Source organism: Gemmiger formicilis (assembly GCF_018784445.1).
Lineage (GTDB): Bacteria > Bacillota > Clostridia > Oscillospirales > Ruminococcaceae > Gemmiger.
Genome location: NZ_WQOH01000052.1, coordinates 42,136 through 97,438, shown reverse-complemented (window position 1 = coordinate 97,438; position 55,303 = coordinate 42,136). Strand labels below are relative to the sequence as shown.

Annotated in this window: 63 protein-coding genes and 1 pseudogene (1 of these 64 cut by a window edge); 34 read left to right on the top strand and 30 right to left on the bottom strand. The window is 54.5% G+C overall.

Going from position 1 to position 55,303, the window contains the following annotated elements; genetic code table 11:
• The 12 genes from GPK89_RS13020 to GPK89_RS12965 all read right to left on the bottom strand — a co-directional run.
• Positions 1 to 77 carry the beginning of a FeoA family protein gene (locus GPK89_RS13020; protein WP_215693697.1) on the bottom strand. Its footprint begins 145 nt before the window's first position, so only the first 77 of its 222 coding nucleotides appear in the window; its start codon is at positions 75 to 77; its stop codon lies off the left edge, out of view.
• Between the two features lie 62 nt (positions 78 to 139).
• Complete coding sequence (locus GPK89_RS13015) at positions 140 to 352, bottom strand: FeoA family protein (protein ID WP_215693695.1); 213 nt, start codon at positions 350 to 352, stop codon at positions 140 to 142.
• 430 nt (positions 353 to 782) lie between these two features.
• Entirely contained in the window at positions 783 to 1,148 is a 366-nt protein-coding gene (locus GPK89_RS13010; protein ID WP_215693693.1) for a nitrous oxide-stimulated promoter family protein, read from the bottom strand.
• A complete protein-coding gene (locus GPK89_RS13005; RefSeq protein WP_252261666.1) occupies positions 1,148 to 2,815 on the bottom strand; it encodes an amino acid ABC transporter ATP-binding/permease protein in 1,668 nt (555 codons plus the stop codon). Before GPK89_RS13005 ends, GPK89_RS13010 begins: the two co-directional genes overlap by 1 nt.
• Positions 2,815 to 4,536 carry an ABC transporter ATP-binding protein/permease gene (locus GPK89_RS13000; protein ID WP_346344861.1) on the bottom strand — a complete coding sequence of 574 codons (1,722 nt, stop codon included), beginning with the start codon at positions 4,534 to 4,536 and terminating at the stop codon, positions 2,815 to 2,817. Before GPK89_RS13000 ends, GPK89_RS13005 begins: the two co-directional genes overlap by 1 nt.
• 146 nt (positions 4,537 to 4,682) lie before the next feature.
• Positions 4,683 to 5,057 (bottom strand): heavy-metal-associated domain-containing protein, encoded by a 375-nt coding sequence (locus tag GPK89_RS12995; protein ID WP_215693689.1) that lies wholly within the window; start codon positions 5,055 to 5,057, stop codon positions 4,683 to 4,685.
• Positions 5,058 to 5,420: 363 nt separating this feature from the next.
• Positions 5,421 to 5,849, bottom strand: coding sequence for a flavodoxin (locus GPK89_RS12990; RefSeq protein ID WP_215693688.1), 429 nt, complete (start codon positions 5,847 to 5,849; stop codon positions 5,421 to 5,423).
• 38 nt (positions 5,850 to 5,887) lie between these two features.
• Entirely contained in the window at positions 5,888 to 6,481 is a 594-nt protein-coding gene (locus GPK89_RS12985) for a DUF3793 family protein (protein WP_215693686.1), read from the bottom strand.
• A 203-nt stretch (positions 6,482 to 6,684) separates the two neighbouring features.
• On the bottom strand, positions 6,685 to 7,686 hold the full coding sequence (locus GPK89_RS12980; RefSeq protein ID WP_215693684.1) for a hypothetical protein: 1,002 nt from the start codon (positions 7,684 to 7,686) through the stop codon (positions 6,685 to 6,687).
• Positions 7,676 to 8,161, bottom strand: coding sequence for an RNA polymerase sigma factor (locus GPK89_RS12975; RefSeq protein WP_215693682.1), 486 nt, complete (start codon positions 8,159 to 8,161; stop codon positions 7,676 to 7,678). The genes GPK89_RS12980 and GPK89_RS12975 overlap by 11 nt, the downstream gene beginning before the upstream one ends.
• Positions 8,162 to 8,336: 175 nt before the next feature.
• Positions 8,337 to 9,431, bottom strand: coding sequence for an acyltransferase family protein (locus GPK89_RS12970; RefSeq protein WP_215693680.1), 1,095 nt, complete (start codon positions 9,429 to 9,431; stop codon positions 8,337 to 8,339).
• A 52-nt stretch (positions 9,432 to 9,483) separates the two neighbouring features.
• Entirely contained in the window at positions 9,484 to 9,858 is a 375-nt protein-coding gene (locus tag GPK89_RS12965; RefSeq protein WP_215693678.1) for a Fur family transcriptional regulator, read from the bottom strand.
• A gap of 188 nt (positions 9,859 to 10,046) precedes the next feature.
• Between GPK89_RS12965 and rbr the strand changes: the two genes are divergently transcribed.
• On the top strand, positions 10,047 to 10,589 hold the full coding sequence (gene rbr, locus GPK89_RS12960; protein WP_215693676.1) for a rubrerythrin: 543 nt from the start codon (positions 10,047 to 10,049) through the stop codon (positions 10,587 to 10,589).
• Between the two features lie 195 nt (positions 10,590 to 10,784).
• Here rbr and GPK89_RS12955 read toward each other — a convergent pair whose 3' ends face one another.
• The 4 genes from GPK89_RS12955 to GPK89_RS12940 all read right to left on the bottom strand — a co-directional run bounded on the left by GPK89_RS12955 (position 10,785) and on the right by GPK89_RS12940 (position 16,393).
• Positions 10,785 to 12,140 carry a citrate/2-methylcitrate synthase gene (locus tag GPK89_RS12955; RefSeq protein WP_215693674.1) on the bottom strand — a complete coding sequence of 452 codons (1,356 nt, stop codon included), beginning with the start codon at positions 12,138 to 12,140 and terminating at the stop codon, positions 10,785 to 10,787.
• A gap of 256 nt (positions 12,141 to 12,396) precedes the next feature.
• Positions 12,397 to 14,328: a type I pullulanase gene (gene pulA / locus GPK89_RS12950; RefSeq protein WP_215693672.1), complete on the bottom strand. Its 1,932-nt coding sequence runs from the start codon at positions 14,326 to 14,328 to the stop codon at positions 12,397 to 12,399.
• A 140-nt stretch (positions 14,329 to 14,468) separates the two neighbouring features.
• Positions 14,469 to 15,854, bottom strand: coding sequence for a phosphoglucosamine mutase (gene glmM / locus GPK89_RS12945; RefSeq protein ID WP_215693671.1), 1,386 nt, complete (start codon positions 15,852 to 15,854; stop codon positions 14,469 to 14,471).
• An 80-nt stretch (positions 15,855 to 15,934) separates the two neighbouring features.
• Positions 15,935 to 16,393, bottom strand: coding sequence for a low molecular weight protein-tyrosine-phosphatase (locus tag GPK89_RS12940; protein WP_215693669.1), 459 nt, complete (start codon positions 16,391 to 16,393; stop codon positions 15,935 to 15,937).
• 119 nt (positions 16,394 to 16,512) lie between these two features.
• Here GPK89_RS12940 and GPK89_RS12935 point away from each other — a divergent pair, with 119 nt between their 5' ends.
• From GPK89_RS12935 to lysS, 4 genes are all read left to right on the top strand, one after another.
• Positions 16,513 to 16,650: a hypothetical protein gene (locus tag GPK89_RS12935; protein ID WP_215693667.1), complete on the top strand. Its 138-nt coding sequence runs from the start codon at positions 16,513 to 16,515 to the stop codon at positions 16,648 to 16,650.
• A gap of 57 nt (positions 16,651 to 16,707) precedes the next feature.
• The gene (gene trpS / locus GPK89_RS12930) at positions 16,708 to 17,718 is read left to right on the top strand and encodes a tryptophan--tRNA ligase (RefSeq protein WP_215693665.1); all 1,011 of its coding nucleotides are present in this window, start codon (positions 16,708 to 16,710) and stop codon (positions 17,716 to 17,718) included.
• A gap of 111 nt (positions 17,719 to 17,829) precedes the next feature.
• Positions 17,830 to 18,318: a transcription elongation factor GreA gene (gene greA / locus GPK89_RS12925; RefSeq protein ID WP_215693663.1), complete on the top strand. Its 489-nt coding sequence runs from the start codon at positions 17,830 to 17,832 to the stop codon at positions 18,316 to 18,318.
• Positions 18,319 to 18,356: 38 nt separating this feature from the next.
• Positions 18,357 to 19,862 carry a lysine--tRNA ligase gene (lysS, locus tag GPK89_RS12920; protein WP_215693661.1) on the top strand — a complete coding sequence of 502 codons (1,506 nt, stop codon included), beginning with the start codon at positions 18,357 to 18,359 and terminating at the stop codon, positions 19,860 to 19,862.
• Between the two features lie 274 nt (positions 19,863 to 20,136).
• Here lysS and GPK89_RS12915 read toward each other — a convergent pair whose 3' ends face one another.
• Together GPK89_RS12915 and GPK89_RS12910 are read right to left on the bottom strand one after the other, a co-directional pair.
• Complete coding sequence (locus tag GPK89_RS12915) at positions 20,137 to 20,571, bottom strand: YaiI/YqxD family protein (protein ID WP_078783346.1); 435 nt, start codon at positions 20,569 to 20,571, stop codon at positions 20,137 to 20,139.
• The gene (locus tag GPK89_RS12910; protein WP_242943378.1) at positions 20,568 to 21,260 is read right to left on the bottom strand and encodes an alpha/beta hydrolase; all 693 of its coding nucleotides are present in this window, start codon (positions 21,258 to 21,260) and stop codon (positions 20,568 to 20,570) included. The genes GPK89_RS12915 and GPK89_RS12910 overlap by 4 nt, the downstream gene beginning before the upstream one ends.
• Before the next feature lie 445 nt (positions 21,261 to 21,705).
• Between GPK89_RS12910 and GPK89_RS12905 the strand changes: the two genes are divergently transcribed.
• From GPK89_RS12905 to GPK89_RS12865, 9 genes are all read left to right on the top strand, one after another.
• On the top strand, positions 21,706 to 22,245 hold the full coding sequence (locus GPK89_RS12905) for a DUF5697 family protein (protein WP_078783347.1): 540 nt from the start codon (positions 21,706 to 21,708) through the stop codon (positions 22,243 to 22,245).
• Positions 22,235 to 22,900, top strand: coding sequence for a DUF6100 family protein (locus GPK89_RS12900; protein WP_215693659.1), 666 nt, complete (start codon positions 22,235 to 22,237; stop codon positions 22,898 to 22,900). The genes GPK89_RS12905 and GPK89_RS12900 overlap by 11 nt, the downstream gene beginning before the upstream one ends.
• A gap of 112 nt (positions 22,901 to 23,012) precedes the next feature.
• Positions 23,013 to 24,140, top strand: coding sequence for a hypothetical protein (locus GPK89_RS12895; protein ID WP_215693657.1), 1,128 nt, complete (start codon positions 23,013 to 23,015; stop codon positions 24,138 to 24,140).
• Positions 24,137 to 26,044, top strand: a complete 1,908-nt coding sequence (locus GPK89_RS12890) for a VirD4-like conjugal transfer protein, CD1115 family (protein WP_078785657.1) — start codon at positions 24,137 to 24,139, stop codon at positions 26,042 to 26,044. Before GPK89_RS12895 ends, GPK89_RS12890 begins: the two co-directional genes overlap by 4 nt.
• On the top strand, positions 26,028 to 27,065 hold the full coding sequence (locus GPK89_RS12885) for a S1 RNA-binding domain-containing protein (RefSeq protein WP_215693655.1): 1,038 nt from the start codon (positions 26,028 to 26,030) through the stop codon (positions 27,063 to 27,065). Before GPK89_RS12890 ends, GPK89_RS12885 begins: the two co-directional genes overlap by 17 nt.
• Before the next feature lie 59 nt (positions 27,066 to 27,124).
• Positions 27,125 to 27,943 (top strand): DUF6017 domain-containing protein, encoded by an 819-nt coding sequence (locus GPK89_RS12880; protein WP_200805200.1) that lies wholly within the window; start codon positions 27,125 to 27,127, stop codon positions 27,941 to 27,943.
• A gap of 134 nt (positions 27,944 to 28,077) precedes the next feature.
• Positions 28,078 to 28,467, top strand: coding sequence for a zinc-finger-containing protein (locus tag GPK89_RS12875; RefSeq protein ID WP_215693653.1), 390 nt, complete (start codon positions 28,078 to 28,080; stop codon positions 28,465 to 28,467).
• A 5-nt stretch (positions 28,468 to 28,472) separates the two neighbouring features.
• Positions 28,473 to 29,042 (top strand): sigma factor, encoded by a 570-nt coding sequence (locus GPK89_RS12870; protein WP_215693651.1) that lies wholly within the window; start codon positions 28,473 to 28,475, stop codon positions 29,040 to 29,042.
• A gap of 17 nt (positions 29,043 to 29,059) precedes the next feature.
• A complete protein-coding gene (locus GPK89_RS12865; RefSeq protein ID WP_215693649.1) occupies positions 29,060 to 29,746 on the top strand; it encodes a hypothetical protein in 687 nt (228 codons plus the stop codon).
• Positions 29,747 to 29,817: 71 nt separating this feature from the next.
• On the opposite strand, the gene GPK89_RS12860 is transcribed toward GPK89_RS12865, so the two are convergent.
• Together GPK89_RS12860 and GPK89_RS12855 are read right to left on the bottom strand one after the other, a co-directional pair.
• Positions 29,818 to 30,468, bottom strand: a complete 651-nt coding sequence (locus GPK89_RS12860) for a helix-turn-helix domain-containing protein (RefSeq protein WP_215693648.1) — start codon at positions 30,466 to 30,468, stop codon at positions 29,818 to 29,820.
• Positions 30,449 to 31,126 (bottom strand): DUF3990 domain-containing protein, encoded by a 678-nt coding sequence (locus GPK89_RS12855; RefSeq protein ID WP_078785522.1) that lies wholly within the window; start codon positions 31,124 to 31,126, stop codon positions 30,449 to 30,451. Before GPK89_RS12855 ends, GPK89_RS12860 begins: the two co-directional genes overlap by 20 nt.
• 399 nt (positions 31,127 to 31,525) lie before the next feature.
• Here GPK89_RS12855 and GPK89_RS12850 point away from each other — a divergent pair, with 399 nt between their 5' ends.
• From GPK89_RS12850 to GPK89_RS12800, 11 genes are all read left to right on the top strand, one after another.
• On the top strand, positions 31,526 to 32,308 hold the full coding sequence (locus GPK89_RS12850; RefSeq protein WP_078785521.1) for a hypothetical protein: 783 nt from the start codon (positions 31,526 to 31,528) through the stop codon (positions 32,306 to 32,308).
• A gap of 15 nt (positions 32,309 to 32,323) precedes the next feature.
• Complete coding sequence (locus GPK89_RS12845; RefSeq protein WP_215693646.1) at positions 32,324 to 33,397, top strand: DUF932 domain-containing protein; 1,074 nt, start codon at positions 32,324 to 32,326, stop codon at positions 33,395 to 33,397.
• A gap of 28 nt (positions 33,398 to 33,425) precedes the next feature.
• Positions 33,426 to 34,280, top strand: a complete 855-nt coding sequence (locus tag GPK89_RS12840) for a hypothetical protein (protein WP_330069175.1) — start codon at positions 33,426 to 33,428, stop codon at positions 34,278 to 34,280.
• Positions 34,281 to 34,302: 22 nt separating this feature from the next.
• A complete protein-coding gene (locus GPK89_RS12835) occupies positions 34,303 to 34,842 on the top strand; it encodes a sigma-70 family RNA polymerase sigma factor (RefSeq protein WP_215693644.1) in 540 nt (179 codons plus the stop codon).
• 17 nt (positions 34,843 to 34,859) lie between these two features.
• Positions 34,860 to 35,105, top strand: a complete 246-nt coding sequence (locus GPK89_RS12830; RefSeq protein ID WP_215693642.1) for a hypothetical protein — start codon at positions 34,860 to 34,862, stop codon at positions 35,103 to 35,105.
• A 92-nt stretch (positions 35,106 to 35,197) separates the two neighbouring features.
• Entirely contained in the window at positions 35,198 to 35,746 is a 549-nt protein-coding gene (locus GPK89_RS12825) for a hypothetical protein (RefSeq protein ID WP_215693640.1), read from the top strand.
• Positions 35,747 to 36,008: 262 nt separating this feature from the next.
• Positions 36,009 to 36,284, top strand: coding sequence for a DUF7724 family protein (locus GPK89_RS12820; RefSeq protein WP_215693638.1), 276 nt, complete (start codon positions 36,009 to 36,011; stop codon positions 36,282 to 36,284).
• Complete coding sequence (locus GPK89_RS12815) at positions 36,277 to 36,567, top strand: hypothetical protein (RefSeq protein WP_078785516.1); 291 nt, start codon at positions 36,277 to 36,279, stop codon at positions 36,565 to 36,567. The genes GPK89_RS12820 and GPK89_RS12815 overlap by 8 nt, the downstream gene beginning before the upstream one ends.
• 843 nt (positions 36,568 to 37,410) lie before the next feature.
• Positions 37,411 to 38,259 carry a PRD domain-containing protein gene (locus GPK89_RS12810; RefSeq protein WP_078785515.1) on the top strand — a complete coding sequence of 283 codons (849 nt, stop codon included), beginning with the start codon at positions 37,411 to 37,413 and terminating at the stop codon, positions 38,257 to 38,259.
• A gap of 85 nt (positions 38,260 to 38,344) precedes the next feature.
• Entirely contained in the window at positions 38,345 to 40,444 is a 2,100-nt protein-coding gene (locus GPK89_RS12805) for a PTS transporter subunit IIABC (RefSeq protein ID WP_078785514.1), read from the top strand.
• A gap of 155 nt (positions 40,445 to 40,599) precedes the next feature.
• On the top strand, positions 40,600 to 41,559 hold the full coding sequence (locus GPK89_RS12800) for a transposase (RefSeq protein WP_078785513.1): 960 nt from the start codon (positions 40,600 to 40,602) through the stop codon (positions 41,557 to 41,559).
• Between the two features lie 184 nt (positions 41,560 to 41,743).
• Here the strand turns inward: GPK89_RS12800 and GPK89_RS12795 are convergent, their stop codons facing one another.
• The 6 genes from GPK89_RS12795 to GPK89_RS12770 all read right to left on the bottom strand — a co-directional run bounded on the left by GPK89_RS12795 (position 41,744) and on the right by GPK89_RS12770 (position 47,157).
• Positions 41,744 to 41,923: a helix-turn-helix domain-containing protein gene (locus GPK89_RS12795; protein ID WP_242943475.1), complete on the bottom strand. Its 180-nt coding sequence runs from the start codon at positions 41,921 to 41,923 to the stop codon at positions 41,744 to 41,746.
• A gap of 5 nt (positions 41,924 to 41,928) precedes the next feature.
• Positions 41,929 to 42,327, bottom strand: coding sequence for a sigma-70 family RNA polymerase sigma factor (locus tag GPK89_RS12790; protein WP_215693636.1), 399 nt, complete (start codon positions 42,325 to 42,327; stop codon positions 41,929 to 41,931).
• A 430-nt stretch (positions 42,328 to 42,757) separates the two neighbouring features.
• Positions 42,758 to 44,542, bottom strand: a complete 1,785-nt coding sequence (locus tag GPK89_RS12785; protein WP_215693634.1) for an L-fucose isomerase — start codon at positions 44,540 to 44,542, stop codon at positions 42,758 to 42,760.
• 16 nt (positions 44,543 to 44,558) lie between these two features.
• Positions 44,559 to 46,007 (bottom strand): rhamnulokinase, encoded by a 1,449-nt coding sequence (locus GPK89_RS12780; RefSeq protein ID WP_215693632.1) that lies wholly within the window; start codon positions 46,005 to 46,007, stop codon positions 44,559 to 44,561.
• The gene (fucU, locus tag GPK89_RS12775) at positions 46,004 to 46,438 is read right to left on the bottom strand and encodes an L-fucose mutarotase (protein WP_215693630.1); all 435 of its coding nucleotides are present in this window, start codon (positions 46,436 to 46,438) and stop codon (positions 46,004 to 46,006) included. Before fucU ends, GPK89_RS12780 begins: the two co-directional genes overlap by 4 nt.
• 11 nt (positions 46,439 to 46,449) lie before the next feature.
• The gene (locus tag GPK89_RS12770; RefSeq protein ID WP_078785168.1) at positions 46,450 to 47,157 is read right to left on the bottom strand and encodes a class II aldolase/adducin family protein; all 708 of its coding nucleotides are present in this window, start codon (positions 47,155 to 47,157) and stop codon (positions 46,450 to 46,452) included.
• 121 nt (positions 47,158 to 47,278) lie between these two features.
• Here GPK89_RS12770 and GPK89_RS12765 point away from each other — a divergent pair, with 121 nt between their 5' ends.
• The 9 genes and pseudogenes from GPK89_RS12765 to GPK89_RS12730 all read left to right on the top strand — a co-directional run bounded on the left by GPK89_RS12765 (position 47,279) and on the right by GPK89_RS12730 (position 51,994).
• Positions 47,279 to 48,133 (top strand): AraC family transcriptional regulator, encoded by an 855-nt coding sequence (locus GPK89_RS12765; RefSeq protein WP_215693628.1) that lies wholly within the window; start codon positions 47,279 to 47,281, stop codon positions 48,131 to 48,133.
• Positions 48,134 to 48,601: 468 nt separating this feature from the next.
• A complete protein-coding gene (locus GPK89_RS12760) occupies positions 48,602 to 48,847 on the top strand; it encodes a hypothetical protein (RefSeq protein ID WP_078785170.1) in 246 nt (81 codons plus the stop codon).
• 178 nt (positions 48,848 to 49,025) lie between these two features.
• Positions 49,026 to 49,316, top strand: a complete 291-nt coding sequence (locus GPK89_RS16340; protein WP_242943451.1) for a hypothetical protein — start codon at positions 49,026 to 49,028, stop codon at positions 49,314 to 49,316.
• A gap of 92 nt (positions 49,317 to 49,408) precedes the next feature.
• Positions 49,409 to 49,969 carry a hypothetical protein gene (locus GPK89_RS12750; RefSeq protein WP_078785171.1) on the top strand — a complete coding sequence of 187 codons (561 nt, stop codon included), beginning with the start codon at positions 49,409 to 49,411 and terminating at the stop codon, positions 49,967 to 49,969.
• A gap of 27 nt (positions 49,970 to 49,996) precedes the next feature.
• Positions 49,997 to 51,013, top strand: coding sequence for a hypothetical protein (locus GPK89_RS12745; protein ID WP_078785172.1), 1,017 nt, complete (start codon positions 49,997 to 49,999; stop codon positions 51,011 to 51,013).
• Between the two features lie 142 nt (positions 51,014 to 51,155).
• On the top strand, positions 51,156 to 51,473 hold the full coding sequence (locus GPK89_RS12740) for a DUF3847 domain-containing protein (RefSeq protein WP_215693626.1): 318 nt from the start codon (positions 51,156 to 51,158) through the stop codon (positions 51,471 to 51,473).
• Between the two features lie 2 nt (positions 51,474 to 51,475).
• Positions 51,476 to 51,598: pseudogene (locus GPK89_RS16335) on the top strand (MobQ family relaxase); the annotation flags it as partial.
• Between the two features lie 4 nt (positions 51,599 to 51,602).
• Positions 51,603 to 51,860, top strand: a complete 258-nt coding sequence (locus GPK89_RS12735) for a DUF4368 domain-containing protein (RefSeq protein ID WP_242943452.1) — start codon at positions 51,603 to 51,605, stop codon at positions 51,858 to 51,860.
• On the top strand, positions 51,857 to 51,994 hold the full coding sequence (locus GPK89_RS12730) for a hypothetical protein (RefSeq protein ID WP_159447034.1): 138 nt from the start codon (positions 51,857 to 51,859) through the stop codon (positions 51,992 to 51,994). The genes GPK89_RS12735 and GPK89_RS12730 overlap by 4 nt, the downstream gene beginning before the upstream one ends.
• 18 nt (positions 51,995 to 52,012) lie before the next feature.
• On the opposite strand, the gene GPK89_RS12725 is transcribed toward GPK89_RS12730, so the two are convergent.
• The 4 genes from GPK89_RS12725 to GPK89_RS12710 all read right to left on the bottom strand — a co-directional run.
• Positions 52,013 to 53,098, bottom strand: coding sequence for a phosphotransferase enzyme family protein (locus tag GPK89_RS12725; RefSeq protein ID WP_242943453.1), 1,086 nt, complete (start codon positions 53,096 to 53,098; stop codon positions 52,013 to 52,015).
• Between the two features lie 27 nt (positions 53,099 to 53,125).
• A complete protein-coding gene (locus GPK89_RS12720) occupies positions 53,126 to 53,692 on the bottom strand; it encodes a chromate transporter (protein WP_078785176.1) in 567 nt (188 codons plus the stop codon).
• On the bottom strand, positions 53,689 to 54,255 hold the full coding sequence (locus GPK89_RS12715) for a chromate transporter (RefSeq protein WP_078785177.1): 567 nt from the start codon (positions 54,253 to 54,255) through the stop codon (positions 53,689 to 53,691). The genes GPK89_RS12720 and GPK89_RS12715 overlap by 4 nt, the downstream gene beginning before the upstream one ends.
• Positions 54,256 to 54,273: 18 nt before the next feature.
• Positions 54,274 to 55,303 (bottom strand): radical SAM/SPASM domain-containing protein (locus GPK89_RS12710; protein WP_215693624.1); only part of this gene is annotated, 1,030 nt, incomplete at its 5' end.

Genomic DNA, 55,303 nt, shown 5'->3' with positions numbered 1-55,303 from the left:
CGCTTGACAGGGCCTTCGCCATGCAGCTTGGCAACGGTGACGGTCTCGCCGACCTGTGCATCTTTCAGAGTCTTCATACTTTGTTCCTCCTCTTAAGGTACAATAAATCAAACAGCCTATGGCTGAGATTCCCTTTTTATCAGCCGACAATAATACGCATGGCCAGCGTCTTATCCAGCGCAATGCGGGCTTCCTTGACCTGGATGATGAGGTTGCCACTGATCTCGTTGACAACGGTAACGGTCTCGCCCACAACAAAACCCAGCTCGGCCAGATGCTGGCGGACTTCGTCCTTGCCGGTGATTTTCTGGATGGTAACGGTATCGCCTGCTTTAGACATCGTCAAAGGCATTCCATACACTCCCCTTTTTTGCAAGTCTGCAACACATTAGCCTATGCTAACATATTGGATGAAAGCACGCGGTTAGAATGTTCTAACCGCTTACGTCGGTAGTTTACCACCACTAACTCCCGGTGTCAAGATGTGAGTTAGGCGTGGCGAACACTTTTGGAAGATTGCACAGTTATCAGTAACTAACCTTTGTAAAATTTGAATAAATCGTAAATGCTTGGCGGAGGGTGTTGCCGTGTACATCATTTATAGAGTCGTAGGGGCCGGGCATGCCCGGCCCGCAGCGTTTACGGCGGCAGTCCCATTATCCAACGGATTTGCAAGTGAAGGGTCTTGACCGCTTGACGGCGCACAACGGGCGCCGTCAGCCAGCAAAGCCGCCCCCCTACAATACAAAACAGGGCAAGGTACTTCCCTGCCCTGTGCGTATTTATTGCGCCTTTTTCTGTTTCCTTGTCTCCACCAGATGCCGTATCGCCAGCACGGGATGGTGGAACAGCATCCGCGGGCCGCTCCAACGCATGACCTGGCGGATCTGCTCCCGCATTTCGGGCTTATAGCAATGAGTCTTGCAGACGCTGCAAAACGTCTTGGTCGCCATGTGCGGGCAGTGGTCCACCCGCGCATCGGCGTAGTCCCGCAGGGCCGCGCAGTCGGGGCAGAGCTGGCCTTTCGGCGTGCCGTGGTTGCCGCGGCAGTACAGCTCGATCATCAGGCCGACCGTTTCTTTCTCCTGCCGGCGCTTTTTCTCCGGGGTGTCGGGAACACCGCCCCCTACAACGTTCTTGTCGGCCATCAGCTCATTCTCCCATTCTCGACCGAATAGGTCGTGTCGGCAATACGCATCGTCGATGCCCGGTGGGATACCAGCACGACGGTCTTGTTTGCGCGTTCCTCGGCCAGGCTGTGCAGGATGACCGCCTCGTTCAGGCTGTCGAGATTGCTTGTCGGTTCGTCCAGCAGAATGAACGGTGCGTCATGCAAAAATGCCCGTGCCACGCCAAGGCGCTGCCGCTCGCCGCCCGAGAGGGTATCGCCCAGCTCTCCGACGGGAGTGTCGTAGCCCTGAGGCAGCGTCATGATAAAGTCGTAGATGGACGCCTTTTTGCAGGCCTCCACGACCTGCTCATGGGTCGCGTCCCGGTTAGCGATTTTGACATTTTCCTCAATACTGTCATGGAACAGCACGGTATCCTGCTCGACAAAGCTCTCCGCTGCGCGCAGCGACGCTGTGTTGATGCCCTTAATGTTTTCGCCGGAAATCTCCACCCTGCCCAAATCGGTATCCCAGAACCGCATGAGCAGTTTGAGCAGCGTGGATTTGCCGCTGCCGCTGCGGCCGGTGATGCCCACGACCTGGTTCTGCGGGATGTGCAGCGTGACTTCCTTTAAAATCTCGCTGTCACCGTAGCCGAAGGTCACGCGGCGGGCGTCGGCACCACTGAACACAATGTCCTTGCCGCCGACGACCTCTTTCACGGCGGGCTGCTCATCGAGGATGTCCAACACGCGGTTGCCTGCGGCAAAGGTGTTTTGCAGCCCGGTACCGAGGTTTGCCAGCGCGATGACCGGGCCAAAGCTGCTCATGAGTGCCACAGTGCAGACCAGTGCGCCGTCAAAGCTGATGGTCCCCGACGCGCACAAGGACCCCGTCAGCGCCAGCATACCGCCGTCCAGCAGCAGGATGATGGCCCCGGTTACGGCTTGTGCCGTGCCGCCAGCCTCTTTCAGGCGGCGCTCCTGCCCGGCCAGCGCGTCGGTGCGCTGGTTGATCTGCGCTAAGCGGTGCGCACCGTCGTTGTATTGCAGGCTTTCCCGCACGCCGCGCAAGCTGTCCAGCACAAAACCGTTCAGAGCGCCGAACTCCGCGCGGAAATTCTCGCCAGACTTGCGCGCACCCTTGGCGGCGGCCACCGGGATACCGATGCCGATAATGGCGTAGGCCAGGGCGGCGTACAGCCCCAGCAGCGGCGCATAACTGCCCATAAAGCACGCCATAACGATGCTTACGATGGCCGCAATGCAGATGGGCGAGATCGTGTGGGCGTAGAAAACTTCCAGCAGTTCAATGTCGGCGGTCAGCACGGCAATCAGGTCGCCCTTGTCGCGGCCTTCCAGCTTTGCGGGGGCCAGCTGGCGCAGCACGCCAAAGACCTTGTCGCGGATGAGGGCCAGCAGCTTGAAGGCAATAAAATGGTTGCAGCCCTGCTCGGCGTAGTGCAGCACGCCGCGGGCTACGGCCAAAATCGGCAGCAAAATACATACGGTGCCAAGGGCAATAGGCGCGGCGGCCAACAGCGTGTCCAGCAGCGCATAGACGCCCAGAACCGGGATAAAGATAGCGCAAAGAAAGCCCGCCACACCAAGCAGAACCGCGCATACCATGACCGGGGCCAGCGGCTTGACCAGCCCCACAAGGCGGCACATGACGTTGAAATTGCCGCGCGTGCGTTTGTTTTCCATCACTGCGCCCCCTTTCCGTAGTTTTCCAGTGCCTGCTGGCGGTTCCACAGGTCGGCGTACAGCCCGCTCTGGGCCAGCAGTGCTTCGTGTGTGCCCTGTCCGGCCAAGTGCCCATGATCCAGCACGTAAATATTGTCCGCTTTCGTGACGTTGGCCAGGCGATGGGAAATCAAAATGACCGTCTTGCGCCCGGCCAGACGATGGATGCCCGCCATGATATCGTTCTCGCTCTCTACGTCGATATTGGACGTTGCTTCGTCAAAGATATAGATGGAGCTGTCATGCAGCAGGGCGCGGGCCAGCGCCAGACGCTGCCGCTGGCCGCCGGACAGGTTGCTGCCGCCTTCGGCCAGCTGGGTGTTCAGGCCGTCCTCGCTGCGCAGGAAATCTGCGAGGTTGACCTGTTCCAACGCGCCCCACAGTGCGCCGTCGTCGGCGTCGGGTGCGGCCATCCGCAGGTTGTCTGCCACCGTACCCTTGAACAGGTGGCTGCCCAGGCTGACGAGGGTCACGTTTTTCAAAAGGTTTGCTTCGTTGACGGCGGAAAGTTCCTGCCCGCCGATGGTTACGCTGCCGGTGTAGCCAGCTGCGCGGCCGGTCAGTACAGCAGCAATCGTCGATTTGCCGCAGCCGCTCTCGCCCACCAGCGCCGTAAAGCTACCCTGGGGAAAGTCGAGATTCAAGCCGTGCAGCGTCTCTTTTTCGGCGGTGTAGCCAAAGTGCAGGTCACGGCAGGCAATGGCGCAGTCCGTGCCGATCTCGGCGCTCCTGGCGTCGCCCTCGGGCAGATCCAGCAGCTTAAAAATTTTATCGCTGGCGGCCATGCCGTTCATGGCGACGTGGAAATACGACCCCAGCGCGCGCATGGGCAGGAAGAAATCCGCCGACAACAGCAAAATGCAGAGCGCGCCCTGCAAACCCACGCGGCCCGCGGCAAACTCTTTAGCCGCCACGGCAATGCCCAGCGCCGCGCCGCCGTAGGCGATGACGTCCATAACGATGATGGAGTTCAGCTGCATCGTCAGGACTTTCATCGTCACCTTGCGGAAATGCTCGGCCTCGCGGTTCATGGCCGCATGGCGGGCTTCGTCTGCCTGGTAGATTTTGAGTGTGGTCAAGCCTTGAAGGTTTTCCAGAAAGCTGTCACCCAGCGCGGCGTACTGGCCCCAGTATTTGCCCAGCAGTTTTTTGGCAAATTTCTGCACAGCCACGATGGAAACCGGAATCAGCGGCACGCAGATCATCAAAATGACCGCTGCCCGCAGGCTGACCGGGGCCAGCGCGATAAACAGTGTGAGGGGCGCGAGCATGGCGTAGAAAAACTGCGGAAGGTACGCGCCGAAGTAGGTCTCGAGCTGTTCGACGCCCTCGCCCGCCAGCTGCAGGACCTCGGCGGTGGGCACGGCCTGGGTGTAGCTGCCGCCCAGGCGCAGCAGTTTTTCATAGATGGCGGCGCGCAGCGTCTTTTTCACGGTGCGGCTGGCGTTGTAGCTGGTCGAAGCCGCGCCCCGGGTGCAGAAGAACCGCACGACGAGCGCACCCAGCAGCACAAGCAGCGCGGCGGACAGACTGCCCTGGCCGTACACAAGCCCCGCCAAAAACGCAGACACGGCAAAGATCATGGCAATATTGGCCAACAGCGCCACCCATTGCAGCGCCACATTCCGCGCGATATACCGTTTGGAATCGCCCATCATGGCGATCAGGCGTTTGTTTATCATCATAGTTTGTGGTTCCTTTTAGTAGAGTTGTAGGGGGACAGACATATCCGGCCCGCGCATCTGCCGCAACCCGAAACGCTGTGGGCCGCCGCAAGGTTGAGAACCGGGCAGGCCCGGCCCCTACGGACAGGACATACCCAATGTGTTTACTCTTTCTCCGTCGTGCGCAGGGGCAGATAACCGGCATCGCGGATGGCCTGACGGATGGCGTCTTCGTCGGCGTCGGCCTTGGTCCAGACCGTCACCTTCTGGGCGCTCAGGTCTGCCTCGGCCAGGGTGTCCGTCATGGCGTTCAGGGCGTTCTCCACATGGCGCTGGCAGTTCTGGCAGGTCATGCCGTCCACACCCATGACCAGACGGTGCAGGTAATGGCTTTTGTTGGTGTCGGTGGCCTTGACCTTCCTGGCGGGGGCGTCATGCTCACCGCAGCAGCCGCCGCCATGGTTCAGGTGATGTACATAGTTGTAGATGCCGTAGACAACAGCTACGACCAGGATCAAAACAATAATAACGTTTGCCATACGATAACCTCCGGGTTAGTGTTTTCTAATCGAACTTAGGATATACTAACTTTGCGAGATTGTCAAGTAGGAACTTTTTGGATGCTGCAAGCAAAGGCTTCCCCCTTTGGGAAAGCTGCCCGCGAAGCGGGCTGATGAGGGGCGGCCTTGCCAGACCTCTCTTTGAAGGAAGATATTGCGGGTAAGCTGAGGGCCGGGCATGCCCGGCCCCTACATGGGCGGCGTTATTGCCTATGAACGGGTTGCTATGGCAAATGTGCCCCTCATCCGGCCTTCGGCCACCTTCTCCCAGGTGAGAAGGCTTTACATAAAAAAGAAGAGGGGCATTGCTGCCCCTCCCAGGTATGATGGATATGGAGAATATCACGCGTTGGCAAGGGCGGTGCCCAGGGCTGCGCAGGCAGTCTCAGCGTCGCCGTCGGGGGCACCGTTGGCCATGACAGGCTCAACGACCATGCGGGCACCGGCAGCCTCGGCATCCTCGGCCCAGGTGCGGATCCACTCGCCGTCGCCCCAGCCGTAGGAGCCGAACAGGCCGACAGGCTTGCCGCTCAGGGAGCCGCGCAGATCCTGATACATCGGCTCAAACTCGTTTTCTTCCAGCTGCTCAGCGCCCATGGCGGGGCAGCCCAGCGCAAAGCCGGTGTAGTCGCCGGCGGAGGCAACATTGAACTCAGATGCGGTGAACTTGTCAACAGCTGCGCCGGCAGCGGTTGCTGCATTAGCGACCAAATCAGCCATAGCCTCGGTGTTGCCGGTGCCGCTCCAATAGATAACTGCGATCTTGCTCATAGTAAACTACTCCTTTGTACATTCTTTATGGTGCATCGTCAGGCGGCCACAGTCAGCCGCCGGATCGGGGTGCCGTTGTAATAGCAGCGGGCGTAGATGCGCTCGCATTTTTTGTAGCGGTCAAACTCTGCCTGGGCGGCGGTGGGGTCGGTGTAGACCTTCCAGTAGCCGCAGGCCGTAAAGTTTTTGCCGCGATTCTCGATAAAACCGATGACATCCGCCAGCGGGTAGCCTAAGAAAACGCCGATCTCGTGCGGGAATTCCCCCTCGCAGCACAGCCGGTCGGCCAGCTGATTCAGCAGGGCGTCCGCAGTGCCGAGGGCGTACCCCTCCCCTGCCAGAAAGTCCAGCGTGCGGGGGTCTGCCAGCAGTCTTGCCACCCGCGCGGGGCGGTAAACATAGACCAGCACGGCCCCGGTACGCGGACACTGCTTGAGCACCCGCACCGTGACGCCGCGGGGCGCGAGCGCTGCGTGCCAGGCGGCGGCCATGTCGGCGGCGTCCTGCCCGGGCGCGGGCTGGTAGCGGAAGAGGCTGGCGGGTTTGAGCCCGGCCAGCGTGGGGGCACACAGGGTTGCCAAATCGCAGGCGAAGCTGCGCGGGCTGGGGGTAACGCGGGTACGTTCTGCCATGAGACGGCTCCTTATCCTCTGCAATAGTTAGCATATGCTAACCGAAGCTTCCATAAAACCGCACAGCACGGGGAGAGAACCGCACTGTGCGGGCTATGGTTCCTAAAGGGAAACTCACTACGGTTAGTTTTAACTAACGCTAACAATATAGCATGATATCACACAGTTGTCAAGCGTTTTTTGCAAGGTTTTCCAGGTGCGTATTATGTAAACCCATTCAGCACCACCTTCAGTTCGCCCCAGATATCCTCCTGCTTGACGCTGTAATCCAGGCCGTCCGTGTGTGGTCTGCAATAAATCTGATACAAAATGCCATCCTGCGCAAAATAGGCGCTGGACTGCACATAGGGCATCGAGTTCGGGTTGCTGGTGCAGTGCGGAATCAGCGCAGTGTTGCCGTTTGCCATTGGGTAGCTTTCACATTCCCAGGTCAGCCCGGCGCTCTTTTGGCGGTAGAGCTGGGCCACGGTCTCCGGCGCGGCGTCGCCCAGATAGACGACAGCCATCATTTCCACATCGTAGATGCCATGGCGCACGCCGGTGCGCAGGTAGAGCTTGTCCGGCGTTTCGCCGCGCCCAACGGGGATAAGCCCAGCCGGGTATTCCTGCGCTTTCGGCGTGTAGGGGCGGCCGTCGTATTCTTCGGGTATCTCGATCATGCCCGACGGATACAGCGAGACGGCGGCAAAATTGTTGGCTTCGGTATCCAGCAGCACGTTCTGTGCCAGCGGCAGGTCGGTCGCGGCGGTCAGTTCGCCCCAACTGTCGTAGCCGCGCACTGCGCGGGAATAGCGGTTCATCTCGTCCTCATCAGGAAGGTGCAAAAATCCGTTGATGCCGCAGTGCATCGGCAACCAGCCATCGGCAGAAACCTCGCCGTTGTGGTTTGCCGTCAGCCCCGCCAGTAAGTCACTATCCAGCGTAAAATACTGCCGCTCATACGTTATGGCATACCCGGTGTTCGCCTCGGGCGCGAAGGAGGGGCGCGGGTTCTCCCGCAGGTTCGTAAATTCTGCTGTGCCCGCCAGTACCCCGGCTGCAATCAACAGCGGCGCAGCCAGGCAGAGGGCGATACGCCGCCAGGGCCATGCCGGGCGGGCGTTGGGCAGAGCCTCGGCCACGGCGGGCCAGAGATCGACCTCGGCCGGGTGCAGGCCGTCAGTCAGCTTCGTGCGCAAAAATTCTTCATCGCGGTCATTCGTCATGGTGCTCCCCCTCTCTTAATCGTGAGGCCAGCTGTTTTTTGGCCCGGTGATAGCGTGTGCGCAGGTAGGCGGCGGGCCGCCCATGGATGCGTGCCAGCGCGGCATAGTCCAGGCCGTCCAGCACGCGCTCCAACACCAGCGCCCGGTCGAGTGGCGGCAGAGCGGCCAGCGCGGTACGCAGTTCGTCGCTGATGCCTGGGTCCTGTTCCCGCGGTTCCGGCGTTGGGTAGTTGGCCGCGCGGCGGGCTGCCCGCAGCATATCCAGCGCGGTGCGGTAGGCGATGCGGTAGAGCCACGCGCATTCGTTGTCGGTGCCGTCGCCCCGCAGGGTGCGACGCTGCTGCCATGCCTTGATGAAGGTTTTCTGCACGGCGTCCTGGGCATCGGCTTCACACCCCAGCAGGCCGGTACAGTAGCGCAGCAGGGCGGCAGTGTGGGCATGTACGAGTTTTTCCAGGTCCTGTTCAGTCTGCATAGGCTCGACCTCCTTTCACCCTTATAACGCCGATGGAGGCGGAAATATATCAAAAAAAGAGCCCCGAAGGGCTCGAAAATTTTGGCGCTTTGGCTTCTCCTGAGGGAGAAGCTGTCCGCGAAGCGGACTGATGAGGGGCGCGTTTCCTTATGGGGCGGCAAGGCAAAGCCGCCCCTCATCCGGCCTTCGGCCACCTTCCCCCAAAGGGGAAGGCTTCCCGCACTTTCTTGTAAACCAAATCCCCTGCCAGCGGCAAAGCCAGGCCAACCACAGTATACGCCAGCCACCAGAGGCCGCCGGTGAAATAGGTGGGGAACGCGGCCAGCAGGTACGGCTCGCCGCCGGTGGCCAGCAGCCCAAGCCAGGTCACGAGTTTGAAGCTCAAGAAATGCAAAATGACAATGGGCATTGTGGCGCGGCCCAGGTAGGCCAGCACGGCGCTGAATTTCGGCCACGCCGCCGACAGACACGCAGCCTGCCGCACCAGCACCCAGCCCGCCAGACTGGCGGCCAGCAGGAAGATCGGCCCGGGGTAGCCGTTGCCCGCCAGGCCAACGGAGCCAAACTGCCCCAGCACGGCCAGCAGCACAAACGCGGCAGCGGCCAGCCCGGCGCGGTGCAGCGGTTTGACGTCGCTGCGGGCGGTGCAGCGCAGCACGGTCCCCAGGTAGAACAGGCTGTAACAGCTGGCCGCAATGCCAAGCCCCCAGACGTTCCACCCGGCCAGACCACAGCGCCATCCCACCCAGAGCAGCACGCCGGAGACAAGCCCCTGGGCAATCAGTGTATCACCGCCGCGCAGCAGCTTCTGCAGCAAAAATTCCACGACAGCGTACAAAATAGAAATCTGGAACAGCGCCTGGATGAACCACAGCGCCCCGCCCAGCTGGGTGCCGCCGTCAAACACGCACCAGTGCGCCGTGCGGCCGATGACGTCTTTCAGCGTTGTGGGCGTGGTGACGATATTGCCGGGCAGCGCCAGAATGCGCTCATCCCCGGTTAAAATATTCAGGCGCAGGAACAGGTTGTTCAGCACCGTGAACGCCGTGTTGGCCAGCACAAAGGGCAGCCAGAGCGTGACCACCTTGCGCTTGGCAAAATGTACCAGCCCGCCCCGCAGGCTGAAAAGCCACCCGCTGAGCATAAAAAACAGTGCCATGTGGAAAAGATAGATAAAACCGGTGCCGGGAAAGCCCGAGTGCCCCAGCACCATAAGCACGATGCCGATGCCGCGCATACTATCTAATACAGGGTCGCGCTGCTTTGCCATAAGTACCAACCTCGCTTTTACAAAAATACCGCCCACGGTTGGGCGGCAAGGGTCACTGCGCGTTTTTAGCGCGGCATTTTGGGCAGATATACCGGATCGTCAGCGTGTAACCGCGTACCTCGGTGCCGATGGCGGACTCAATATCGCGGATCAGCCCCACCACCGGCAGGTCGGCCAGGTCGCCGCAGCTTTCGCACAGCAGGTGGCCGTGGGGGCTTGGGTTGGCGTCGTAGCGGTCGGGGCCGTCCGGCATTTCCAGGTGGCCGATCTCGCCGTCCAACTCCATAAGCTTTAGGTTGCGGTACACGGTGCCGCGGGCAATGTGCGGCATGGCCTGCCGCGCGTGGCTGAAAATTTCGTCAGCGGTCATATGCTCGGGGCATTTTTCACGCATAATGTCCAGTATCAGGGCGCGTTGGCGGGTCATGGGCAGACCTCCTTTAAGGATTTAAGATTAACTCCTATTCAGATGGTACACTATTTTGGATGATTTGTCAACGCTTTGGGCAAAATACACAAGAGTTGTTCCCGATATTTGACTTGACATACGCACTTCTTATGGTATAATAGAATAAAATTAAGAACAAATCCTAATTTAAAACGGAGGTATTCACTATGGAACTCAGAGGCAGCAAGACCGAGAAAAACCTGTGGGAGGCTTTCGCAGGTGAGAGCCAGGCCCGCAACAAGTACACCTACTTTGCATCCAAGGCCAAGAAGGAAGGCTACGAGCAGATCAGCGCCATCTTCACCGAGACCGCCAACAACGAGAAAGAGCACGCCAAAATTTGGTTCAAACTCCTGATGGAGAACGGCGAGATCCCCGACACGCTGACCTGCCTGAAGATGGCCGCCGCGGGCGAGAACGAGGAGCATACCTCGATGTACCCGCGCATGGCCGCCGAGGCGAAGGAGGAGGGCTTCAACCAGGTTGCAGCCCTGTTCACGATGGTCGCCGCCATCGAGAAGGACCACGAAGAGCGCTACAAGGCCCTGGCCGCCAACATCGAAGCTGGCAAGGTCTACGCCCGCGAGACCGAGCAGGTCTGGCAGTGCCGCAACTGCGGTTTCGTCTATATCGGCCAGCACGCGCCGGTCAAGTGCCCGGTCTGCGCCCATCCGCAGAGCTATTTTGAGCTGAAGAGCAGCAACTACTAAGAGAGCAGAAAAGAGAAGCGCGGTTTCCAAAATGGGAAAGTGCTTCTCTTTTTCTATGGAAGGGCTTTTATGAGCGATACGGCTGGGAGTTTTTGTGCATGGTGCAGGGCGACGGTGAGGATGAGATGACCCATATGTGTATCCACCGATAAGCAAAACCGGGAAGCGTCAAAACGGCACTTCCCGGTTTTATTTTCAGCGTTCTTCCAGCGGGACGTAGTCACGCGGCTGCATGATGCTCTGGTAGGCGGGGCGGATGATTTTGTCCATGTTGACCAGCTCCTCCATGCGGTGGGCGGACCAGCCGACGATACGCGCAATGGCAAAGATCGGCGTGTACAGTTCCACCGGAATGCCCAGCATATCATAGACAAAGCCGGAGTAGAAGTCTACATTCGTCGAAACGCCCTTGTAGATGTGGCGCTTTTCGGCAATGACCTTGGGGGCCAGCCGCTCGATGGTGTTGTAATACTCAAAGTCACGGCTGCGGCCCTTGGCATCGGCCAGCTGGTGGACAAAGTTCTTGAACACCACAGCGCGCGGGTCACTGAGTGAGTAGACCGCGTGGCCCATGCCGTAGATCAGGCCCTTCTGGTCAAAGGCCTGCCGATCCACGATGCGGCCGAGGTAGTCGGCCATGGCGGCCTCGTCCAGCGGGTCGGCGACATGGGCGCGGATGTCGTCCATCATCTTCATGACCTTGATGTTCGCGCCGCCGTGCTTGGGGCCTTTCAGGCTGGAAAGCGCCGCCGCGATGACCGAGTAGGTGTCCGACCCGGAGGACGTGACGACGCGGGTCGTGAAGGTGGAGTTGTTGCCGCCGCCGTGCTCCATGTGCAAAAGCAGCGCGATATCGAGAACGTGGGCCTCAAGGTCGGTGTATTTCTGGTCGGGGCGCAGCATTTTCAGCAAGTTTTCCGCAGTGGACAGGTTCGGATCCGGGCGGTGGATGTACATGCTGCCGCCGCACTCATAATAATTGTAAGCGTGGTAGCCGTAGACGGCCAGCATCGGGAATACGCTGATGAGCTTGATGCACTGTTCCAGCTGGGTCTGCAGGTCGGTCTTGCCGATGTCGTCGTCATAGCTGGCCAGCGTCAGCACGCTGCGGGTCAGGGAGTTCATCAGGTCATGGCTGGGGGCTTTCATGATGACATCGCGCACAAAGTTTGTCGGCAGGGCGCGGCATTTCGACAGGCAGGCCGTGAAGGTTTCCAGCTGCTCCTGGTTCGGCAGGTCGCCCAACAGCAGCAGGTAGGCTGCACCCTCAAAGGCGTAGCGCTTGCCGCGCAGACCGCGGATCAGGTCATAGACGTTGTAGCCGCGGTACCAGAGCTTGCCATCGCAGGGAATCTTCTGGCCGTCGCGTTCCTCAAAGGCATCGATGCGGGAGATGTTGGTGATACCGGCCAGCACACCCTTACCGTTTTTGTCGCGCAGACCGCGCTTGATATCATACTGGGCAAACAGTGCAGGGTCAATGCGGTTGTTGGTGACACATTCCTCGGTGAAGATGCGGGCTTCCTTTTCGATGGCTGCGTAATCGCTCATGGCAGATGACCTCCCTTTTCTTATTTGTTCACAGTGGGTAAACAAATCGTAGCAGATGCAGGATTTTTTACAAATCGTATAAGAATAATTATACGGAAAATCGAACAATCTGTCAAATGGATAAATTGTGAACAAACCACACGGTAGGGGCCGGGCATAATGGAAAACGGACGTTTACGGGATGGTTGAGGGCGGGGCATGCCCCGCCCCTACCGGGATACAAAAAAAGGAGAGGTCAAGCCTCTCCCAATGCATCTCATTCCGCTACCAGCACCGTCACGCTCGTGGGGGCCAGCTCCAACGCATCACGGAAACGGGGGCCAAAGGGTGTTACCCCGGCGTGGACGCCGTCGCTGAGCTTGCGCCAGGTACCGGCGGGCAGGCTGGCCCACTGGCAGGTGCGCTCGGGATTGTAGTAGACGGCCAGCTGGCCTGCCGTGGCCGTGCCGTCGTTCTCCAGCACAAAGCCGATGAGCCAGCCGGGTAGCATCAGAATAAACGGCTCTGGCTCCCCTGCCGCGCCGCTCAAACGCGGGTAGGCGCGGCGGATGGCCAGCATCCCGCGGTAAAACGCCGTCAGGGCGGCAAATTCCGGCCTGTGGGCGCGGGTCCAGTCTAACTTGTTCGTGTCCAGCGGGCCTTTGTAGCTGTTGTGGTCGCCATGCTTGGTACGGCCCCATTCCTCGCCCGCCTGCATGAAGGGCAGGCCCTGACAGGTCAGGTAGATGCCCGCCGCCATGCGGTTTTGCGCCAGCAGGTCGGCGTCGGGCCAGTCGTAGTCGCCGCGTCGGGCCACGGCGGCCAGCTTGTCCCAAAGCGTGTAGTTGTCGTGGGCCGAGATGTACTGCACCACCTGCCCCGCCTTGCGCGGCCAGAAGCCGTGGGCACCGTTGCGCCATGCGCTGATCAGGTGCAGCACATCGTAGCCGTGCTGGGGCGCGCCGTTGACATAGCCCGCATTGGCCGCGTCAAAGACGTTGCCCTTGATGCAGTCCCGTGTATCATCGCAGAAAAATCCGATGCGGTCACTCAGAGCATCCAGCGCACGCTTGTCGGCAGGGCGTGCACCGCCCTCAATGTTCGTGCCGCCGCCCATCCAGGGTTCGCCGTACATCAGGATGTTCTCGCCGCCGGGCAGGCTGTCCAGCGCAGCGCGGATGGCGTTCATTGTGTCCACATCTTCCAGCGCCATCAAATCAAATCGGAAACCGTCAATGTGGTAGGTCGTGGCCCAGTACAGCACCGATTCCACGATGTATTTGCGCACCATCGGGCGCTCGCTGGCCAGGTCGCAGCCGCAGCCGGAACCGTTCGTCGTCATGCCGTTGGGCCAGCGGCGGTTCCAGTAGCCTGGCACGGTGCGCTCCAAGTTGCTCTCGCCGTGGTAGGTGTGGTTGTAGACAACATCCATCACGACGCCCAGCCCCGCGCGGTGCAGGGCGGCCACCATGGCGCGGCACTCCCGCACACGCACCTCTCCGTGGAAGGCGTCAGTGGCAAAGCTGCCCTCGGGCACGTTGTAGTTCAGCGGGTCATAGCCCCAGTTGTAGCCGCCGTCGGGGCGGGCCTCATCCACGGTGGCGTAGTCATAGATGGGCTGCAGCTGCACATGGCTGACGCCGAGATTTTTTAAATAGTTCAAGCAGGTTGGGTGTTCGCCGTCACCGTCCAGCGTCGTGTCATCGGGGGTGAAGCCCATGAATTTGCCGCGCCACGTCGGTTTTACGCCGCTGTGTTCGTCGGCGGAAAAATCGGCAACATGCACCTCCCACACGCTGCGGGCGTGGGCAGGGATATCGGGGCGGGTGTCCTGCTCCCATCCCTCCGGCGCGGCCTTGGCAAGGTCCACGACCATGCCGCGCACGCCGTTGGCCCCGGCGCTGCGGGCGTAGGGGTCCACGACCTCATGCATGCGGCCATCCGGGAAATAGATGCGGTAGATGTAGTAGACGCCGTGCAGATTGCCCGGCAGTGTGATAGCCCACACCCCGGCGTCGCCGCGGCGCATCTCGTGTACGCCCAGCGTTTCTGCGCCGGGTTCATCGTCGGTGCCGGTGGCAAACAGGCAGACCACGACCCCGCAGGCAGTGGGAGCCCACAGCTTGAAAGTGGTATCCTCCGCCGTTGGATTTGCGCCCAGGTCACTGCCGTGGTAATAGGGCAGTTCGCACGCCTGATGCCAGTTCATGGGTGATCGCTCCTTACAAATAATATAATTTATTGTAGCAGGTGGAGAGACACATTGCAAGGGAAACGTTTCAATTCCACCAAAAAACACCGCGCTGCCTTTTCAACAGCGCGGTGCAAAGCTTCATGCAGGGTTCAAATTCAGATGGCGTAACCCTTGGCCTTGATGACGTCCACGACCTGGGCGACGTACTTTTCGCAAGTCTCGTGCTCGGGAGCTTCGACCATCACGCGAACCAGCGGCTCGGTGCCGGACTCGCGGACCAGGATGCGGCCGGTGCTGCCCAGGGCCTCGGCCACGGCCTTGACGGCCGCCTGGACGTCTGCGTCGTCCTGTGCGGCTTTTTTGTCGGTGACATGGACATTTTCCAGAACCTGCGGGTAAATCTTCAGTGGGGCGGCCAGCTCACTCATTGGCTTCTTCTTCGCCAGCATGACCTCCATCATCTTCAGGCTCGTCAGGATGCCGTCACCGGTGCTGGCGTACTTGGAGAAGATGATGTGGCCGCTCTGCTCGCCGCCGATGCGGCAGCCGTTTTTCGCCATATACTCATACACATACTTGTCGCCAACGGCGGTCTTGGCGTAGTCGATGCCCTGCGCATCAAAAGCCTTGTACAGGCCGAAGTTGGACATAACGGTGGTGACGACCGTGTTGGTGATGAGCTTGCCGCGCTCCTTCATATAGCAGCCGTAGATGTACAGGATATGGTCGCCGGTGACGACGTTGCCCTTCTCATCCACGCAGAGGCAGCGGTCGGCGTCGCCGTCATAGGCAAAGCCGATGTCAAGGTGGTTCTCAACGACGAACTTCTGCAAGCCCTCAATGTGGGTGGAACCGGCGTTGAGATTGATATTCAGGCCGTTGGGCTTGTTGTTGATGACGTAAGTGTCCGCGCCGAGGGCGTCAAACACGCTCTTGGCAATGTTCCAGCTGGAGCCGTTGGCGCAGTCCAGGCCGACCTTGACACCGCGGAAGGAGTAGATGCCCAGGGAAATCAGGTAGCCCATGTAGCGGTTGCGGCCTGCCACATAGTCCACCGTGCAGCCGATCTTGTCGCGGCTGGCGAAAGGCAGCTCGGGCCAATCCTGGTCGAAAACGTGCAGGTGCCCGTCGAGGTAAGCCTCAACCAGGAGCAGCGTTTCTTCGTCCATTTTCTCGCCGTAGCAGTCAATGAGCTTGATGCCGTTGTCATAGTAAGGGTTGTGGCTGGCGGAGATCATGATACCGCAGTCGAAGTCGTCTACACGGGCAATGTAGGCTACGCTGGGGGTGGTGGTGACGTGCAGCAAGTAGGCGTCCGCGCCGCTGGCGGTCAGGCCCGCGACGAGGCTGTACTCAAACATGTAGGAGCTGCGGCGGGTATCCTTGCCGATGACGATGCGCGGGGCGGTCGCCTCGCCGTTGCGCTGGCGCAGCATACCGTAATACCAGCCAAGGAAACGGCCTACCTTGTAGGCGTGGTCGGCGGTCAAGTTGACACCGGCCTCGCCGCGGAAGCCGTCAGTACCGAAATATTTTCCCATTCTATTCACACGTTCCTTTCGGATTGTAGTTGGTGCATATTCAAAGGTAGCTTCATTATAGCACTTGTTGGCCGGTTTGTCTATTTTTTATTGGTCAGCATTTCCAGAAGCGCCGTACAGCCGTCCAGTACATCCCGCCAGGTGGCCGCAAAATCCCCGGTGTACCAGGGGTCGGCCACGTCGCCGGGGCGGTCAGTGCAGTCCAGCAGGCGGTGGATTTTGCCCGCCGGGTCTCCGCCGCAGAGGCGGGTCATATTGCGGATGTTGGCACTGTCCATGCCGATGAGCAGGTCATATTTGTCATAGTCGGCCCGGGTCATCTGCCGCGCCGCATGCGCCCCGCAGGCAACGCCATGGGCCGCCAGCTCCCGCCGCGCCGGTGGGTAGACCGGGTTGCCGATCTCCTCGGTGCTGGTGGCAGCGGAATCAATGACAAAACGCTTCCCTGCCCCGGCCTTGGCGGCTAAATCTTTCATCACAAACTCCGCCATCGGACTGCGGCAGATGTTGCCGTGGCAAACGAATAGAATTTTGACCATAGCTGTAACATTCCTTCACATAAAACTATCAGTTTCAGGGGTGTAAAACATTGACAAATATCTTCTGTTTGATTATATTCTATATTGTACACGAAAACACATGAACTGCCTAGTCCTGCGTGAAAATTTGCGCGGGAGAACGGTTCGGCAAGGAGGCGGTCAATGGCATCACCGTATATCCCATGCAGGTGTCTGCCGTTGAGACGGCTGCTTTGCGCTGGATGCGCACGATGGCGGCGGCGACGGAATACGAATAAAGCATATTCTTCCCTTGCATTGAAAAAGTGATTTATAACGAATGGAGATAGAGTACTATGGCAGAAGAAAAACGCAAACGCATTCTTTCGGGCATTCAGCCCACCGGCACGCCCACTCTGGGCAACTATATCGGCGCGGTGCGCAACTGGGCACTGCTGCAATCTGACTATGACTGCCTGTACATGGTGGCCGACCTGCACAGCCTAACCGTGCGCCAGGTGCCCGCCGACCTGCGCCGCCGCACCCGTGAGCTGGCCGCCCTGCTGCTGGCCGTGGGCATCGACCCGAAGGAGCACGTTCTGTTCGTGCAGAGCCATGTGCCGGCGCATACAGAGCTTTCTTGGGTGCTGGCCTGCAACACCCAGTTCGGCGAGCTGTCCCGCATGACCCAGTTCAAGGACAAGAGCGCCAAGCACCCCGACAACGTCAACGGCGGCCTGTTCACCTACCCTGTGCTGATGGCGGCGGATATCCTGATTTATAACGCAGACCTCGTTCCCGTGGGCCAGGACCAGACCCAGCACCTGGAGATTGCCCGCGATATCGCAGGCCGCTTCAACGGCATCTACGGCGACACTTTCACCCTGCCGGAGGGCTACGTCCCTGCCGCCGGCGCGAAAATCATGTCGCTGGCCGAACCGACTAAAAAGATGAGCAAGTCCGACACGAACGTCAACAGCTTCATCCTGATGACCGACGACAAGGACGCCATCGTGCGCAAGTTCAAGCGCGCCGTGACCGACTCCGACGGCGTTGTCCGCTTTGACCGTGAGACGAAGCCCGGCGTGTCCAACCTGATGTGCATTTACAGCACCTTTACCGGCAAGTCCAACGATGAGATCGCCGCCGAGTTTGAGGGCAAGGGCTATGGCGACTTCAAACTGGCTGTGGCCGAAGTCACCGCCGATGCGCTGGCCCCCGTGCAGGCCGAGTATGGCCGTATTCTGGCCGACAAAACCTATGTGGATGAGGTGCTCAAGAACGGTGCCGAGCGTGCCTCCCGCCTGGCCAACCGCACCGTCAGCAAAGTTTACCGCAAAGTTGGCCTGCTGCAGCTGGATAAATGACGCTGTGACTTGACAAATCCTATTTAAACCTATATAATATCTAAGTTGGTGCGGCTCCCCAGTTGGTGCCGCACTACTTTTACTATCCATTTTACGTTAGGAGACACTGCTATGGCTAAAGAAGTTGTCGTTACCCGCGAGGGCTATAATAAACTGGAGCAGGAACTGGAAAACCTGCGCACCGTCAAACGTAAGGAAGTCGCTGACAAGATCAAGGTTGCCCGCGGCTACGGCGATTTGAGCGAGAATGCCGAGTACGACGCCGCCAAGGAGGAGCAGGCTTCTGTGGAGGCCCGCATCGCCGACCTGGAGGCCACCCTCAAGCTGGCCCGCATCATGGATGAGAGCGAGCTGTCCAACGACACGGCTTCCATCGGTATGCACGTCAAGATTCTGGCCGAGGGCGATGACCTGGAGGACGCCGAGGAGTACGACCTGACCGGCTCCACCGAGGCGGATATGGACCTGAACCGCATCAGCGACGAGAGCCCGGTTGGCGCGGCCATGATCGGCTGCAAAGTCGGCGACAGCTTTAATGTCACCCTGCCCAACGGCAATATCATCACCTACAAGCTGCTGGAAGTTTCCCGTTCCAAGTAAGCATTTGAAATCAAAAAATCACGAAAGGACGATCTCACATGGAGCAGAATAAGCCCCAGACCGAGCAGGAAATCAGCCAGCAGGCCGCCGTGCGCCGCCAAAAGCTGGCTGACCTGTGCGAAGCCGGTCACAACCCCTTTGAAATCACAAAATATGCGCAGGATGCGTACTCGGCCGACCTCAAACAGGAGTTTGCCGACCTGCCCGCCGAAGCCGAGACCGGTAAGATCGTCTCTTTGGCCGGCCGCATGATGTCCAAGCGCGTCATGGGCAAGGCCAGCTTTGCCCATCTGCGCGACCAGAAGGGCGACATCCAGATTTTTGTCAAGCGCGACCTGCTGGGCGATGAGGCCTATGCCGCTTTCAAAAAGCTGGACATCGGTGATATCATCGGCGTCAAGGGCGAAGTGTTCCGCACCAAGATGGGCGAGATTTCCGTCCGCATCAGTGAGCTGACCCTGCTCTCCAAGAGCCTGCTTCCCCTGCCCGAGAAGTTCCACGGCTTGACCGACCGCGAGGCCCGCTACCGTCAGCGCTATGTTGACCTCATCGTCAACCCCGAGGTCAAGGACACCTTCGTCAAGCGCAGCCTGATTCTGAAGGAGATCCGTGCCTACCTGGACGAGAAGGGCTTCCTGGAGGTCGACACACCTATTCTGACCCCGTTTGAGATCGGTGCGTCCGCCCGCCCCTTCTACACCCACCACAACACCCTGAACATGGACATGGTGCTGCGCATTGAGACCGAGCTGTACCTCAAGCGCCTGATCGTGGGTGGCATGGACCGCGTGTATGAGGTCGGCCGCATCTTCCGCAACGAGGGCATGGACCCGAAGCATAACCCCGAGTTCACGACCATCGAGCTGTACCAGGCTTTCACCGACTTCCACGGCATGATGGATCTGGTTGAGGAGATGTACAAGCGTCTGGCCCTCAAGGTCTGCGGCAGCTTGGAGATCACCTATCAGGGCAAGCAGATCGACATGGGCCACTGGGAGCGCCTGACGATGGTCGAAGCTGTCAAAAAGTATTCCGGTGTTGATTTCAACGACTGGAAGACTGATGAGGACGCTATCGCCGCCGCCAAGGAGCACCATGTGGAGCTGCCCGAAGTCCCGACCAAGGGGGCTATCCTGGCTGAGTTCTTCGACGCCTTTGTCGAGGACAAGCTCATCCAGCCTACGTTCATCTACGACTACCCTGTCGAGATCAGCCCGCTTGCCAAGCGCAAGCCCAATGATCCGGCCTTCACCGAGCGGTTTGAGTACTTCATCGACTGCACCGAGTACGGCAATGCGTTCAGCGAGCTGAACGACCCCATCGACCAGAAAGCCCGCTTCGAGCGCCAGGTCGCCGAGCGCAAGGCCATCGAGCCTGATTGCAAGGCGCAGGTCGACTATGACTATGTGACCGCCCTTGAGTACGGCCTGCCCCCCACAGGCGGTCTGGGCTTCGGCGTTGACCGCCTGGTCATGCTGTTGACGGACAGCGCGTCCATTCGTGATGTGCTGCTATTCCCCACGATGAAGCCTATTGACCAGTAAATTGTCAATTTAAGCACAAAAAAGCCTGAAATTTCTTGATGATACGAGAAATTTCAGGCTTTTTCTTTTGGCGGGTTTCTAACTGAAATCATGCCCTACGCCAATCTTACGCCAAACGATGTATAAACTTATGCAAGAGAAAAAGAGCGTTGTTCCCGTTTGGCATAAAATTCGAGCTGACGGGGTGTAGATGTAGGTTTACGGCCACTTGTATTAAGAGCAGGCTTTATTTTTAATAAAATTTACACCGTTTTCAGATGCCTTAGAAAGAGCTTTACACAGTCTGCAAAATTCTTCCTAAAGTGTTTCTATATGTTATGTCTTGCTCCTTCGTTCGCTTGGATGCCCCTTTAGGGTGCTTCCCGGCGCGGAGGAGCTTTTTGTTTTCGTGGCGGCGGAACAGCAGCCCGTCGATATTTTCGGGCGTGTACTCTAAGCCGTTTTGGTTCAGCACACGGGCGCGGCGCGCCAGACACATACTTGCCAGCCCGTAGTCCTGCGTAATAACAAGGTCGCCCGCGCATACGCGGTTCACCAGTGCAAAATCCACGCTGTCGGCACCCTTGCCAAAGGTTAGGGTTTGTGCGCCGTCGCGCTGAATTTGGTGGGCAGTATCGCATAGAATCAGCACGGGAACGTTATATTTTGCGGCCGTCTGAAGGGTCAGATCCACCACCGGGCAGCCATCGGCATCTATCAGAATCGTCATTTCTCGCTCTCCATAGTCCAGGCAAACGCCCTTGCTGTCCGCAGGTCGGCATCCTTGAAGTGACCGCCTGCGTTCCATTCCAGTGTGCAATCTGCGCCGCGCCGAGTCAGGGCGGTGTGCAGGGCGCGGATGTTGTCACCCACAGCCGCCATCGTCTGATTTTTGGTATGTTCCTCGCGGTCACCAAGGCTGAGGTAAACGCGCTGCGTTTGGATAGGGTGCGCCGCTTCGTATTCTGGCCAGCCGGGAAACCACACGGACGGCGAAGCCGCCGCCACGCCGTACAGGGTATCGGTCCGGGTTGCCGCCCACAGCGCAAACAGCCCCGCCAGCGAGTAGCCGCCCAAAATAACCTTGGCATCTTCCTTTATAGAATACTGCCGACGGATGCTCGGCACAGCCTGCTCCAGCCACGCCAGCGTATCCTCTGCCCTGCCGCCGAAGCCCTGCTTGCCCCACGCGGGCGGTGCGGACCAAGGCGACAGGTCGTCGTTCCAATTTTCCACGGGGACAGCGACCAGCAAAAACGGTCGTGCGGTTTGCCGTCGCAGGGCTTCCGCTTCCCGTTCCATCCCTGCAGGGTCGTGCTCGTCCGCCATTTGCAGCAGCAGGTATTCGGCGCCGACCGTGCCATAGACTCGGCAGGTTCTGTTTTGTATCTGCAATACCCGGTCATCCATAAAATTCATGATTCCTTTTCTTTGCTTTCTTTTGCATTATAATGCCTGCACACCAAAGAATCAAGATTGCGCCGGATGCACTGCCTTGAAAGTTTTTTGCCGCACTTGCATTACATCTGCACCACATCCGCACAGTGATTGTATATACGTGTATAATCTCGTATGTTACAATTAGTATGTTCAAAATAGGGTTCAGCCAAAAAGGTTGGACATTTTCACCTAGAGTCGTACCTGACTTTTTTCAGGCACGGCTCTTTTTGTTTTGGGCAATTTCTGATTTTGGAGGTTTTGCAGTTGGCCGTAATACGTCCGCCTTGACGCAATGATTACTCAATAAAAAGTCGAATACGCAAAAGAACGTATTGATTGCGTATTAGCGGCCTGTGGCTATGCTGCCGACAGTACCTAATACGTCTTTATGCGTCCTTAATGCGCAATAAGGATGGTGATTTTATTGAAAAACCGCGCAGCGATCTATCAGCGGGAAGCCGCTGAAATGCTGCATAACATCTCGCTGTACCCCGGTCTGACCGAAGAGCAGCTTTGCCGATTCTTCCCCGAAAAGGAAGCGGCAGCAAAAACTTTGCTTGCCCATATGCTAAAAGAGGGGCGCATCTTCTGCTCCGGGAATGACCGCTACTACGCAAATAGAGAAGTGCAAGGCAACGCAGTCAAGGACTTATCCCGCTGTGTCTGGGTCTTGCTCGACTTCATAGATCAGGTGGAATACCACACTGTTGGAGAATTTCCGGCAGCTATTCTCTGTTTTGCAAATGGAGAACTGTATGAAATCGTGCCTATCCCGCAGGGCAAGGAAACTATGATTTGCCAGCTACTGCGCCAGCCACAGAAAGATGCCGGCAAGCGCATCGTGGTGGTAGATGATGCTGCCCAGATTGAGCTGCTGAACATTCCGCAGGTGGCCGGTTTCTGCACGGTGGCCGAGGACGGCACCGTCAGCTACTACAAAAAGGAGGCCGCGCTTGAATCCTGACGTACTTTTGAACCGCATCCGTTTGGAGCAGCGCGGGCTCATCGATATCCACAAAAAGCTATACGAGATGGAACATCTGCTCCCCGCGCCCGACCCGATGCAGTTTGCCAAAACTGCCGAGAGCGCGGCACTTCTCAGTGAGAAAAGCACGGCGCGTCTTCGCAATATGTTCTTTTCTGTGTCTAACGAGCCGCCGATTTATTACTACCCCAAGGCAGCCGAGGTGCAGGGCATCCGCGTGTGGGCATCTGATAATTATTTGCGAGTTCTGCTCCCTGCGCTTCTGCCGGATAAAAAGAAGCGGGACGGCTGTAAATTCCTTTTGCTGCCACTACAGGCGGCACTGGTGCAAAGCGGACCACTTCCCCATTTCTCCGATTGCGTGATTTGCGTGGAGCATATCTATGACCACAATCTGCCAATCAAAGCCGTGCGGGATTATGACAATCTGGAACTGAAAGCTGTCATAGATGTCATTGCTACATTCTGTCTGACAGACGATACCGGGGCGTTGTGCGATTCTTTCCAGACGACCCGATTTGGATATTCGTCCTCTACCGTGATAACTGTAATGCCGAAAAATTGCTTTTCGGCATGGCTGAACGCCCCAAAATCGGCTGAAAACCGACCTCCACTTTTTCCTAAAAATACGTAAAAAACAGATACCTGTGCTTGAAAATGACTTTTCCGCGTTGTTGTAAGCCGATTCATACCCCAATCGGCAGCGACTTTCGCCGGAGTCAAAGAAGGCACGGTTAAATTCCGAGGTGATTTCTATTTCTTCTGCTTTTCCTGTCCTGCCCGCGCAAGACAGCCTCTATTATGAACTTTTGGCGCTTACAGCCATCTGCGGCGAGGTTCCTTGTGCGTGTGCTGATCGTCTTACCTCAAGCAAAAGTTACCGAAAAAAAGTTGTGACGAGCCTGACACACGGCAAGCTCCTGCGCATCTTCTCCAAAGATCATCTTCGCGGCTATCGGCTCGGTATCCGTGGCAAACGTCTTTTGCGGGAACGAGCGCCAGAACGATTTCAATTCTATCTGTCAGGTCGCACCGACACCAACTCCATCAAATCATCCCCTGCCCGTCGTCTGCGGCTGCACCGTATTGCGCAAGCCTATGTCACGATGTTGAATGCAGGTGCGGCGATTTATCGGGATGAAAAGCCCCCTGTATTTGTGCCTGGTGGCAGCAGTCCTTGCCGCATTGAATCAACCGCTTTTTATGATTCCCGCGAGATGAAAGAACTGGGTCTTGAAATGATAAAGGTTCACGGCTCCCGCATGGTAGGCTCACTGATGACCCCATCCCACACCTTTGCTGTGTTCAACGGCATGGATGCTGTTCCGACCTTTGACACGCAAATCGAACAGCGGGGAAAAATCATGCTGCAAAATATCCGCTATATGCGGACTGGCGCAAGTCACACGCCTGATGGCATCCTGCTGTCCGATCAGTGGGCAGTGATGACTACTCTGCTGAAAGATGCAAAGACCTACAAGAAAGAACACTTCCTTTTTGGCGAAGGCTACGAACATTTCTACTTTCTCACCAATGACTACCACGGCGAGACGCTGTTGTGGCTGCTCTGTCGCCCGGATGTCATCGGGCAACTAAACGCCACGCTGTTGCAAGAACTCCAGCTGCCTTGCCGTAATGCTTTCATCGAAAACGATGCTCGTACCGATGCAGGCGCGCCGATTCTGTTCTGCTATCTGCCGGATCTGCCGCGTCTGTTTCGATTCCTGTCTGCCTTGGAGTTGCTGCAAATGAAGGGGGCCATCCTCTGCTTTGATTTTCAGGCAGGCGCGCTGCGGCCACTCTGCGGCGACAAGGTCGAACTGCAGATCATCGACTTTGCCGAGTTCGAGAGGAGGTTTCTGACTTCGCCATGAAACGTCCTTCAAAAAGATGGCAGATTCTGTTGGCAGTCACGCTGCTGCTCTACGCCTGCGGCTACTTGACGCAGTTCATCGGCAACTATGCTGTCTGGCAGAAAAACGGCGGTATGCCGGGCGGTACTTCCCCGCCGTTTTCCTCTTTGACGCCGCTGGCTTGCCTCAAAGGTATTTTGTGGTTTCCGTACAGCCTTTACTGTATGGCAGGCTGCGCAGCAGCAGTCGCCGCGATTTTCCTGTACCGAAAGTTATTCAGCCAAGATGCCTTAACGGATTCTGAGCGCAACTTTGATTTCTCTGCGAAAGGCACTTACGGCACGTCCGGCTGGATGCAGCCGCGAGAAATTCCTGCTGTGCTGAATATAGTTTCCGACCTGTCCCAGCATACGGGCACCGTGCTGGGGATTCTCGACGGCAGGTTTCTTTGCATCCCGGAGAAAACCCGTATGAACGGCAACCTCGCCGTCTACGGTGCCAGCGGCTCGATGAAAACCCGTTCGTTCTGTATGAACCGCATCCTGCAAAGCGCTGCCCGCGGAGAGTCGCTGATTATCTGTGACCCCAAATCGGAACTCTACGAAAAATCCAGCGAATATATGCGAGTTTTGGGCTACACGGTGCGGGTGTTCAACCTCGTCAGCCCCGAAAATTCCGATTCATGGAACTGCCTGAAAGAAATTGAGGGGCAGGAGCTGATGGCGCAGCTTTTCGTGGATGTCATCATTAAGAATACCAACGGCACAGGCAAGAGCGATCGTTTCTGGGATTCCGGCGAGATGAATCTGTTGAAAGCGCTGGTCTTATACGTTGACCTCACCTACCCGCCGGAACAGCGGAATATTGGTGAGGTGTACAACCTTATCACGCAATGCAGCGAAAGTCAGTTGGACAGCCTGTTTGATGTTCTGCCACTGACACACCCCGCCAAAGCACCGTACAGCCTGTACCAGCGGGCCTCGGATTCGGTGCGCAGCGGTGTTATCAGCGGGCTGGGCAGCCGGTTGCAAGTATTTCAGTCTGAGCTGATTAAGAAAATTACTGCGTATGACGAAATCAGCCTTGAACTGCCAGGGCAGCAGCCCTGCGCCTACTATCTAGTCACCAGCGATCAAGACAGCACCTTTGACTTTCTTGCATCGCTGTTCCTGTCCTTTGCCTTCATCAAACTCGTCCGATATGCCGATGCCAACTGCCCCGGCGGGCGGCTTCCTGTTCCGGTTCATGTGCTGGGCGAGGAATTGACCGCCTGTGGTACGATTTCCGAATTATCCCGGCGCATCAGCGTCATTCGCTCCCGCAACATCTCTATGTCCTGCGTATTCCAGAATCTTGCCGGTCTGCAAAACCGCTATCCGCAGAACCAGTGGCAGGAGATTTTGGGCAACTGCGATGTGCAGCTTTTTCTCGGCTGCACGGATCAGCTGACCGCCGAATACGTTTCCCAGCGTACCGGCATCGCCAGCGTGGCGGTGTCCAGTACCTCCAAGGTTCTAAGCACCCTGCGCGTCTCCGACTACACGCCACAATACCGCGAAAGCAGCGGCGTTGGCAAACGACCGGTGCTTACCCCGGATGAAGTGCTGCGCCTGCCGGTAGATGAAGCGCTCGTGATATTGCGCGGCCACAAGGTTCTGAAAGTCCACAAGATGGACTACTCTCTGCACCCCGCTTACAAGCAGTTGCGGGAGTGCAAAGCATCTGCCCATATCCCGGAATGGCGGAAAGTCTTACCAGAAACACTCGAAGCTCCCCCGGCGGAAACAGCTAAGGCGTCACCTAAGGTGCCGCCTAGACGCCGCGGCCGTCCCGCCAAATCAAAAGCGGTGGTTGCCACCGACAAAGAATCTATCATAACAAAACCTGAAAACGAAAAGGAGATTCCTCATGGAAATGAACAGTGACATTTTTACCCCCGACCTGCCTATCCCCGAACTTGTGGAGTTTGAGGATGCACCCATTCCCGCCCCTGTCGAAGAAGAAAAGCCTGCCGAGACTCCCCCGCCCCGCCGCAGACGCAAAGCGGATGCCCCGGTGCTGACCATTGAAAGCGGTGACGAAATCGAAACCGAGGATGCCCGCGAAGCTGCTGCCTGGCACGAAATTCACAACGCCTACCGCACACGGCGCATCCTCTTCGCACCGTTGGGCGGTATCGAGCAGACCGACAGCGGCAAGACGATTGCCGTTGTGGACTACAACGGCTTCCGCATCGTCATTCCTCTCAAAGAAATGATGGTCGCCCCGAGCGCTGCCAACAGTACCGACAGCATGGCCGTCCGCCAGATGAAGCTGCTGGGCAATATGCTGGGCGCGGAAATCGACTTTGTCATCCTGGGTATTGACTCCAAGAGCCGCAGTGTGGTTGCCAGCCGCCGCGAAGCCATGATGCGCAAACGCCAGCTTTTCTATTTCAGCCCAGATGCCAACGGTGAGTACCGCGTCCGGGAGGGGCGCGTGGTGCAGGCTCGCGTTATTGCCGTTGCCGACAAATCCATCCGTGTGGAGATTTTCGGCGTGGAGTGTTCCATCATGGCGCGGAATCTGGCATGGGACTGGATCGGTGATGCCCATGACCGTTTTGCTGTGGGCGACCAGATTCTTGTCCGCGTGACCGAAGTGAACAAAACCTCACAGGAAGAAATGTCTGTCCACGCTGATGTCAAAAGCATCACCGAGAATACCAGCCGCGAAGCCTTGAAGCGTTGCCGTGTGCAGAGCAAATACGCCGGCCGCGTCACCGATGTACATAAAGGCATCGTCTATGTGCGGCTTTCCAACGGTGTCAACGCCGTGGCTCACTCCTGCTATGACCGCCGCACACCCGGCAAAAAGGACGACGTCAGCTTTGTGGTAACAAAGCTGGACGAGGAACGTAGCATCGCCGTGGGTATTATCACCCGCATTATCCGTCAGAATCTGTAACCGATGAACCGTGAGCAGTCCCGGCGGCTGCCCATCTTTTACATGAAAGGATTCGTAAAATGGCTGTTTTTCGCGTAGAGCGCATTAAGGATTATACCGTTATGAGCAATCATCATCTTCGCAATAAAAATTTGTCACTGAAAGCAAAGGGCCTGCTGTCGCAGATGCTTTCCCTGCCGGACGACTGGGATTATACCCTCAAAGGGCTTGCCGCCATCAACAAGGAGAGCGTTGACGCTATCCGTACAGCCATTTGGGAACTGGAGGACACAGGGTATGTGGTGCGTACCCGCGTCCGGGATGAACGCGGCTGTCTGCGAGGCTGCGATTACTATGTCTATGAGTACCCGCAAGCGTCCTCGTCCGGCTCCGATGGCAGCGCTGAATCCGTGCCGCCTATGCTGGAACCCCTTGCATCGGATTCTGCTGTACAGGAAAATCCCATACAATTAAATAAAGAAATACAAAATAAAGAGAAACAAAATACGGATCTGATCTTATCCGAGAGCGAGACCGTGCGGACAAAAGTCCGCGACAACATTGAGCTGGACCTGCTTTGCCGCAATCAGCCGGAGAGCGCCCCCGTGATGCAGGAAATCTACGAGTTGGTCGTGGAGACAATCCAGCTTCGCAGCCCTGTACTGCGGCTTGGAAACAACCTGTTCCCGATGGCCTTGGTGCGGGAACGGCTGTTACAGCTGACAAGCGAGCATATCCGTTTTGTCCTTGATGGCCTGCGTAATCTGCACACAGACGTTAAAAATCTCAAAAAGTACCTTCTGACGATGCTGTTCAATGCGCCTGTCACGCTGAACGGCAGGACGATGCTGGATGTACGCAAATCTGTCGGTGGCGGATCCCGTCCGATGCTGGCGTAACGCCGCGAAGATATGAACAAATTGTAAAATTTGAAAAAGTGGCCGAAATTTTTTAATTTTTTCGTGTGAGATGACAGTAATAAGGGCAAATAGGTTTTTTCGGCCTATTTTCAACAAATTGGAGGTGAAATTCTATGAAACAAGCTCGTATCCATTGTCCCTACTGCGGCTCTCTTGCCATGCTGCGCCCGGCAAGCGCGATTCATGGTCTGTCCGACATTTCCGCAGGAACGTACCTGTACGTCTGCCGCCGCTGGCCTGCCTGTGATGCCTATGTCACAGCAGACCGCCGCACGAAACAGCCGCTCGGCACCCTTGCCAACGGAGATTTGCGGCATAAACGCATTCTTGCCCACCATGCACTGCACAGTGTACAGGCACAGCTTGGCATGAACCGAGACCAGAGTTACTGCTGGCTGCAAACGCAGATGGGACTGCCCGGAGATCAGGTACATATTGCCAAGTGCGGCGACTACCGCTGTGAGCAAATCATCCGCATCTGCGAGAATGCGACTGCGAGGTGACGGTTATGAAATGCGTGAAAAGGCTCACAGCTGACCAACAGCGTTTGGCAGAAGAAAATCTGAGCATCGTAGAGCGCGTCCTGCGGTTCGACATCAATGTCAATCCCTGCGTTGCTGGTCTTGGCTATGAGGACTTGTATCAAGAGGGCTGTGTCTGGCTCTGCAATGCAGCACTGACCTTCGACCCAGCGCGCGGTAGCTTTGCATCCTATGCCCGGCAGGTCGTACAGAATGGTCTTGTCAGTTACTGCCGCAACCTTACGGGAAAACAATGCCGCATGATTTCTCTGGCAGAGATGAAGCCAACTGCACTTGCCGCATTAGAAGTACAACATAGCGCTCCCTTCGATATTGAGTGCGAGACTCCCCTGCTGCTTGCCGCCGCAGAATCTCAATACAGTGGCGTGACCCGCAAGGGCGTCCATGCGCTGGCGTTGCAAGTCTCCGGCATACCGCTTACCGCAGTTGCTACTCGCATGAGCGCCCCGCCCAACCACGTTTCGGCGTGGATCAGCCGTGCTGTCCACAAATTGCGAAACGATGAATCTTTTCTCTCATCTCTACACGAAAATTAAAATTTGGAGGTTCCCTTATGAAAATGCTTTACACTGCCAATGGCCGTTATATCCGCTGCTGCACCGAAGAAGGCACCCGCCCGGTCATCATCGTCTGCGAAAAAGAGTACGAGGTCGATGTGCAAGAGTTTATGCTCTGGTCCATCCTCAACTGGCGCATCCTGCGGGAAGAGGAAATCAGCAGCTTCTACGAGAAGATGGCGAGCAGTTCCAATGTCACCATCCACCGCAGCTGGCAGGACTGTGTGCAGCGCCTGCTAGTTCGCGGGCTCATTGTGGTTGGCACCGGGGATACCGAGTATGATGCGCTATATGATTTGCTCTCCTGCCGCTTTATCATCCCCATCGGTGCGGCATGGCCGCTGCGGGTGCTGTCGTTCCTCAAACTGACGTTTTTGGAGGGCATCTCTTGGAAAATCACCCGCCGCCTGTTCCACGTTGATGCCCGTAGCGCCTGCGAGAAAAAAGTCATCCGCCTTGCCCGGCAGACACCGCTCTCGTGCGCGGAAATTATCAAGTGCATCGAAATGGACATCCGCCGCCTGAAGGACGGCTACGATGTGCTGGACAAGCTGTATGACGACAACGACCTGAACTGCGACAACTTCGCCCATGCAGTGCGGGAGTACCGTTGCAGCCGCGAGGTCATCACGGCAGTGTCAAACCTTTACCTGCGGCAGCAAATTATGCTTGATACTTACTGATGCGATAACCGACAAAATAGAAGCGGAAGATTCCCGCTGTCTTAAATGAGAATCTTCCGCTTCTATTCATATTATTGCTGTGGGACTTTTTCCATCAGATCATCTATACTGCAATGCAGGACACGTGCCAAGCGCAGCAAGGTTTCCCCTTGCGCCTTGTTAATGTCTTTCTGGCGTTGCTCATATTGCTGGATGGTGCGCACGGGGATTTCTGCCTGTCGTGCCAGTTCCGACTGGCTCATTTCGGCCAGTGTGCGCAGGCTCTTTAGGTTTGTTTCCGGCTTTGCTGCGCGGTACAGTTCGTTCATCTTATCAGCAAACTGGCGAACGTCCATTTCATGGTAGGGCGTATACAGCATTCGCACCTTGGAAATCGGCACAGCCTGCTCAATTTCAGAGAAGCGCAGCCCGGTATCCCACTGGTAATATGCGATAGCCCAGCCCGTCCAGTATTCGAGACTGCGGTCATACGCATAGGATGCCTTGCGGACGGGTTCTGGCTCCCCCGCCTGTTCCAGTACCCTGCGGGCAAGTTCCACACCGGAAGTGCCTGCCAAAATAGTGCTATCACCGAGTTCAAAGCGATGGGAAATCTCGCTCATTAAAAACCAGTTCCATACTGTTTCCAGCGGATACTGTAAATCATTGACCATGTAGTCCAGCATACGCGCAAGACATTTTTGTGCAGCGGTAAGATAATTTTTATCGTAAGCGTGGATCACTGGGCTTCATCTCCTCGTCAAGGATGGTTGTAATGTAAAGATCGCCCCTTTGGCGGCGGTTCCGCTCTACATCAAAGTATTGGCGGCGGGCGGCCTGGTCACGGAACGCTTTCTTCTTATACCATTCTTTGGCGTCTGCTGTATCATAGCCCATAAATTTCAGCTGCTCAAAGGCTTTTCGGCTTTTCAGTACAAATTGCTGACCCAGTTTGCCAAGGCGCATAGCGCTACACAACTGGCGATACGAGATTGCACCGTTGATAAAGTCAGAGGCAAAGGAAAAGTAGCTGTCATCGGCACGATAGCCGATAATGACATCTGCCGTTTTGTAGTCCAGATGAAAATTCTGTAAGAGATAATCCTTAGCTTCCGCCGCCAGCGGTGTGGACGCATCAAACTCACGGTTTTCAAGCAGAATCGTCAGCCAGTGCAGCATTGTATATTCCGGGGCATTCAAATCGAGAATCGTCAAACCGTCACATTCGATTTGATACTCATTTGCATAACCGTTGTGGTCAATACTTACGCCCCACTCTTTCGCCATGTTCGGGTTTTCGGTGCAGTAGAAGCCAACGCCATAGTCATTGTAGGGCTTTCCATAGCCATATTGGGGCTTTTCAATAATGTGATCCGAGCCGTGATAAATCGTCTTTTTCATCAGACCACCTCCTCATTGCAATTATACTCCTGCGGGAGTATAATTGCAAGCGCGTTGTTATCATCGTGCAGGAGCCCATACAAAATCCACCGTTGACATCCACAAGATATAGTATTATAATAATCTTATAGATGATTTTTATGCTATATAAGCATACGTTGTTATTTTTGTAATCGGTGCCGGTAGTAGATGGCATTGCGCTGAATTGGGCGCGGTGTCTTCCCTGCCGGCACTTTTTTATATAGATATTTCCTGCCACCGGCAGAAAGGAGTGAACCAAGAATCCATCCGCATCCCGCATGGCCGCCGAAAAGCGGCTGCACCTTGGGCTGCATCAAGTGTTCAGAATGGACACCTGATGCAGCCCTTTTTGTTTTTGTGAAAGGACGGTAATCGACAATGAAATCTGACAATGCCATCTGGAACGGTACAAGTATTTTCGTGGGCATCATTGTAGCCATCGCCGCGTTTGTGCGCGGCGCGCTGCTGCTGCCGCTTCTGCTTGTTGCCTGCTCCATCTGGGAACTGTATGTGCTGCACCATCTGCGCAGCAGCCTACCGGCAGTCCCCAAGAAGAAAGCAAAGGCACCCCGCCGCACCAAGTTTGTGGTGCCGGACATTGAGGACGAACCGCTCAGCGACATTCTGCTGCTTCATGTGAACCAACGCGTCACCGCTGCGCTTCGCACGGCGGACAGCAACATCACATGGGAATGGGCCACCAAAGATCCGCTTGCTATCGTCAAAGAGGGAGGGCGCTGCCTGATTCGTGTTCACGGATTGGACGGCTTTGAGAGTGCCGAGGTCGTTTTGGACAAGCAGGCTCACTTGCGGTGCGAGTTGATCAACACCGTGCCGCTGCGCCCAAATCCCACGGCAGACACGCCTGAAAAACCGCGTATTCCCGCTGAGACTCCCCCACTGCCCGACCCGCGCATTTGGTATGAAACTGAGGGACGCGCAACGCTGGAGGGCATAGTGGCCGACCTCAGTTCCCGCGGGCATCACTCGATGACCGTGCAGGAGGACGGTCACATCCAGCTTACGGATGGCAGCACATCGGTACTCCCGGAACTGCACGGTTTCCCACCTGTGGGCTGCTGGGAAAAGTTGAAACAGGTCTTTGCAGGAGATGGGCTGGCCGCCGAGGAAACTTCCGGCAAGCTGGTTCTCTCGTGGTAAAGGGAGGTTTCGCGTATGAAATCCGGTGTATCCTTACAGCAGATGCTGACCGAAGTGAAACGGCAGAGCGAGTCCAAGGAGGACTACCTCATTGCCCCCAATCGCCTGCGGATGGAATCCTACGGCAAAGAAATGTTTTTGCACCTGTCGGACGACAGCGGCACTGAACTAATCGAGCCCATGACCATCACCGGCATCGCCCATCGGCAGATCGGCACTCATCTGCGCATCCCCGCCGCCTACTATGACCGTATGCGGGAGGAACGCCCCGACCTGCTGGCCTACAACGCCAACACATGGTTCAAGCAAGAAAACAGCCAGCGTATGCTGCGCACCTTGGACGGCTCCGCCCGTGCGTACCTGAGCAATCGCTACCGCCGCATCGACAATATCGACATTGCCGGAGTGACGCTTCCGATTCTCGGCGGGCTGCCTGACATCCGCTTTGAAAGCTGCCAAATCACCGAAAGCCGTATGTACATCAAGGCCGTGAACCCCCGCTTGCAGGCGGAGGTATCCCCCGGCGACATTGTGCAGGCAGGGGTCATCATCAGCAACAGCGAGGTCGGACTTGGTTCCGTCAGCATCCAGCCGCTGATCTATCGGCTGGTGTGCAGCAACGGCATGGTCGTGAATGAAGCCGCCGCCCGCCGTAACCATGTGGGGCGTGTTACAGATAGCGAGGAAAATTTCAGCGTCTACTCCCAAGCAACTTTGGACGCGGAGGACAAAGCCTTTGTCATGAAGATTCAGGACACCGTGCGCGCTGCCGTGGAAGAAGCGCGGTTCGCACAGGTCGTCGGCAAAATGCAGGAGACCAAAGCCGCACAGATGGATACCCGTGATGTGCCGGCCGTCGTCAAACTTGCCAGCAAAGAGTTCCACATTACCGACAGCGAAAGCACTGGCGTATTGCAGCGGCTGATCGAATCCAACGATTTGACGCTGTATGGTTTATCCAACGCCGTGACCCGACACAGCCAGGATGTGGAGAGCTATGACCGCGCCAGTGAATTGGAAAGTATCGGTTACAGCATTTTGACCATGCCCACACAGCAGTGGTCGAGAATCAACCAGGCAGCTGCTTGATGCTGCCCTACATATAGGAGGATTTTTTATGTCTATGATGAACGCTAACGCCGCAGCCACCACCGCCATGACCGCCAACGAACCGCTGGATTTTGTGCTGCCCGAAATGGGCGATGCCGATTTCAGCAGTGAGGAACTTGCCGAGGATAGGGACGGCTTTACGATGTCCTTTCCCCGCATCAAGATTCCCGCAGGCGGCGTGCTGCAGTTTGAATTGCCCACCGGCGACCCTCAGCACCCAGATTACAGCCCCACTCTCACCGGCGTGATTTTGTTCAATCACGCAAGCTGCGCCTACTGGCCGGAGGGCGATGAGTACAGCGACGATGTACCGCCGCTCTGCTCCTCTGTAGACGGCAAACAGGGCTACGGTGAACCCGGTGGTGTCTGCGAAACCTGTGCGTTGAGCCAATTTGGCAGTGCCGCCAATGGTCGCGGCAAAGCCTGCAAGAATATGCGGGTGCTGTACTTGCTGCGCAGCGGGGAGTTTATGCCGCTGGCGATCAATCTCTCTCCCACCAGCATCAGCCCGTTCCGTGAGTTTTTGAATCAGGGCTTTGTTTTCCGCAACCGTGCCACCTACGGCAGCCTTGTGGAGATTGGATTGAAACGCCAGACGAACCCGGAGGGCAAGGATTACAGCGTTGCCACGTTCAAGCGCTTGGGCGATTTCCACGGCGAGCAGCTTGCCGCTGTGCGCAAGTACGCCTTGAGCTTCCGTGAGCAGATTCGCGGCATGAACCGCCAGCGCATCGAGGCAAAACGTGAACAGGATGATGGTCTTTGTGATGTGGAGAGCTGCGCTACCGCCCCTGCGACCGCCGATGGCAGCTTTTGCATCGGGGCATCGGTGAACGGTGACACGCAGCCGCTGCCCGCGTAACAGTTTATGAAGGAGGTGCTTTATGCACGATATTCCGTTGAATGATACTCAGCGTATTTTTGCCGACAAGAACCACAACCTTGTCTACAAGTTTCTGCACGAGAAGAATCTGCCTGCCAGCGAATATTATGACATCGTCATTTTCGGCTATCTGCGGGCCGTACAGCGGTATCTGACCGACCCGAACCTTGCAGGCTATTCCTTTGCCACGGTTGCGTGGCGGGCGATGGAAGGCGAAGTTGTCAATACCCACCGCACCGACAAGCGCCGTTTCCGCGTCATCCGTTTTGTTCGTCCCCGTCAGTCTTACACCGGGCATCTGACCCGGCATTCAACACCAACGGTAACGGACGAGGAAGCGCTGCGTGAAAGTGAGGTTGCATTGCTTCTGCACGCCCTCGCCAAGCGGGTAACGCCCCAGCAGATGGAAATTATCCGTCTGCGCACCAAAGGCTACCAGACGAACGAGATCGCGCAGATGCAGAACACCTCGCTGTACCATGTGAACACGCTGCTGGATAACGCGCGGTTCATCGTGGTGGAACTGTGCAGAGATGCTTAAAGGGAGGCAAGGACAGAATGAAAAAGCGGAAGCTGGAGCTTTACATTACCGGCAAACTCATGTCCGCACTGATGGTGGGCAGACCCGCCATCTTCAGTACGGGCGGCGAAATGTACCATACGGCTCCTGTAGTGAAGATTCACGAAACCGAAACGCAGAAGATCCACTTTGAAACATCCACCACCCATTATTACATCAAGCCTCGCCCTTTTGTACTCGCGGTCCTCAACCCGCGCCGACAAACGCTGGCCGCGTGTGCGTAAAGGGTTGAATGTTCGCAGAATGATTTAATTACAGCCGTGGCGGCGCTTTGCTGCCACGGCTTCTTTTGACGGAATAAGAGGTGAAATTGACTATGTATGAAGAAAAAGTACGCAAATTCAAGTGTTATTACTGCTCGGACTGTAAACTCTATGCCGGGTCTGAAACGAAAATAGTTCACGGTCGGCGCATGAAACCGAACACAAAATACTGCACCGGCGGCAAAAAAATCATCATCTTTCGCTCTGATGACCCCAAGGTAAATGTACCGAAATGGTGTCCTAAGCGGCGCGTGCCGCCCACATTGCGGATTTACAACTTCCGTTCACCGGAAATCGAGGCAGGAGAGAGCATGCTTGCGGCCAACGGAATCTCGTTTTTCCCATACCCCAGCCGCTATGCAGTGCGGTATGAGGGAGAGTCACCTTATACGGCGATGGAATTTGCAAAGCAAATCAAAAATCATTCTTTGGCAGAGTTGCTCTCTATGCAGCTATTGCCCTATGAAATTCTGGAAATCGACGATGGCATCCGCCCGTACTGTTTCCTTGTAGAACGTCTCGGTCACGTGCGGTGCATCCGCTTCAAAAGCGACATTGCACGCGAAAGTAAGTATGAAGAGTCAGGCGGCAAAGCGATTTGATCCTATGGAATCATGCAGATGTTCCATTCACAGTCACCTGTAAAAGCGTCAAATCAGGCTGCCGCAGTGCGTTTATTGCTTGCCTCAAACCTATAAATGCGCTCTTTTGACAAAAAGGAATTGTTGCAGAAGGTCCCCGTGATTTTGAATTGATTGCTGCGGTTATTGATACTAAAGTAGGCAAATACAAATCATTCGCGAGGCATACTCAAACTTTGAACAGCTACTGAAAAAGCCAGAGTAATGAAGGAGGGAAACGTGTATGAATAGCCAACGGGCAATTCTTAGCAATGAATCCAATTATGCAGTTTTCCGTGTGGGGGATAAGGTAATTAGATTTCGCGCACCATATTCATTGGAGCATTATACAGAAGTAAAAGAATGGAATCATGGTTATATTGTAGCGATGGCAAAGTATAAACAGAATGACAGGCCTGAAGAAGAGTATATTGATTTAATTCCTGTTTTGAAAAATTTATATTTTGATCCAGATACATTTTTGGCTCCGATCAAGGAAGTGAGCGTGGTAAATGGTTAATGTTAAAAATATAGCCGATGAGGCAGATATGATCATAAATGAACGTTATGAAATCGATGAACTGGCCGATGCGGCAGGTGGATATTTTGCGATGCCGTCAGCGGACGAACTTGCCTACACCGAACTTTTGTTTGACGTCTGCGACCAATTTGGAATCCATTACTATTCTGCCGATAAGAAAGCGCGCGCATTTGTTGAAGAAGTGACACGCGTGACGTGGGCAAAGCAACAAGAAGAAAAGACCGGGGTACAACAGAGTATCCGCCCTGCATTTACCGCGTAAAAGAGAATATGTATATGCCAGCCGGAAGGGATTTACTTCCGGCTGGTTTTTTCTAGAGGAGTATTAAAGGGAGTAAGTCTGTGCAATGTATCTATGTAACCGCTCAAGCACAGCCGTCAAGCAAAAATAAAGCTGGAGCCGAATCCGGCTCCAGCAAGCCTCAAATTTTCTTCTTGCAAATGTCAGGCAGTTTGTCCGACTACGGCATCATATCATTTAAGAACGCGCGGTCATTTGGATCATGCTCCCGGCCATAAAGATGTTCTGCAATCTCGTCCAGTAAAAAACGGAAATACTCATACGGCTTCAAATTGTTGGCCTTGCCGTTTCTGCAATGCTGTAGAGAATCGCACTGGATTGTGCTCCTCTGGGCGTGTTGAGCATAATCCAGTTTTGCCCGACTGTAAAGGGACGATTTGTTGCGATTGGTTTCGTATCATGCACGTCAAATAAAATCCTCTGCTTGCAGTTAAGGATGCACGGAACTTGTATCCGGATGAGGAATAAAAGAAATCTTTTTACTTGTCAATCTGCTGTAAATTATCGACTGAATTTGTGCAAAGCTAACAAAGTGAAAAAGAGAGCCGTTCTCGCCTTGACACTCCACAAAGAATGTGATATTGTAGTATTACTTATAATAAATCGTTATTCAAGTGCCTGATTTGTTTGCGCCTTACAAAAAAAGAAAAATGTACGTGAGCAGCGTCGTTGGATTGTTACCGTTTGGCGGGCTAGACCAACTCTGCATAGCACAAGCCGAAAGCGTGTTTCAGCCTTCGGTATGTTTGCTGTGTCAAGGGTGGTCTTTTTTTATTGCCTTTTTCAACCCGAGGAGAAGAAACAATGCAATATACCGTCAAAAAGCCAATCAACAACAACATTTTGCGCGTGGTGGACCCCACGGGCTGTGAACTGATCGTCACCGGGCGCGGTTTGGGCTTTGGTGTTAAGCCGGGCTATAAAATCGAGGCTGAAACCGCAGAGTGCAGCTACCGCATGACCAGCCCTGCCGTGCAGCAAAAGTTGGTGGAACTTCTGGAACGGATTCCGTATGAGCATCTACTGCTCACCGATGAGTTGGTAGAAACCATCCGGCAGCGGCTGAAATACCCACTGAATGAAAGCCTGCTCATCACGCTGGCCGACCACATCAGCTTTGCCATTCAGCGCAGCGAAGAGGGTATTCGCTTTTCTAACCCGTTGATGACTTCCATTCGGGAATTCTACCCGGAAGAGTATCACCTTGGCGTGGAGTGCCTTGCCACTATCCGCCAGCGCTTCCATGCAGACCTTTCGGACGACGAGGGCGGCTTTATTGCGCTGCACATCGTCAACGCAGAGCTCAACACCACCATGAGCGTGGTGAACGATGTCACCCGCTTTGTGGATGGCTGCGTGCAGGTAGTGGAATGCTTTTACAACTTCCATTTTGACCGGGATGCACTGGATTTCAGCCGTTTTACAGTGCATTTGCGCTTTTTTGCACAGCGCGTATTTCAAGGAAAACAGGAGCAGGAAAACGATACCCATGACGAAGTGTTCCGCGCCCTGATCGCCCGCAATTGCAGCGAACACTACAAATGCGCCTGTTGCATTGCGGAGTATGTGCGCAATACCTGGCACAAGGAGCTTTCGGACGAGGAACTGGTGTTCCTTACCATCCATCTGAAACGGATTTGGATGGGGAAATAAGCTTTTTGTTTCACCTTTGATTCTCCACAGGTCTTTCCTGTGTAGATATATGCTGGATACGAACTTAGGAAAAGGAGAACTTAAGATGAAAGACAAGATCTTTGGCGTGCTGCAGCGCGTGGGACGCAGCTTTATGCTGCCCATTGCACTGCTGCCTGTGGCGGGCCTGCTGCTGGGCATCGGCAGCTCGTTCACCAACGAAACGATGCTGGCGGCTTATGGCCTGAACAGCGTCATCCATCCGGGCACCCTCATTTATACCATTCTGGACGTGATGAGTCAGACCGGCAATGCGGTGTTCAACAATCTTGCGCTGCTGTTCGCCATGGGCGTAGCCATCGGCATGGCTCGCAAGGAAAAAGAGGTCGCAGCACTGTCCGGTGCAGTGGCCTATATCATTATGAATACGGCCATTCAGGCCATGATCAATGCGGCGGGCGGTGTAGAAGCTATGCCTGCCAACTCCACCACCACCATGCTGGGCATCACAACGCTGCAAATGGGTGTGTTCGGCGGCATCGTGGTCGGCCTGGGCGTGGCGGCACTGCACAACAAATTCTATAAGATCGAGCTGCCGCAAGTGCTGGCCTTCTTTGGCGGCACACGCTTCGTGCCCATCGTCAGTTCTATTGTGTATCTGGTGGTCGGCATTGCCATGTTCTATATCTGGCCGGTGGTGCAGAACGGTATTGCCGCGCTGGGTGCACTGGTGCTGGCTTCCGGCTACGCAGGCACCTTTATTTACGGCCTGCTGGAGCGTGCGCTGATTCCCTTTGGACTGCATCATGTGTTCTATATGCCGTTCTGGCAGACCGCTGTGGGTGGCACCGCCATCATCGACGGCGTGACCGTGACCGGCGCACAGAACATCTTCTTTGCCGAGCTGGCTTCCAAGTCCACCACTGTATTCTCGGTCAGTGCTACCCGCTTCATGGCCGGTAAGTTCCCCTTTATGATGTTCGGCCTGCCCGGCGCGGCGCTGGCTATGTACCAGTGCGCCAAGCCTGAAAAGAAAAAGGCGGCAGGTGGCCTGCTGCTGTCTGCTGCGTTGACGGCTTTCCTCACCGGCATTACCGAGCCGCTGGAATTTACCTTTATCTTCGTGGCACTACCCATGTACGCGGTGCACTGCGTACTGGCCGGTCTGTCCTTCATGTTGATGCACATCCTGAATGTGGGCGTAGGCATGACCTTCTCCGGCGGTCTCATCGATCTGGTGCTGTTCGGTGTGATGCAGGGCAACGCCAAGACCCACTGGGTGTGGGTGGTCGTGGTCGGTGCGGTGTACTTTGTGCTGTACTACATCATTTTCCGCTTTATGATCTCCAAGTTTGACTACAAGACCCCGGGTCGCGATGATGCCGAGGAAGTCAAGCTGTACACCCGTGCGGACGTGAACGCCCGCAATGCTGCTTCCGGCAGTGTGCCTGCCGGAAATGACCCGGTCAGTGCACTGATCGTGGAAGGTCTGGGAGGTGCCGCTAATCTGGCCGATGTGGATTGCTGTGCAACCCGTCTGCGCTGCACGGTCAAAGATGCGGCATTGGTCAAACAGGATGTGCTCAAAGCCTCCGGCGCCTCCGGCGTGATCTGCAAGGGCAACGGCGTACAGGTGGTGTATGGCCCCAAGGTGGCCGTCATCAAGGCAAAGCTGGAAGATTATCTGGAAAGTGCACCCAAAGACCCGGGTGCCGCTCCCTCGCCGGCAGCCGCACCCGCACCCGCAGCAAAGGATACCGTGCTGTCTGCCTGCCTGAACGGTACGGTAGTGCCGCTGGCCGATGTGAAGGATGAAGCCTTTGCCAGCGGTGTACTGGGGAATGGCATTGCCATTGAGCCTTCCGACGGTGAACTGGTGGCACCTGCTGACGGTGAGATCTCCTCCACCTTTGAGACCCACCATGCCGTAGGCATGACCACGGCTGACGGTGCCGAACTGCTGATGCACATCGGCATCGATACGGTCAAGCTGGGTGGCAAGCACTTTACCTACCTCGTCAACGATGGCGACAAGGTAAAGAAGGGCCAGCCGTTGATCCGCTTTGAGCTGGAAGCCATTAAGGCCGAAGGCTATCCCGTGACCACGCCGGTCATTGTCTGCAATACCGATGACTATGCCGCTGTCGAAGCTAAAGCCAGTGGCACCGTAAAGCAGGGTGATGCGTTGCTGGAACTGAAGCGCTAAGCGTTTCTCCCCAACTGTAAGACGGGGTTGTTATAAAGGAAAAAGCTATTCCGATAAAGGCAATGTCACTAAGTTAAATAGGCAATCCCTCTACACCAACGCAGAAATTGGTATAGAGGGATTTTTTCTTCTAAATACTTGACAATAGGCTCAGAATGTGCGGCCACTTTGCTTACCGAAGTAAGCAAAGAGGTCCTTATAGAGGTTGTGGCGAGGAAGCTTATCGCCGCTGGATGGAGTACAACAGAAAGAAGACAATTTGCGGGGAAAATCGCAACAGCTATTCCAAGACAGACACAGATGCCACTTTTATGCATATGAAAGACGACCATATGCGCAATGGTCAGCTAAAACCCGGATATAATGTTCAGTTTGCTGTCAACAGCGGTTTCATAACCGGCATTGGCGTATTCAGCAACAGAACAGACTTCGGCACGCTGATTCCGTTTTTGACCTATTTATGGCATAAGCACGGAAAATCCTATCGCAATGTCGTGGCTGATTCCGGCTATGAAAGTCTGGCCAATTACCGCTGGCTGTTTGAAAATGGCCAGACCGCATTTATTAAGCCCGCCAACTATGAATCGGGGAAAAAGCGTTCTTCAAAGTCACAGGTTGGCAGAATGGAAAACATGGGCTATTACGAACCGGATGACTGCTTTATCTGCAAGAACGGCAGACATTTGGATCTCAGTTCTCACTATACCTCCCATGCGAAGGACGGTACAGAGCGCAAAATCTCTGTTTACCGCTGCGAGGACTGCTCCGACTGCCCTTACCGTGCAGCCTGCTGCAAGGCTAAAGACAGCGAAAGGCTCAAGGAAATTTTTGTCTGCTGGGAATTTCAGAATCTGCGCAATAATTCGTATCACAACATTACCACCGAGGAAGGAAAGTTGCTGCGCTGCAACCGTTCTATTCAGGCAGAGGGTGCCTTCGGACAGCTAAAGCACAATCGGAATTTCAAGCGTTTCCTTACCGGCGGCAAGGTCAAAGTTCTGGCTGAGCTTCTGTTCTTGGGGCTTTCCCAAAACATTGCTCATCTGCTGGCAAAGTGCAACAGTGGACTGCAAAATCTGCATTTGATTCAGCCTAAAGCATACCTGAATTTCTGATTTTTGAAGAATTGGAAAACAGGCTCCTCTGGAAAACAATCGTTATTCAGAAGGGCCTGTTTGAGTTATCTCTTTTTGGAAAATCAGGGGGCCTATGGCGAGCGTTTTGGTGCTTTTGGAACCGTTTAACCGTAAAGGGGCTGCTGCACTTGGAATTTTTCCTTGTGCAACAGCCCCTTTTCTATTATCGGTTCACATCAAAAATTTCAATGCAGCGTACAAACAGCACGCACTGTTCTTGGTATAAATCCTCGTCAAATACACCGTTTACTACGGAATATTTTCGCAAAAGATTTTTGTACCTCGCAAACAGTTCTTCAAAGGCCGATGTACTTCCCAATTTAGCTGAGAGTAACAGTTCCATAAAAGTCATTTTACATCCCCCATTTCGGCTCTCAGCTTTTTAATGCTTCTATAATAGGCAGATGCCACTCCTTTTTCTTTGAGTCCTGTTTCTTGAGCAATTTCCTTAAAGGGCTTTCCTTTCAGGACATACTCTGTGACAACAAACCTCTCTTTGAGACTTAATTGCTGCATAGCAGCCATCAGTTTTTCATTTTGCGGCTCCATTCTGCTCCACATATCATACCCGGCGGTTCTAAATTCGGATTGTTCTGCCTCCTTTTTAGTTCTGGTTTCTTTTTCATGCTCTCTCTGTTTCTTCTTTATGTAAGATTGGCGTTTTCGTTTTACTGCCAAAACCACATAAGCAGTGAATTGGTTTTGGCATATATCATCTTTGGATATGCCATCGTTCTTTTTTATCATTTCTGTACTCCCATCATTTTTTCTTCGATGGGAATACTGGTGGTGAACGACAGCGACAAAGAATCTTGTCGAATTGAAAATTGACACACGCAAATTCTTCAGTATATGTCCACCTGTGTGGAGCATGTACCGTCAGGATTCGCATATGGTAGTGGTAACTCCATTTCGTTTTTCGCGTGGAATTGCCAGAGTTATTCATTCGACAAACTCATAATGCGGTTCTCCGTATAGAGGAAAAGCCTATTAAGTTATAGGCAATGGCTTATAACCGCACTTTGAGAAAAGAGGCCTCAAGGTACTTTTTATCTTTTGAATTTATTGTATACCTCCAAATGAAAAAAACAAGGAGAGGCTTCCAAGGAAACCTCTCCTTAACTGGTATTAAGGGCTATGTCAAAATCTTTCCGGCAGAATATTTACGACAGGTAACTTACCGATACAGCGGCCCGTACTGCTTGCACGCAGCATAATCCGCAGCCTGCTGATCCTGTGTGCCGAAGCTGGCCCATGCGTGGGGGCGATAGACCTTCTCGGCAGGGACATTGTGCATCGTAACAGGGATGCGCAGCATGCTGGCCAGTGTAATGAGGTCAGCACCCACATGGCCGTAAACGGTCACGCCATGGTTGGCACCCCAGTTTGCCATAACGCTGTACACATCGGTGAACGCACCCTGTCCGGTCAGGCGCGGGCAGAACCATGTGGTCGGCCAGGTCGGGTCGGTGCGCTTGTCGATGATGTTGTGGATCTCGTCGGGCAGATCAGCCGTCCAGCCCTCGGCAATTTGCAAGACGGGTCCAATGCCCTCCACAATGTTGAAGCGCAGCATCGTAACAGGCATCTCTGCCTTGCAGCGGAAGTGGCTGGAATATCCGCCGCCGCGGAAGTACTCATAGTCCGCACGGCACCAATCGGTGGCGTTCAGGCATGCCTTGATGTCCGCATCGGTCATCTCCCAGAACGGCTTCATCACGTGGTTGCCCTCGGCATCCACGCAGGCACCGGAACCATCCAAAGCTGTCGCGCCGGAATTGATGAGGTGAATAAAGCCGTTGGCGGCAACGCCGTCAGGCTTCTGCCCAGTCACACGCTCGCAGGCTTCCGGGCTCCAGTAGGTGCGCACGTCATGGAAGCACGGTGCAGAGCCGGAAACAAGGCCGCCCAGCATCATGGCAATGCCGTTGCAGGTATCATTCTCGGTAGCGAACGGGGTCGGGGCCTTCGGGCCGTTCCAGTCAAAGGTGGAAGCCATGATGGCTTCGGTGAAGTCAGCATTCGGCAGCCAGTCTGTCCACTGCCGCTGACCCTGGAAGCCGCCGACCACAGCGTTGCGACCGAGTGCTTCTTCATGCCAGCCCATCTCGTCCAGACGCGGATTGCCGTATAGAATGTCGCGGATGATCAGGGTCATCTTGACGATAAACTCCCAATCCTTGTCGGCCGGAACAATTTTCGACTTCGTGATGACAGGCGGCAGGTTCTTACCGAGGTTCTTATCAAAGCCCTCTTTGCAATTCTCACGCACCCATGCCAGCGCCTTTTCATATTCGTCGTGGTCATAGATACCGATGGAAATGCGGCGCAGGATTTCGACCTCGTCCACCCACTCGGCGCGGATGCCGAAATACTTTTGCAGAACACCTGCATCGCAGAAGCTGCCGGCAATCCCCATCGTCACAGCGCCAATATTGACGTAGGCCTTGTTCTTCATCCAGCCTGCGGCAACAGCACCACGGGCAAAGCGCAGGATTTTCTCGGCCACGTCATCGGGAATCGTATCATCGTTGGCTTCCTGCACGTCATGGCCATAAATGGAGAAAGCAGGCAGACCGCGCTGGGCGTGTGCTGCCAGAACCGCAGCCAGATACACCGCGCCGGGGCGCTCGGTGCCATTGAAGCCCCAGACTGCCTTGATGGTGTTGGGATCCATATCGAACGTTTCGGTACCGTAGCACCAGCAGGGGGTCACAGACAGCGTTGCCGTAACATTCTGGGTAGAGAACTGCTCTGCCACGCGGGCCGCCTCGGCACCACCGCCAATCGTCGTACAGCCGATCACGCACTGCACCGGCGTACCATCGGGGTACTTGAGGTTCTCCGAAATCAGCTTGGCGGCATTTTCTGCCATGCGCATCGTCTGATTTTCCAGGCTTTCACGGACGCCGCCCCAGCGTCCATCGATGACAGGGCGAATACCAATTTTAGGATACAGCATAGTTGCACCTTCCTTATTATAGTAGGTTTTTGAAACGATCATAAGCGGCGTTCCATTCCGCATAGTTCTGTGTGCTTGGGGTATATGTTTTAATGACCTCTGTCTCCGCAATCAGCCGGCGTCCTTGTGTGATGGAGTCCAGCAACCCCAAGGCTTTCAACTGAATCATAATGTTGCCGAGCGCCGTAGCTTCCACCGGGCCTGCCTTTACTGTAAGGCCGCAGCAGTCTGCCGTCATCTGGCAAAGCAGACGGTCTTTTGTGCCGCCGCCCAAAACGTGCAGGGTCGTAAATGCTCGACCTGTTACAGCGGAGAGCTGCTCTATCGCATAGCGATATTTCAGAGCAAGGCTCTCATAAATGCAGCGCATTACGGCTCCCACCGTTTCCGGGACGGGCTGGCCGGTTTTGCGGCAAAATTCCTGTATTCTGCCCGGCAGGTCGCCGGGGGCAACAAATTCCGGTGCATCCGGGTCAATAAAACTGCGCAGCGGTTCGGCGGCAAGTGCCTGTTGCTCCAGCTCCGCGAAAGAATATGCCTGTCCACGGCGCTTGTACTCACGGCGGCTTTCCTGAATCAGCCAAAGACCGATGATATTTTTCAGATAATTGATTTTCCCGTTTGCACCGAGTTCATTGGACAGCCCGCTTTGGCAGCTGTCCGCCGTCAGAATCGGGGCATCCAATTCCGTTCCCAGCAGGCTCCATGTGCCACAGGAGAGAAATACCGTATGTTCGGCATCCCCCTCGGCACACGGCATAGCGGACGAGGCGCATTGTGTATCATGCCCTGCCACCGCAATGATTTTTGCACCGTCTGCAAGTGTACCTGTCACCGTACCGCTGGCGACAATGGGCGCAAAGCAGCTTTCCGGCAAGCCGTAGGCGGCCAGCACTTCCCTGCTCCACTGCCCTGTGCGGGGGTCCAGCATCTGACTGGTGGACGCAATGCTGCGCTCACAGACCGGCTCGGCCCCCAACAGAGCTGCGAACAGATCCGGCATAAAAAGAATATGCTCGGCCTTTTGCAGCAGTTCCGGGTCCTGCTCACGCAGAGCCAGCAGCTGGAACAAAGTATTGATTGCCATGATTTGATTGCCGGTATGGGCATACAATTCTTCTGCGGGCATACGGGCAGCGGCCTGTTCCGGTTTGCCATTCGTTCGGGCATCGCGATAATGAACCGGGTTTGCCAGCAGATGGCCGTCCGCATCCAGTAAGCCGAAATCCACGCCCCATGTATCAAATCCTAAGCTGTCAAATGTACCAGCCTTTTGAATGGCTGTGTGGATTTCCTTCAGCAGTGTTTCCACATCCCAGCAGAGATGACCGTCCTTTTCGATGGGGACATTTTCAAAACGATGGATTTCCTCGTAGGTGAGGTTTTGGCCATCGTACACGGCTCGAATCGCACGTCCACTGGAAGCGCCAAAATCGAAGGCCAGCACAGTTGCTGTGTTACTCATTGAACCACGCCCTTCTTCAAAAGTACGTTGGCATAGATTGCGCTTTCCCCGGTGGCGATAATCGCATAGGCATGGCGTGCGCGCTCATAAAACGCAAAGCGCTCCACCATTTCAATTTTAGCCGGGTCATTGCCGCTCTCGTTCAACTTCTGTTTATAGCTATCCCAGATAGTCGGCTTGCACGGATCGCCATCTACCACTTTCATCAGTGCGACAGGCTTTTCCACATACTGATCCAACGGCAGAAATTGCAGGATGGCCTCCAGCAGTTCTTCGGTTCCGTGCCCGTCCGCACGAACCACAATGGCATCTTTGCCGATGCTTTCAGCCGGGAAATTTCCGTCTGCGAGAATGATTTCGTCGCCATGTCCCATCTCGCAGAGGACTTTCAGAAGTTCCGGGCTAAGGATAGGCGGAATGTTCTTCAGCATACGGTGTCTCCTTATTTGTCCGTCGGCTCACCTTTTTCGCGTCGCTCAAATTTGCGATAGCCGGGGTGTTTGCCGGTAATTTTGTAGTAGGAGCGGAGATTGATGAGCTTATCAATATTCTTGCGGTCAATATCGTAGCTGCCGCCGAGAATGATTGCGTTGATCGTGATTTTTGCCCACAGTTCCAGACTCTCCATGCGGTAATAGGCGGTGATGACATCACTGCCCACCGTCAGCGCACCGTGGTTTTCCAGCAGCATAACATCGTGGTCGTTGAGATACGGCTCGATTGCGTCCGGCACCTCCGTCGTGCTGGGAGTTCCATACGGAGTCAGCGGCACAGCACCGATGGCTGCCACATCCTCAATCATGTTGTACATATCCATCGGGCGATGTGCCACGGCAAAGCCGGTGGCTGCCGGCGGATGGGCATGGACAACAGCATTTACATCGGCGCGCTTTTCGTAGCAGCGCAGGTGCATCTTGATTTCGCTGGACGGGCGCAGGCCCTCTGCCCCTTCCAGCACATTGCCCTTTGCATCAATACGCAGCAGCTTGTCCGGCGTGATGAAGCTCTTGCTCATGCCCGTAGGCGTTGCAAGGAAAGTTCCGTCCTCCAACCGAACCGAGACATTACCATCATTGGCAGCGACCCAGCCAAGCTGCCACATTTTATGGCAGACATCGCAGATTTGGTCTTTGATTTCTTCGATTTGCACAGTTTGTACCTCCTAAAGTGGATTTTGTCCTTTACTTGTATTATACTGTTGCAATTTGCCCTCGTCTTTGCGTATAATGATATTGTATTGGACGATATTGATATTTTAGGAGATGCCTGCCATGAAGTTTCTGGCTTCCCATGAAAGCAGTACGCGCGGCACTTTTGACTTTCCCATTGAGCTTTATTATGTAGATAAAATGCACCCGCGCTATGAAATGCCATTTCACTGGCACATGGAATTTGAACTTATGCTGGTTCTGAGCGGGGAGTTTTCTCTGCTGATTGATGGACGATCTTACCTTTTACACAAGGGAGATGCCGCCATCATTTCAGCCGGGGCCGTTCACGGCGGAACCCCCAACGACTGCGTTTACGAGTGTGTTGTCTTTGATATGAACCGCTTCCTCGGCAGCGGCTCCGTATGTCAGGCAAAATACAATGCGCTTTTTGAACGCGGCGCACAAATCGAGCCGTATCAACCGGCCGGCTCCGTAACCTGCCAACTGATTGACCGGCTCTTTGAGGCAATGGAAAAGGAGCCGGAGGGATATGAATTTGTGACGATTGGTCTGATGTGGCAGCTGTTCGGTCAAATCCTTTTGCAGCATTCGTACACAGTTTCCACTCCCGGAAATAAGCGAAATGACCGCAGCACAGCCCAAATGAAAGCGGCCTTAGAGCGCATCCGAAAGAATTACGCCAGCCGCATCACCTTGGAAGATCTCGCCTCCACAGCAGAAATGACCCCCGAACACTTTTGCAGGGTCTTTCACAGCATAACCGGGCGCTCCCCTATTGACTATTTGAATTACTACCGGGTAGAATGTGCCGCTGAGCTATTATGCTCCACCGAAGATCCCATCACGGAGATCGCATATAGCTGCGGCTTCAGTGATTCCAGCTACTTTAACCGGATGTTCCGCCGCTATAAGGCCGAGGCTCCGGGCAAATATCGAAAACTCCACAGCATATAAAATCGCGCCGACAGTGCATTGTCGGCGCGATTTTAGTCAATAATTCGCATTTAGTATCAACCGTACTGAGTTTCCAATATCAAAAAAATCAATTGCAATGTATGGCCTTATTAGCCTCACTGTGGACATACAACTTGCTGTATCACGGAAAACTCCCGCGCTTGTTACACGGGGGCTCATAAGAAAGTAATTCAAGAAATTACGATTATGGCATCTGTCAGACGGGGTTGGCAAATGAGATAACGGGTATTCGGTGAAAGCCGAGTACCCGTTATTTTTTTGCCCTTAACTGAAAGCAATAGATTTATTCACAGGTTTCGAGTATAATGAAGCTATAATCATCCTATCCCATCCATTCCGAGATTTTTTCAAAAAATATCAAAATTTTTTGGAAACATTGGAACAATTCAGCCTTTCTCATGCCATATATAGTAGAGGGCTATTTCAAAACGATTGGAGGTGACGCTTATGGAGAAGCGGAAAAGCCCGAATGCTTTCATTGTAGTGCTGCCCGGTGAAATCATCGAAATACCACAGAACAGCGACAAATCATGGCTGACCTTGTTTTACAGCTTGCCGAGAGAGCTTGCAGAAAAGTGGAAACCCGCCTATGATCTGCCCCGCTGCCCCTATGAGGTCTTACGGATGGACAAGTATGACCACATTGTATGTGACGATATGTTTAAGTTGCAGAATATGAGAATTAACATCTAATTAGCAGCTACGAAGAAATCCCTTTGGAACAAAGGGCGCACTTCTATACAGGGGCAAGCCCTGTATGTGCGCTCTGCGAGGCAGGCAGCCCGGAGGACGATTGAAGTCCAGGTTGTTTTGCGTCACTTCGTTCCGAACAAGGGTCAGCACCCCTTGCGCCGTTATGCGGCTATCCACAGTGTACTTACTGTTAACAGACGGCTTTGCAAATGCGGGCGTTATTTATGGACAAACACCAGAAAAGCCTGTAGAGTCAAGAAATTTACGGCTTGAGCGCTTGCATTTGACCTTGCCGAAAATTGAATATCCGATGTTATGCTGGAGTATTAAAATGCTTGAAATCAGTCTGTCCAATATTACGACACAACATAGAATTGTAGAAGTTCTTTCTTCTTATGATGCTTTGACTGAAAATAACCAGAAGCAGATTAAGCTACTGGAGGAAGCGGTACAACGGTCATATAAATAGTGGCTTGTTGATTTGCGCTTCCCCGGCTATGAAACTACTCCCAACACTGACAACATACCGGATCTGATTAGCAAATGATTTGAGGTGTCATCATGATTTTTGAAAGTTTTCCATGGAAACAGGATTTGCGTAGACGTAAAAATCTGATTATCAAATACAATACAGCAGAACACTTCGAGAAGAATGATGACACCACATATACGGTCATCGAAAAGGCAATTTTCTATTCTGCGTTCATTATTCGCAAACTGATTGATTGCGGAGGAAAACTCAGCGACGAATCTGAAAACTATTCACTGAAAGTCTGTTCGGTTCAGCCACTTAAGCCCGTTGATCGGCTCCATCGATGGCCAGAGGAAGATAGTCATGACTGGGAAAACGAGAAAGAAGTTGTAGTTACGGGAAAGAACGTATGCAATTGGCTGATACATTCCTATATGTTTTTTGTTGTATTCAATGAAGACGGCATAATCGATAGCTTCAGTGTAACCTCTGACTTTGATCGCAATAAAGTTCTTTATCGCATACCATTAGATGCTTGGATGGAATATATGGACTACATAGCGTCAGACGATATCGTAGGAATGTCATCTCATTATGATCCCAAAGCTGACGATTATGTTTTCAGTCGCAAAGAACGTGGAAAACGATAGGCTGCTCATTAGTTTTCGGGAGGAAAAATGGTTGTATTAAACTTTTACGGAAAAATTGAACCAATTTGCATATCTGAAAAACTTGGGTTATACATCGCCAATCTTCCCAACGAAGAATACAATGAATGGAGAAACGCTCTGGCCGAAGAACTCGAACTGGCTGTAAAGGCAAACAAAATCTATCAAGAAAAACTTGGGACGAACTATCCCTGCGGGATAATCAATTTATATCAAACACTGTTTCCAGATGAGCTCCTTCCAGGAGAGTTTGAGCAAGAGCACTATATAAAAATTGCAGATCAAATGATCTTCATCTATCAAGATTATGATTATACGGACATGCCTCTTGGTGGTTGGGACACCAATTGTTTTGATGGGCGGTTGTGTGAAGAAGATTATTCCGAGAAAATCATAGACTTCATTAACTTCATGGCCCATTCAGACCAACCCGACTATGCAATCCCGAAGCCTGTACCGCAATGGACGTTCTCCTCAAACCACGACGGAATTGACTATTGGCGTATTTTCTGGGGTGGTGAGGAATCCGCTGAGTACATTTTGGCCTTGCAGGAGTGGGGAAAGCTCTTTGACAGCTTCTTATGCTCAAGGAATGACTATTTGCTTTTCGATTACTTGGTCAATACCATCCACAAGGATAACGAGTACAATGAGAATCATTTGATTAAAGCCTTTTCGTTGTGCCAGCTTTTTCTCGAAAGGCACAAAGAAAGTGAACTCGACGCTAAATTGCCGCAGTTTTTTGAGCTGCTTGGTCCAGAAAGTGATACAAAGCGGCAGGCTGAACTCTTTAGAAAAATGAGAAACAAAATTGCGCACGGCGATTTCTTAGCCTTTGAAACAGTAATCGAAACATATGCTTCCGAGTTCATGGATGGGCGGTTCGCATTTGACTATTCTGAGTACAGTCGTAAGAACTGGGCTGTGCAGCATGTTTGCTGTGAACTGGACAACGTTATTCGAAAATTGCTGGGTATGCTTTTGTTCAACAGAAGGGAATTGGAGAGAATCAAAAAATCTATCTAAAATATCGAGGTACTTTAGGATCTGACGAAACGTTGATGAATTAAGAAGCTAAATAACAGTACCGTTTAGAAATAGACCGTTTACCGATCTTCGGTAGGCGGCCTTTTTATATCCCCACCAAAAAACAAGGAGGTCATACACTATGGCAAAACAGAAAACTATTCCCGAACTGGAAGCCGAGAAATCGGAAAATGAACGCAAGCTCTCGCAGCTCCAACACAAAAAGCAACAGATTGAAAACCGTATCACCTATTACGAAAAAGGAGGTCGGCACAAGCGAGCGCACCACCTTATCACCCGTGGCGCAGCCATCGAAAGCGTTGCACCGCTGACAAAGGTTTTGACCGAAACCGAGTTTTATGCCTTTGCTGAAAAAGCTCTTGCCGTCCCGGAGGTCAAAGGCTTGCTTATGGAAGCGGTCAACGAACACAACCGGGCAGAACAGAAAGAGAGGTATTGAGTATCGCTCTATATCATTTTCATGTCACACAAATCAAGCGCAGTGCAGGACAATCCGCTATTGCGTCTGCCGCCTATCGCTCCGGCGAAAAGCTGCACAGCGAATACTACGGCGAGGACAGCGACTAAAGTGGAAATCCAGACCTTGCAGCAGGATATTGAAGTACAGGAACGACAGATTGAAAATTTGGAGCAGTTTATCCAGAGGGCACACAAATACAAGGACTTGGACGAGCTTACCCCGTATGCTCTGCGTGAGCTTGTCAAAGGAGTTTATATTGAAGCACCCAACAAGAGCAGCGGCAAGCGGCGACAGAACATCCGCATTTCCTATGATCTTGTGGGTTTTATCCCGCTGAATGAACTGATGAAAGAGGAAACGGCATGACCAAAGCCATGCCGTTCCTGCAAAAAGCAATATTACTTTCTTATGCCCCCCGGCCATTAGGCGCGGGAGTTAAGGAAGGAGAAAACACGATTTTGCATGATGCATTCTACTGCAAAACACAAACCGCAAAATGAAAAAGCAGATTAGTGGTATCAGCAGTATTTTTCAATTACTTTTTGCATGGCATCCCAGTTCCGTTCCATATCGGCAGTCAACTTGAACTGGGTGCGGGCGCGGTTGAGGTTTTGGGTTTCGTAGTTAATGTGGAAGTAGTGATCTCCCTCCAGATAATCAGCGAGGAAGCGCATACCACATTCCATCGTCATCAGCTTGGCACCCCACGGCAGGGTCTGCTTTTCCAGCGGGGTGAACGCTTCTCCTGCTGCCTGCAAGAAGCCCTTGGTGTAAATTTCAAACAGTTCCATGCTGAAATTGACTTTCGAGAGGTCAGCTTCGTCCTCGGCGCAGTGGTTGGCACCGAAGCGGATGGAATCACCGAAATCGTTGGCGGCCAAGCCCGGCATGACGGTATCAAGGTCGATAACGCAAAGGCCCTCGCCGGTTGTTTTGTCGAACAGGATATTGTTCAGCTTGGTGTCGTTGTGGGTGACGCGCAGCGGCAGCTTACCCGCCGCCAGCAGATCCACCATAACGTGATACTCTGCTTCGCGGGCGCGGACAAACTCAATTTCGCGCTGCACCTGTGCGGCACGACCCATGCGGTCCTCAGCCACGGCGCGCTGGAAGTCAGCGAAGCGCTTGGGCGTATCGTGGAAGTGCGGGATCGTCTCATGCAGGGTGTGTGCCGGATATTCAGCCAACTGATGCTGGAAATTGCCAAATGCAACAGCGCTCTGGTAAAAATCCTCAGCCGACTGCACCTGCTGCAAACAGACAGTGTTCTCTACAAATTCATAGATACGCCAGCAGCTACCATCAGTAGCCTGATAATAGGGCTTTTCCTCTTTGGTAGGCACCACATGGAGCGTAGCACGCGCCGGGTCAGCCCCGCGCTGCTTAGCCTTTTCGCGCAAAAAATCTGTAACACCGCAGACGTTTTCCATCAAACCGGCCGGGTCTTTGAATGTATTGGTATTGATTTTTTGCAGGATGTAGCGTTTTGCCCCCTGCACTGACGTTACCGTGATGGCATACGTCTGGTTGATATGCCCTTCGCCATAGGGAATCGGCTCTGATACTGAGCCATTCCATTTCCATGCAGTTAAAATATCCTTCATTTGTATATACATCCTCTCTGGTTTTGTTTATGCCGCGATACTGTACAGCGCGACACCGGCCACGGCAGCCCCCGCCATGACCTTGATAGGGCTGGGCTTCCATTTACGTAGAACAAAAAAGCCCATGAGGAAAATTGCCAGTGCAATCAGATCCATGCTGCCCAGATCCGCCGGGAAAGTGCGCTGCCTGTACAGGGCCATGCACAACAGGGAAATGCCAGCAGAAGCAATCATGGCAATAACAGCGGGGCGCAGCCCGGCCAAGATACCCTGCATAACGCTAAGGCCGCGGAAACGGTAATACATGTAGGCCAGCGCCATGACGATGACGCAGGACGGGAAAATACAGCCAATCGTGGCAATCAGTGCCCCAGGCAGCCCCGCCACCTGAATCCCCACAAAGGTTGCCGCGTTAAGGGCGATAGGCCCCGGGGTCATTTCGGCGATTGCCATAATATCCGCAAATCCCGTCATCGTCAGCCAGGGGTGAATCTCCACGGCCTGGTCCTGAATCAAAGGCATGGCTGCATACCCGCCGCCGATGCTGAACAGGCCAACTTGGAAAAAGCTCCAGAATAATTCAAGGTAGATCATTTGCTACCCTCCCGCTTTTGTAGATACATGGTATCCAGCGCGCCGATGACGCCGCAGACGAGGATAATCAAAATGATGTTCACCGAGAAGAAACGGGTCGCCGCAAAAGCTGCCAGCATAACCGCGATGGGCAGCCAGCGCTTCTTTTTCAGGATGGGCCACGCCATGTTGATGACCACATCAAAGATGACCGCTGCCACACCGGCCAGCATACCGGCCATTGCCATGCTCACATACTTGTTGGAGCGGAACGCCTGATAGAACGCGGAGATGATGGAGATGATAATCAGCGGTGGCAGCGCCGCGCCCACCACAGTAATCAGTGCGCCGGGGATGCCTGCTACATGGTAGCCCATCAGAATCGAGGCGTTGATGGCAATAGATCCGGGGCTTGATTGGGCAATCGCCGTCAGGTCCAGCGTTTCCTCTTCCTCGATCCAGTGCAGTTCTTTCACGAAGCGTTCCCGCATCAACGGGATAATGACAAACCCACCGCCGAAGGTGCAGGCACTCAATTTAAAGGTCGATAGAAACAGCTGCCAGTATTTATTTTTCTTGTGCAATAGAATCGGTCTCCTTTTTCAGCGATACATCTGCACGGCGCGGGCCATCTCGCACAGGCGCAGTTCCGCATAGGCGAAAAACTTTTGCAGGGCTTTGCAGTAGTAGCTGCGCTGCGCTTTGTCGGCGGGATCACAGTCACGCTTGCAGCCGCCGCGGCACAGGTGTACCCATCTGCATGGCTGACATTCTGCGGGGATCTGCCAGCCGTCAGCGATAAACACCCGCATTTTTTCACTGGCAAGCAGCGAATGCAGGGTGTCGGCTTGCACGGTTCCGAGTTTGTAGGCATCCAGGCAGAAAAAGTCGCACGGGTACACCACACCGCTACCCTCCACGACCATATAGCCGCCGCAGCGGCCGGTCGTGGAACAGGTCACCGCCGGGCCACCCATGAGCAAATGGATATAATCCTCAAACAGGCGGACGCTGACATAGGTGCTGGTTTTCCAGTCTCGATACCAGGCATCAAACAGGGCGCACAGGAACCGCGCGTACAGCTCTGGCGTGAGGGAGTAGTTCTGCTGCCCCTGCGGCATGCCCAGCGGGTCCAGACAAGGAATGAACTGCAAATAGCGCACCCCTGTAGCCTTCATGGACTTATACACGCGCTCCGCTTTTTTTGCCAACTGTTTGGTGACGACACATAAAAGATTGCACTCCACGCCGTATCGATGCAGCAGTTCGATCGTCTGCATGACCCTTGCCCATGTTCCGTCGCCGGAAGCATCCGGGCGCAAAGCATCATGTACATCTGGCGTACCGTCTAAGCTGATACCAACAAGGAAGTTCTCTTCGCGGAAAAATCTCGCCCATTCTTCGGCAACAGCAAGGCCGTTTGTCTGGATGGCGTACTGCACCGTTACACGCTTTTGGTTGTACTTTCGCACTGTCTGCGTAAAGAACCGAAAGAAATCCAGCCCTGCTAAGGTTGGTTCTCCGCCTTGAAAGGCAAACGAAACAAAGCCGCCTTGGTCAAGTTCCGCAAAACAGCGCCGTATCAATATCTCGGCTGTCTGCAAGGTCATCATGCAATCTTCGGAAGTGCTG

Excerpts from the sequence above, each read along its gene's own strand:
- GPK89_RS12885 (WP_215693655.1), top strand. The coding sequence starts at position 26,028 with ATGGAAATGAACAGTGACATTTTTACCCCCGACCTGCCTATCCCCGAA.
- GPK89_RS12800 (WP_078785513.1), top strand. The coding sequence starts at position 40,600 with ATGTGCGGCCACTTTGCTTACCGAAGTAAGCAAAGAGGTCCTTATAGA.
- GPK89_RS12865 (WP_215693649.1), top strand. The coding sequence starts at position 29,060 with ATGAAAATGCTTTACACTGCCAATGGCCGTTATATCCGCTGCTGCACC.
- GPK89_RS12840 (WP_330069175.1), top strand. The coding sequence starts at position 33,426 with ATGTCTATGATGAACGCTAACGCCGCAGCCACCACCGCCATGACCGCC.
- GPK89_RS12815 (WP_078785516.1), top strand. The coding sequence starts at position 36,277 with ATGGTTAATGTTAAAAATATAGCCGATGAGGCAGATATGATCATAAAT.
- GPK89_RS12785 (WP_215693634.1), bottom strand. The coding sequence starts at position 44,542 with ATGCTGTATCCTAAAATTGGTATTCGCCCTGTCATCGATGGACGCTGG.
- GPK89_RS12810 (WP_078785515.1), top strand. The coding sequence starts at position 37,411 with ATGCAATATACCGTCAAAAAGCCAATCAACAACAACATTTTGCGCGTG.
- GPK89_RS12745 (WP_078785172.1), top strand. The coding sequence starts at position 49,997 with ATGGTTGTATTAAACTTTTACGGAAAAATTGAACCAATTTGCATATCT.
- GPK89_RS12725 (WP_242943453.1), bottom strand. The coding sequence starts at position 53,098 with ATGAAGGATATTTTAACTGCATGGAAATGGAATGGCTCAGTATCAGAG.
- trpS (WP_215693665.1), top strand. The coding sequence starts at position 16,708 with ATGGCAGAAGAAAAACGCAAACGCATTCTTTCGGGCATTCAGCCCACC.
- GPK89_RS13000 (WP_346344861.1), bottom strand. The coding sequence starts at position 4,536 with ATGATAAACAAACGCCTGATCGCCATGATGGGCGATTCCAAACGGTAT.
- fucU (WP_215693630.1), bottom strand. The coding sequence starts at position 46,438 with ATGCTGAAGAACATTCCGCCTATCCTTAGCCCGGAACTTCTGAAAGTC.
- GPK89_RS12940 (WP_215693669.1), bottom strand. The coding sequence starts at position 16,393 with ATGGTCAAAATTCTATTCGTTTGCCACGGCAACATCTGCCGCAGTCCG.
- GPK89_RS12740 (WP_215693626.1), top strand. The coding sequence starts at position 51,156 with ATGGCAAAACAGAAAACTATTCCCGAACTGGAAGCCGAGAAATCGGAA.
- GPK89_RS12830 (WP_215693642.1), top strand. The coding sequence starts at position 34,860 with ATGAAAAAGCGGAAGCTGGAGCTTTACATTACCGGCAAACTCATGTCC.
- GPK89_RS12850 (WP_078785521.1), top strand. The coding sequence starts at position 31,526 with ATGAAATCTGACAATGCCATCTGGAACGGTACAAGTATTTTCGTGGGC.
- greA (WP_215693663.1), top strand. The coding sequence starts at position 17,830 with ATGGCTAAAGAAGTTGTCGTTACCCGCGAGGGCTATAATAAACTGGAG.
- GPK89_RS13015 (WP_215693695.1), bottom strand. The coding sequence starts at position 352 with ATGCCTTTGACGATGTCTAAAGCAGGCGATACCGTTACCATCCAGAAA.
- GPK89_RS12750 (WP_078785171.1), top strand. The coding sequence starts at position 49,409 with ATGATTTTTGAAAGTTTTCCATGGAAACAGGATTTGCGTAGACGTAAA.
- GPK89_RS12805 (WP_078785514.1), top strand. The coding sequence starts at position 38,345 with ATGAAAGACAAGATCTTTGGCGTGCTGCAGCGCGTGGGACGCAGCTTT.
- GPK89_RS12870 (WP_215693651.1), top strand. The coding sequence starts at position 28,473 with ATGAAATGCGTGAAAAGGCTCACAGCTGACCAACAGCGTTTGGCAGAA.
- GPK89_RS12760 (WP_078785170.1), top strand. The coding sequence starts at position 48,602 with ATGGAGAAGCGGAAAAGCCCGAATGCTTTCATTGTAGTGCTGCCCGGT.
- GPK89_RS12790 (WP_215693636.1), bottom strand. The coding sequence starts at position 42,327 with ATGATAAAAAAGAACGATGGCATATCCAAAGATGATATATGCCAAAAC.
- GPK89_RS12880 (WP_200805200.1), top strand. The coding sequence starts at position 27,125 with ATGGCTGTTTTTCGCGTAGAGCGCATTAAGGATTATACCGTTATGAGC.
- GPK89_RS12795 (WP_242943475.1), bottom strand. The coding sequence starts at position 41,923 with ATGGAACTGTTACTCTCAGCTAAATTGGGAAGTACATCGGCCTTTGAA.
- GPK89_RS12995 (WP_215693689.1), bottom strand. The coding sequence starts at position 5,057 with ATGGCAAACGTTATTATTGTTTTGATCCTGGTCGTAGCTGTTGTCTAC.
- GPK89_RS12915 (WP_078783346.1), bottom strand. The coding sequence starts at position 20,571 with ATGACGATTCTGATAGATGCCGATGGCTGCCCGGTGGTGGATCTGACC.
- GPK89_RS12765 (WP_215693628.1), top strand. The coding sequence starts at position 47,279 with ATGAAGTTTCTGGCTTCCCATGAAAGCAGTACGCGCGGCACTTTTGAC.
- lysS (WP_215693661.1), top strand. The coding sequence starts at position 18,357 with ATGGAGCAGAATAAGCCCCAGACCGAGCAGGAAATCAGCCAGCAGGCC.
- GPK89_RS12820 (WP_215693638.1), top strand. The coding sequence starts at position 36,009 with ATGAATAGCCAACGGGCAATTCTTAGCAATGAATCCAATTATGCAGTT.
- GPK89_RS12825 (WP_215693640.1), top strand. The coding sequence starts at position 35,198 with ATGTATGAAGAAAAAGTACGCAAATTCAAGTGTTATTACTGCTCGGAC.
- GPK89_RS13005 (WP_252261666.1), bottom strand. The coding sequence starts at position 2,815 with ATGGAAAACAAACGCACGCGCGGCAATTTCAACGTCATGTGCCGCCTT.
- GPK89_RS12780 (WP_215693632.1), bottom strand. The coding sequence starts at position 46,007 with ATGAGTAACACAGCAACTGTGCTGGCCTTCGATTTTGGCGCTTCCAGT.
- GPK89_RS13010 (WP_215693693.1), bottom strand. The coding sequence starts at position 1,148 with ATGGCCGACAAGAACGTTGTAGGGGGCGGTGTTCCCGACACCCCGGAG.
- GPK89_RS12975 (WP_215693682.1), bottom strand. The coding sequence starts at position 8,161 with ATGCAGACTGAACAGGACCTGGAAAAACTCGTACATGCCCACACTGCC.
- GPK89_RS12980 (WP_215693684.1), bottom strand. The coding sequence starts at position 7,686 with ATGACGAATGACCGCGATGAAGAATTTTTGCGCACGAAGCTGACTGAC.
- GPK89_RS12955 (WP_215693674.1), bottom strand. The coding sequence starts at position 12,140 with ATGAGCGATTACGCAGCCATCGAAAAGGAAGCCCGCATCTTCACCGAG.
- GPK89_RS12720 (WP_078785176.1), bottom strand. The coding sequence starts at position 53,692 with ATGATCTACCTTGAATTATTCTGGAGCTTTTTCCAAGTTGGCCTGTTC.
- pulA (WP_215693672.1), bottom strand. The coding sequence starts at position 14,328 with ATGAACTGGCATCAGGCGTGCGAACTGCCCTATTACCACGGCAGTGAC.
- GPK89_RS12855 (WP_078785522.1), bottom strand. The coding sequence starts at position 31,126 with ATGAAAAAGACGATTTATCACGGCTCGGATCACATTATTGAAAAGCCC.
- glmM (WP_215693671.1), bottom strand. The coding sequence starts at position 15,854 with ATGGGAAAATATTTCGGTACTGACGGCTTCCGCGGCGAGGCCGGTGTC.
- GPK89_RS12875 (WP_215693653.1), top strand. The coding sequence starts at position 28,078 with ATGAAACAAGCTCGTATCCATTGTCCCTACTGCGGCTCTCTTGCCATG.
- GPK89_RS12910 (WP_242943378.1), bottom strand. The coding sequence starts at position 21,260 with ATGAATTTTATGGATGACCGGGTATTGCAGATACAAAACAGAACCTGC.
- GPK89_RS12835 (WP_215693644.1), top strand. The coding sequence starts at position 34,303 with ATGCACGATATTCCGTTGAATGATACTCAGCGTATTTTTGCCGACAAG.
- GPK89_RS12985 (WP_215693686.1), bottom strand. The coding sequence starts at position 6,481 with ATGGCAGAACGTACCCGCGTTACCCCCAGCCCGCGCAGCTTCGCCTGC.
- GPK89_RS12845 (WP_215693646.1), top strand. The coding sequence starts at position 32,324 with ATGAAATCCGGTGTATCCTTACAGCAGATGCTGACCGAAGTGAAACGG.
- GPK89_RS12730 (WP_159447034.1), top strand. The coding sequence starts at position 51,857 with ATGACCAAAGCCATGCCGTTCCTGCAAAAAGCAATATTACTTTCTTAT.
- GPK89_RS12970 (WP_215693680.1), bottom strand. The coding sequence starts at position 9,431 with ATGGCAAAGCAGCGCGACCCTGTATTAGATAGTATGCGCGGCATCGGC.
- rbr (WP_215693676.1), top strand. The coding sequence starts at position 10,047 with ATGGAACTCAGAGGCAGCAAGACCGAGAAAAACCTGTGGGAGGCTTTC.
- GPK89_RS12890 (WP_078785657.1), top strand. The coding sequence starts at position 24,137 with ATGAAACGTCCTTCAAAAAGATGGCAGATTCTGTTGGCAGTCACGCTG.
- GPK89_RS12965 (WP_215693678.1), bottom strand. The coding sequence starts at position 9,858 with ATGACCCGCCAACGCGCCCTGATACTGGACATTATGCGTGAAAAATGC.
- GPK89_RS12990 (WP_215693688.1), bottom strand. The coding sequence starts at position 5,849 with ATGAGCAAGATCGCAGTTATCTATTGGAGCGGCACCGGCAACACCGAG.